The sequence below is a fragment of the Streptomyces sp. NPDC048057 genome, assembly GCF_040653095.1.
In the GTDB taxonomy this organism is placed as follows: domain Bacteria; phylum Actinomycetota; class Actinomycetes; order Streptomycetales; family Streptomycetaceae; genus Streptomyces.
This window is the reverse complement of the sequence record NZ_JBEZNF010000043.1, coordinates 1-51,010: the sequence shown is the minus strand read 5'-3', so window position 1 is coordinate 51,010 and position 51,010 is coordinate 1. Positions and strand designations below refer to the sequence as shown.

Here is a 51,010-nt window from a genome sequence, read left to right as displayed (position 1 = left end):
TTCAGGATCACGGGGAAGGCCGCCCTCATACCCTGCGATCACTCCAAAGAGTGACCACGCGACCAGGCCAGACGTTAAGGATCAAGCTGGGCGTACGGGGCGGAACTGCGCGAACAACCACCGACGGTCTGCGGGGACCAACGCTCCCGCAGGGTTACGGCGGGGGAGTCCAGGGGCGCGGGGAACTGCGCGATAAGCCCACCACCGGGCCGCGGAGGCCGACGCGTCCGCGGGGAAACGGCGCGTACGTCAGGCCCTAGGGCCGTGTGCGCAGGGGAACAGGGGGAGGAAACGCGCGGGCCGCTGACCAACGGGCCGCACCGGCCAAGCCCCCCGCACGGGGAAGGGGCGCCCCGTCGAACGGAGCGCCCCTTCAGGCAAACGAACGCGTCGCGCTAGTGCACGCCGCCCATCATCGCCTTCACCTTGCGGCGGTACATGAAGATCGCCACGCCGGCCAGCGCCGCCACCGCCCCCTGGCTGGCGAACCAGCCCTGGGTGTCCGTCGGTGCGCCGATCAGCTGGAGGAGGGCGATGACGGAGTCGCCCGCGGTGACCGCGAGGAACCACACGCCCATCATCTGCGCCGCGTACTTCTGCGGCGCCAGCTTCGTCGTCAGCGACAGGCCCACGGGGGAGAGGCACAGCTCGCCGACCGTCTGGATGAAGTACACGGAGACCAGCCACATCGGCGAGACCTTCGCGTCGCCCGAGGCCATGCCCTGGGCGATCATCATCACGCCGAAGGAGACGCCCACGAGCACCAGCGCGCCCGAGAACTTCGTCAGCGTGCTGGGCTCCTTGTTCCGCTTGAACAGCGCCACCCACAGGATGGCGAACAGCGGCGCGAGCGCCATCACGAACAGCGGGTTCAGGGACTGGAACCAGCTCTCGGGGAAGTCGAAGCCGAAGAGCGTCGACTCGGTGTTGTCCTTCGCGAAGAGGGAGAGGACCGAGCCGGTCTGGTCGTAGATGCCCCAGAAGACGGCCGCGGCGACGAAGAACCAGATGTAGCCGGACATCCGGGTCTGCTCCAGCGGAGACAGGTCCTTGTCGCGCTTGATGCGGAACAGGTACCACGCCGGCAGCACCAGGCCCAGGATCGTCAGCGGCCACAGCACCCAGTCGATGCTGAACGCGCCGGACAGGCCGACGACCGCGTAACCGGCCGCCGCGACGCCCAGCCAGATGAGGCCCTTCTTGACCAGCGAGGAGCGCTCGTCCGCCGGCAGCGGGTTGGGGATCTTGGAGGACTCGGGGCTCAGGTGGCGGTAGCCGAAGTAGTAGCAGAGCAGGCCGATCGCCATGCCGACGCCGGCCATGGCGAAGCCGAGGTGCCAGTTGACCTTCTGGCCCACCGCGCCGATGGACAGCGGGGCGAGGAAGGCACCCAGGTTGATGCCCATGTAGAAGATCGTGAAGCCGCCGTCGCGCCGCGGGTCGTTCTTGTCCGGGTAGAGCTGGCCGACCATCGTGGAGATGTTGGCCTTCAGCAGTCCGGAGCCGGCCGCGATGAACGCGAGGCCGATGAAGAACGAGAACTCCGCGGGCACCGCCAGCAGGAAGTGACCGGTCATGATCACGGCACCGGCGATCGCGACCGACTTGCGCGCGCCCCAGACCCGGTCGCCGAGCCAGCCGCCCGGCAGGGCGAGCAGGTACACCATGGCGTTGTAGACGGAGTAGATCGCGACCGCGGTCGCGTCCTTCATGCCGAGTCCACCGTCGGCCACGTTCGTGGCCAGGTAGAGCACGAGCAGGGCCCGCATTCCGTAGAAGCTGTACCGCTCCCACATCTCGGTCATGAAGAGATAGGCCAGGCCGCGGGGGTGGCCGAGGAAGGTCTTCTCGCCGCCGGCGGGGCCGGCAGTGGCCTTCGTCAGGCTTGACGCCATGGTCGTTCCTTGCGTTCGGGACGCACCGCTTCGTGTGCGGCTGCTGCGCCCGGTGGGGGGTGACCGGCACCGGTGGGGACGCGACCCGCCCCACGCCTGGGGGGCTCCGCTTTGACGTGGGGGCCGAAGCGGGGGGACGTGGCCTCACCGGGATCCACACCCCGACCGCTTCGTTGCGCTCGGGGCCCGGTCCACAGGTCATTCACTGTCGTCGGACCGGTGTCACCGGTCCTCACACGCAAGGAGACCCGTGGGCTGCTGATGCTGCTCCGCAGGCCAGAGGTCTCCGAATGGTGCTACAGGCGTACACGCCACCATACGACACGACACCTTGTCATTAGGAAGGATTTGAGACATGGATCACAGGAGGAAGTGGAACATGATCCCTGAATCGAAGGCGGAGCTCAGGATTGCACCTATGACCCACAGGTGCTGTGCAGGCCGCCCCTCTCCGTACCTCTTGCGGACTACCATCAGCGCATGACGCGTGTACTGCTCGCAGAGGACGACGCATCCATCTCTGAGCCCCTGGCCCGCGCCCTGCGCCGGGAGGGGTACGAGGTCGAGGTGCGCGAGGACGGTCCGGCCGCGCTGGACGCGGGGCTCGCGGGCGGCGTGGACCTGGTCGTGCTCGACCTCGGCCTGCCCGGCATGGACGGCCTGGAGGTCGCCCGTCGGCTCCGGGCCGAGGGGCACACCGTGCCCGTCCTGGTGCTGACCGCACGCGCCGACGAGGTCGACACCGTCGTCGGCCTCGACGCCGGCGCCGACGACTACGTCACCAAGCCCTTCCGCCTCGCCGAGCTGCTGGCCCGGGTCCGGGCGCTGCTGCGGCGCGGCGCCACCGAGCCGGCGACCGCGCCCGCGACGCACGGGGTGCGGATCGACGTGGAGTCCCACCGCGCGTGGATGGGGGAGGAGGAGCTCCAGCTCACGGCGAAGGAGTTCGACCTGCTCCGGGTGCTGGTGCGGGACGCCGGCCGGGTGGTCACCCGCGACCAGCTCATGCGCGAGGTGTGGGACACCACCTGGTGGTCCTCCACCAAGACCCTCGACATGCACATCTCCTGGCTGCGCAAGAAGCTCGGCGACGACGCGGCGAACCCCCGCTACATCGCCACGGTCCGCGGGGTCGGCTTCCGCTTCGAGAAGAACTGAAGCACTGGAGCTGCGCTCCCGACGCATAGGCTCAGGTGTGCATCCGTGCGAACGCGCGAACGCCAGCGCGTATCCGCGTGAGCCCGGACGCGCATCCATGCGAAGCCGGAACGGCCCGGAGGCCCCATGCGTCGGCGACTGATCAACTCGACCCTGGCGGTCGTCCTTGTCGTCATCGCCGTCTTCGGGGTCTCCCTCGTCCTCGTCGAGACCCGGACCATCGCCGAGACCGCCCAGCAGTCCGTGGACGCCGAGGCCGTCCAACTCGTCAGCTTCCTCGACGGCAAGCTGATCGGGAACCAGCCGGTGAGCGTCGAGGTGGTCGAGGAACAGATCGGGACGCAGCGGTACGCGTCGGTCGAGATCCCGGGCCAGCCCCCGTTCGAGGTGGGGGAGAAGCCCTCGGGGCGGGTGATCACCAAGACGGAGGTCGGCGAGCACGGCGAGGTCGTCACCGTCGAGGAGTCGTACTTCGAGGTGTACCGGGAGGTCGGCCGCACCCTCGCGATCACCGGCGGCGTGGCCCTGCTCGCCGTCATCGCCGCGGTCGTGCTCGCCGTCCGGCAGGCGAACCGGCTCGCCTCCCCGCTCACCGACCTCGCCGAGACCGCGGAGCGCCTGGGCTCCGGCGACCCCCGGCCGCGGCACAAGCGGTACGGGGTGCCGGAGCTGGACCGGGTCGCGGACGTGCTGGACGCCAGCGCCGAGCGGATCGCCCGGATGCTCACCGCCGAGCGACGGCTCGCCGCGGACGCCTCGCACCAGCTGCGGACCCCGCTGACCGCGCTGTCGATGCGGCTGGAGGAGATCTCCGCGACCGACGACCCGGAGACGGTGAAGGAAGAGGCGAACATCGCGCTCACGCAGGTGGAGCGGCTGACGGACGTGGTGCAGCGGCTGCTGACCAACGCCCGGGACCCCCGTACCGGCTCCGCCATCGTCTTCGACCTCGACGAGGTGGTGAAGCAGCAGATCGAGGAGTGGCGCCCGGCCTACCGCAGCGCGGGCCGCGCCGTGGTCCGCTCCGGCAAGCAGGGGATGTGCGCGGTCGGCACGCCCGGCGCGGTCGCCCAGGTGCTGGCCGCGCTGATCGAGAACTCGCTGATGCACGGCGGCGGCACGGTCGCCATCCGGACCCGGGTGGTCGGGAACCAGGCGGTGATAGAGGTGACGGACGAGGGCCCGGGAGTGCCCGCGGACCTGGGCGCCCGGATCTTCGAGCGGGCGATCAGCGGGCGCAACTCCACCGGGATCGGCCTCGCGGTCGCCCGTGACCTCGCGGAGGCGGACGGCGGGCGCCTGGAGCTGCTCCAGCTGCACCCGCCGGTCTTCGCGCTCTTCCTGAGCCGGGTGGCCCACAAGCGCAAGGACGAGCCGCCCACCGTCCGCTGAGCGGCGAGGGCCCTAGTGGCGCGGGGCCAGTTCGTGGTCCGCGGGCGGGCGGACCGGGTCCAACAGCGGCTCGGCGACCGGCCGCACGGGCTCCCGCGCCACGGACGCCGCCGCGGGGGAGGCGGGCGCGGACGACGGCGCTGACGACGAAGGAGCCGCCGGCGCCGGCGGCTCGGGCTCGGGAGCGGGGGAGCCCCCGGGATCGCTCACGTGCCGGAAGACCCAGGTGCGGAACGACCAGAACCGGAACAGCGTCGCGACGCCGATGCCGGCGAACTTGAAGAAGTTGCTCTGGAGCGGACTGTCCCAGTCGAAGCCGTACGTCGCGGTGTACAGGACGCCGTTCTCGATGACCAGGCCGATGACGCTGAAGAACAGGAAGAGCGAGAGCTCCTTCGTGCGCCCGCCCTTGTCGCGGTCACGGTACGTGAAGTACCGGAACCCCAGGTAGTTGAACCCGGTGGCCACGATCGTCGCGATGATGGACGCCCGGACCACCGGGATCTCGGTCGTTGCCCGGACGAGGTTGAAGACCCCCAGGTTGACCAGGACCCCCGCGCCCCCGACCGCCCCGTACTTCGCGACTTCGTGCATGAGCTGTTTGAGCTGTCCGCGCAACGCTGCGCCTCGTTCACTCATAGTGAGAGTTCAGTCCCGTCTCGTTGACAGCGTCATTTCAATCATGCTAACCAGCGGTCGCCCCGCACGCCCGGGGGCGCCGCCGACAACGTAGCCGGGCCGTGGACCCCGTACGTACAGAAAGAGATGACAAGGCGGCTAAGAATATCGATGCCGACTCGATCACGGTCCGTGCGCACCCCCCTGGACGCACCTCCGGCGCCCGGGGTTGCGACGGATACCCTGTGAGGGTGACGTTCCCGGTAGTCGGCATGGTCGGCGGCGGTCAGCTCGCCCGTATGACCCACGAGGCGGGCATCCCCCTCGGCATCCGTTTCAAGCTCCTCAGTGACACCCCGCAGGAATCCGCGGCCCAGGTCGTCGGTGACGTCGTCGTCGGCGACCACCGCGATCTGGCCACCCTGCGCGAGTTCGCCCGCGGCTGCGACGTGATCACCTTCGATCACGAGCACGTCCCGATCGAGCACCTGCGCGCCCTGGAGGCGGACGGCATCCCTGTCCGCCCCGGGCCCGACGCGCTCGTGCACGCCCAGGACAAGGGGGTCATGCGGGCCCGGCTGAACGAGCTGGGCGTGCCCTGCCCCCGCAACCGCATCGTCGCCGACCCGGCCGACGTCGCCGCGTTCGCCGCCGAAGGGGACGGCTTCCCCGTCGTCCTCAAGACCGTGCGCGGCGGTTACGACGGCAAGGGCGTGTGGGTGGTGCGCTCGACGCAGGAGGCCGCGGAGCCGTTCCGCGCCGGCGTCCCCGTACTCGCCGAGGAGAAGGTGGACTTCACCCGCGAGCTGGCGGCGAACGTGGTGCGCTCCCCGCACGGCCAGGCCGTCGCCTACCCCGTCGTGGAGTCCCGCCAGGTCGACGGCGTCTGCGACACGGTGATCGCGCCCGCGCCCGACCTGGACGACGCCCTCGCCGGCGAGGCGCAGCGCCTCGCCCTGCGGATCGCCGCCGAGCTGGGCGTGGTGGGCCACCTCGCGGTCGAGCTGTTCGAGACCGCCGACGGCCGCATCCTCGTCAACGAACTCGCCATGCGCCCCCACAACTCCGGCCACTGGACCCAGGACGGCGCGGTCACCTCCCAGTTCGCCAACCACGTGCGGGCCGTGCTCGACCTCCCCCTCGGCGACCCCCGCCCGCGCGCACCGTGGACCGTGATGTGCAATGTGCTGGGCGGCGACTACCCGGACATGTACGCGGCGTACCTGCACTGCATGGCCCGCGATCCGCAGCTCAAGATCCACATGTACGGCAAGGACGTGAAGCCCGGCCGGAAGGTGGGGCACGTCAACACCTACGGGGACGACCTCCCGGACGCCCTCGAACGGGCCCGCCACGCCGCCGACTACCTCAGAGGGACGATCACCGAATGAGCAGCACCACCCCGCTTGTTGGCATTGTGATGGGCTCCGACTCCGACTGGCCGGTGATGGAGGCCGCGGCCCAGGCCCTCACCGAGTTCGAGGTGCCGTACGAGGTCGACGTGGTCTCCGCGCACCGGATGCCGCACGAGATGATCGCGTACGGCGAGAACGCCGACTCCCGGGGGCTGAAGGTGATCGTCGCGGGCGCCGGCGGCGCCGCCCACCTGCCGGGCATGCTGGCCTCCGTCACCCCGCTGCCGGTCATCGGGGTGCCCGTGCCGCTGAAGTACCTCGACGGGATGGACTCGCTGCTGTCCATCGTCCAGATGCCCGCCGGCGTGCCGGTGGCCACCGTCTCCGTCGCCGGCGCCCGCAACGCCGGACTGCTCGCCGCCCGCATCCTCGGCGCCCACGACCCCGAACTGCTCGCCCGGATGCGCGACTTCCAGTCGGAGCTGAACGACCAGGCCACCGAGAAGGGCAAGCGCCTGCGGGCCAAGGTCGAGGGCTCGCCCGCGTTCGGCTTCGGCAAGTAACCCCCGGGGAAGCGAGCAGTCATGGAACACGACTCCACCACGGACGACGGACAGGGCCGGGACGACCGGCTGGCCAGGGCGCGGGAGATCCTCGCCGCCCACCCCGTCGTCGACGGCCACAACGACCTCCCCTGGGCGCTGCGCGCGAACGTGCGCTACGACCTCGACCGGCTCGACGTCGCCACCGATCTGACCGGCCGGCTGCACACCGACATCCCCCGGCTGCGGGCGGGCGGCGTCGGGGCGCAGTTCTGGTCGGTGTACGTGCCCTCCGACCTGGCCGGCGAGGGCGCGGTGACCGCCACGCTGGAGCAGATCGACGTCGTTCGCCAACTCCTGGCGCGCTACCCGGCCGACCTGGCGCCCGCGCTGACCGCGGACGACATGGAGGCGGCCCGGGCGCAGGGCCGCATCGCGTCCCTGATGGGCGCCGAGGGCGGGCACTCGATCGACAACTCGCTGGGCACCCTGCGGTCGCTGGCCGCGCTCGGCGTGCGCTACATGACCCTCACCCACAACGACAACAACGACTGGGCGGACTCGGCGACCGACGCGCCGCGGGCCGGCGGGCTGACCGCCTTCGGCCGTGAGGTCGTGCGCGAGATGAACCGCTGCGGGATGCTCGTCGACCTCTCGCACGTGGCCGCGACGACGATGCGGGACGCGCTGGACGCCTCCGCGGCGCCGGTCGTCTTCTCCCACTCGTCAGCGCGGGCGGTCTGCGACCACCCGCGCAACGTCCCGGACGACGTGCTGGGACGGCTGGCCGACAACGGCGGCGTGGCGATGGCGACGTTCGTGCCGAAGTTCGTCCTCCAGGCCGCGGTGGACTGGACGGTCGCGGCGGACGAGAACCTGCGCGCGCACGGCTTCCACCACCTGGACACCACCCCCGCGGCGATGGAGCTGCACGCGGCCTTCGAGCAGGCGCATCCGCGTCCGATCGCGACCGCGGCCACCGTGGCGGACCACCTCGACCACATGCGCGAGGTCGCCGGCGTGGACCACGTCGGCATCGGCGGCGACTACGACGGCACGGCCTTCACGCCGGCCGGCCTCGACGACGTCGCCGGCTATCCGAACCTGATCGCCGAGCTGCTGGACCGTCATTGGTCCGAGGCCGACATCGCCAAGCTGACCTGGCAGAACGCGGTCCGGGTGATGCGGGACGCGGAGGCGGTGGCGCGGGAGGAGCAGTCGCGGCGGGCGCCGTCGAACGCGACGATCGAGGAGCTGGACGGGTAGTCCGCGCGAGCTGCTTGAGGGAGGGGGTGCCGCGCGCCCCCTCCCTCTTTTTGCGCCCTCTTGCTCCTTTTTGCGTTTTCTTGGTGCGTCCTCAGTCCTTGCAGAGACAGAAGGGGTGCCCCACCGGGTCCGCGTACACCCGCCAGCTGCGGGACGGGTCCCCAGCGTCGAGCACGCGCGCCCCCAGCGCCAGCACCTGCTGCTCCGCGGCGTCCAGGTCCGCCACCGTCAGGTCGAGGTGGAACTGCTGGGAGTCGTCCGGCGCGGGCCAGTTCGGCGGTGCGAAGCCGGGCGCGCTCTGGAAGGCGAGGTCGGTGCCCGACGACAGCGTCAGATGCGTCCAGTCGTGGTCCTCCTGCTTCAGCTCGCCGCCGACGAGCTGTTGGTAGAAGCGGCCGAGGGCGTCGGGGTCGGGACAGTCCAGGACGACGGTGCTCAGCTGGGCGATGGCCATGGTTCTCCTCGTGGACGTGCTCGATACCGGCCGTGTTACCGGTAGAGCCCTGTCTTCCGGTAACCGTTACTGCATGCTGCCGCATCAGGGGTAACGTCGCAACCATGAACGAGAGGCACCCCGCGCCAGGCGGCCTCGCACTGATCGAGTCGCTGGTGAACACGGTCGACCTGGCGTCCGGCGTGGACCTCCTCGACACGGCGGACGGGCGCGCCGCCTTCGGCGTCACCGCGGCCGAGCTGCCCGCGGCGCGCGAACTGCGCGAGGCCCTGCGCGCGGCGTGCCTCGCGCACGCCGGCCACGCCCTCCCCGACGGGCCCGCCCCGTCCGCCCTCGGCCCCCTGCTCGCCCGGGCGCCGCTGCTGGTCGAGGTCGCCGACGACGGCACGGCCGCGCTGGCGCCCGCGGACGGCGCCGACCTCCACGCGCGCGTCGCCGTGGCCATCGCGGCGGCGGTGGCGGACGGCACCTGGCGCCGACTGAAGGGCTGCGAGTCCGAGGACTGCCGCTGGGCGTACTACGACCGCAGCCCCGCGGGCCGTCGGCGCTGGTGCTCGATGGCGGTCTGCGGCGCCCGCGCGAAGATGCGGGCCTACCGCGCCCGCGGCGGGGGCAGGAGCCCCGCGTGACGCCCCGTACGGAAACGCCCTTCGGCCCCTGGGAACCCGCCGGGCCCGTGGAGGTGGCCGCGCTCTTCGCCCCCGTCGCGGCTGCGCGGCGCACGCCCTGGTGGATCGCCGGCGGTCACGCGGTGGAGCACGCCGTCGGTCGCGCCTTCCGCGACCACGCCGACGTCGACGTCCTGCTGCTCCGCCGAGACCAGCACCTCGCGCAGGAGGCGCTGCCCGACTGGGAGTGGTGGGCGGCGGACCCCCCGGGCACCCTGCGGCCCTGGGCCCGCGGCGAGTTCCTGGACCCCGGCGTCCACGACGTCTGGTGCCGGCCGGGGGCGGGGAAGCCGTGGCGGATCCAGCTGATGCTGGACGAGTCGGAGGGCGACGAGTGGGTGTCGCGCCGCTGCGAGCAGGTGCGCCGCCCGATCGCCTCCCTCACCGCGCCCCTGGGCCGGGACGGCGTCCCCTACCTCACGCCCGAAGTCCAGCTCTTCTACAAGGCGAAGTCCCCCCGCCCCAAGGACGAACAGGACTTCGCGGCGGCAGCCCCCGTACTCACCGCCCCCCAACGCACCTGGCTCCGCACGGCCCTGACCGCCGCCTACGGCCCCACCCCCTGGCACCCCGCGCTCGCCTAGCGCCTTGCGCCCGCAGACCCACCACCGGGCCGCAGGCGTCGACGCACCCCGCAGGGGAACGGCGGGAACGTCCAAGGGAGCGACCCGCAGTCACGGGCGCCCAGCACAGCGCAGCCGCAGCGTTACGCGGACGGGCGGCCCATTGCGCGGTACTGCCAGCCCGCCTCGCGCCACCGCTCGCCGTCCAGCGCATTGCGGCCGTCGAGGACGACGCGCTCCGACGCCGCCTCCCCCAGCACCCGCGGGTCCAGCTCGCGGAACTCGCGCCACTCCGTCAGGTGGAGCACCACGTGCGCCCCCCGCACCGCCGCGAGCGCGGAGTCCGCGTAGCCCAGGGTGGGGAAGACCGTCCGCGCGTTCGCCATGCCCTTGGGGTCGTACACCGTGACCTGGCCGCCCTGGAGGTGGATCTGGCCCGCCACGTTCAGCGCGGGCGAGTCCCGTACGTCGTCCGAGTCCGGCTTGAACGTCGCGCCCAGCACCGCGACCCGCTTCCCGAGGAAGGACCCGCCGACGGCTTCCCGGGCCAGCTCCACCATGTGTCCGCGGCGCCGCATGTTGATGGAGTCGACCTCGCGCAGGAAGGTGAGCGCCTGGTCCGCGCCCAGCTCGCCGGCGCGGGCCATGAACGCCCGGATGTCCTTCGGCAGGCAGCCGCCGCCGAAGCCGATCCCCGCGCGCAGGAACTTCTTCCCGATGCGGTCGTCGTGCCCGATCGCCTCCGCGAGCTTCACCACGTCGCCGCCGGCCGCCTCGCACACCTCGGCCATCGCGTTGATGAAGGAGATCTTCGTGGCCAGGAAGGAGTTCGCGGAGGTCTTCACCAGCTCCGCGGTGGGGAAGTCCGTCACCACGAACGGCGACCCCTCGCCCACCGGCGTCGCGTACACCTCGCGCAACAGCTTCTCGGCCCGCTCGCTCGCCACGCCGACCACGATCCGGTCCGGGTGGAGCGTGTCCTGGACGGCGAAGCCCTCGCGCAGGAACTCGGGGTTCCAGGCCAGCTCGACGTCGCCGGGCGCCAGCTCGCGCAGCACCCGCGCCAGCCGCTCCGCGCTGCCGACCGGCACGGTCGACTTGCCGACGACCAGCGCCGACTCCGTCAGGTGCGGCGCCAGCGAGGCGAACGCGGCGTCCACGTAGCTCATGTCGCAGGCGTACTCGCCGTGCTTCTGCGGGGTGTTCACGCAGACGAAGTGGACGTCGCCGAAGGCTCCGACCTCCTCCCAGGAGGTGGTGAAGCGCAGCCGGCCGCTGGAGCCCTCGACCCCGGCGACGTGCCGGGCGAGCAGCTCCTCAAGCCCGGGCTCGTACATCGGCACCCGTCCGGCCGACAGCATCTCGATCTTCTCGGGCACGACGTCGAGCCCCAGCACCTCGAAGCCCAGCTCGGCCATGGCCGCGGCGTGCGTGGCGCCGAGGTAGCCGGTGCCGATCACGGTGATCTTGAGGGCCATCGGTACTCCTAAGACGTACTGCTGAGAACTGCTGCTGTGACGTACTGCCGGGATGCGCTGCGAGGGCAGCGGGGGCGCTGCGGGCCCGACGGTCGGAACGCGCCCGAGCATAGTCCGCGCCCCGGCCGTCGACCGAGCGCTCCCCGGGCGCGGTCTTGCGGCTGTCGCGCAGGTCACGTATGCCGGAGCGGGACAGCACGTCTAAAATTAGTTACTTAACGGTAATTAGCAGCTTGGGGAGTGAGTGACCGTGGCCGGATCGGCTGACTTCGACCTGTACCGCCCGTCCGAGGAGCACGACATGCTCCGTGAGACCGTCCGCTCCCTGGCCGAGGCGAAGATCGCTCCCTTCGCCGCCGAGGTCGACGAACAGGCCCGCTTCCCCCAGGAGGCGCTGGACGCCCTGGTCGCCAACGACCTGCACGCCGTCCACGTGCCCGAGACCTACGGCGGCGCGGGCGCCGACGCCCTCGCCACCGTGATCGTGATCGAGGAGGTCTCCCGGGTCTGCGTCTCCTCCTCCCTCATCCCGGCCGTGAACAAGCTCGGCTCGCTGCCGGTCATGCTCTCCGGCTCGGAGGAGCTGAAGGCCCGCTACCTGGCGCCGCTCGCCAAGGGCGACGCGATGTTCTCGTACTGTCTGTCCGAGCCGGACGCCGGCTCCGACGCGGCGGGCATGAAGACCCGCGCGGTGCGCGACGGCGACCACTGGGTGCTCAACGGCGTCAAGCGCTGGATCACCAACGCCGGCGTCTCCGAGTACTACACCGTGATGGCCGTCACCGACCCCGAGAAGCGCTCCAAGGGCATCTCCGCCTTCGTCGTCGAGAAGTCCGACGAGGGCGTCTCCTTCGGCGCCCCCGAGAAGAAGCTCGGCATCAAGGGCTCGCCGACCCGCGAGGTCTACCTGGACAACGTCCGCATCCCCGCGGACCGCATGATCGGCGCGGAGGGCACCGGCTTCGCCACCGCGATGAAGACCCTCGACCACACCCGCATCACCATCGCCGCCCAGGCCCTCGGCGTCGCGCAGGGCGCCCTCGACTACGCCAAGGGGTACGTTCAGGAGCGCAAGCAGTTCGGCAAGCCGATCGGCGACTTCCAGGGCGTCCAGTTCATGCTCGCCGACATGGCGATGAAGCTGGAGGCCGCACGTCAGCTGACGTACTCCGCCGCCGCCAAGTCCGAGCGGCTCGACTCCGACCTCACCTTCTTCGGTGCGGCGGCCAAGTGCTTCGCCTCCGACGTGGCCATGGAGGTCACCACGGACGCCGTGCAGCTCCTCGGCGGCTACGGCTACACCCGTGACTACCCGCTGGAGCGCATGATGCGCGACGCGAAGATCACCCAGATCTACGAGGGCACCAACCAGGTCCAGCGCATCGTCATGGCGCGCAACCTCCCGTAGTCACCCCCGAAGCGCACTGTGGAGCGGGCCCCGGCCGACCGGCCGGGGCCCGCTCGCGTGGTGACGGTTCCTCAGCGGCACCAGCTTCGAGAAACCCAAGTACTGGGACAACTGGGCGGGCGTCAACGTCCTCAAGCAGGTCGGCGACCTCGACGACGACGGTTACCTCGACGTGCTCCACCGCATGGACAACGGCTACATCTTCACGGACGCCCACCACCCCGACAACGACAATTGGATCAGCGGCGGTTGGGGTGGCTTCAAGAACCTTGAACGTCCCCGGTGACGTCACCGGCGACGGCAAGGACGACCTGGCCGCCAACGACACCGCCGGCAACTTCTACATGTGGCGCGGCGGCCGCAACGGCACCTTCGGCGCCCGCAACCTCATCGGCTCCGGCTGGGGCAAGTACACCACCATCGGCCGCGGTGACTGCAGCGGCGACAAGAAGCCCGACCTGCTCGCCCGCGGCGGCGTCGGCAACCTGTGGATGACCCCGGGGGCCGTCCCGCGTCCGGACCCCGGGCACGGATACTGGACGGGCCCCCGACGACGAAACGACCTGGACGCTGGCGTGACACTCACCAACCCGGCCACCCCGGACACGGCGGACCGCCCCCGCCAGGCCCACCCGGCCGACCGGCTGCGCGCCGCCGCCCCCGCCCTCCTCGCGTACGCCGCGATCCGCGCCCTCGGCCTGCTCGTCCTCGCCGGCTGGGCGCACCTGGCGGACCGCAGCGCCCGCCAGCTGCTGTCCCAGCGCTGGGACTCCCTCTGGTACGTGCGCGTCGTCGAGCACGGCTACGACTTCACCCTCACCGCCCCCGACGGCCGCGTCCTGTCGAACATGGCCTTCTTCCCGCTGCTGCCGTGGCTGGAGGAGGGCGTCTCGACGCTCACCCCGCTCGGCCCCGCTGACGCCGGCCTCGCCGTCAGCGCCGTCGCCTCCCTCGCCGCCGCCTGGGGCATCTTCCAGGTCGTCGAGCTGGTGTACGGGCGGCGCGCCGGGCTGTTCGCGGTCGCGCTGTACGCGGCGCTGCCCGTCGGCGTCGTCCAGTCCATGGCGTACAGCGAGTCCCTGTTCGTCGCCCTCGCCGCCTGGGCGCTGTACGCGACCCTGCGCGGCCACTGGATCGCCGCCGGGCTGCTCGCCTCCCTCGCCGGGCTGACCCGGCCCGTCGGGCTCGCGGTCGCCGCCGCGGTGTGGGTCGGTGCGCTGCTCGCCCTGCGCGCAGACAAGACACGTCCCCGGTGGCGGCCGGTGCTCGGGGCGCTGCTCGCTCCGCTCGGGGCGGCCGGCTACGTCCTGTGGGTGGGCGTCCGCACCGGCAGCCCCTTCTTCGGCTACCTCGACGTGCAGGGCGCCTGGGGCAACGGCTTCGACGGCGGTCTCGCCTTCGTCCGCTTCATCGGCGACCTGATCGCCAGCACACCGGCCGCGGGCCTCGCGCTCGCCGCGGGCGTCCTGGTGGTGCCCTGGCTGTACTGGCGGGGCGTGCGCCAGGGCCAGCCGGCGCCCCTCCTCACGTACTGCGGCATCGTCGTCGCGCTCGCCCTGTGCTCGTCGGGCTACTTCGGCTCCAAGCCGCGGCTGCTGATGCCGGCGTTCCCGCTGCTCCTGCCGGTCGCGCTGGCGCTGGCCCGCGCGAAGGCGCGGCTGGCGTGGACGGTGATCGCCGTGGCCGCGGCGGGTGCGGCGGTGTACGGGGCGTTCTGGCTGCACGGCTCGGGCCCGCCGTGACCCCGCAGGAGCGGCTCAGCGGCCCAGGGCGACGTCCATCAGGACGCGCGCGGCCTCCTTCGCCTGCCCCGCCGCCGCGGGCGAACCGCTGACGCCGGCGCCGGCCATCGCGCCGTCCGCGAGCAGCGCGAGCTGACCGGCGAGGGCCGGGGGAGCGCCCAGCTCGTCGACCAGGTCGGCGAAGTACCCGCGCACCGCCTGCTTGTGCTCCCGTACGACGGCGGTGACGCCCGCCGACACCCCGCCCAGCTCACCGTGGGCGTTCAGGAAGACGCACCCGCGGAAGCCGGGCTCGGCGAACCATTCGGCGAAGTGGTCGAAGACATCGAGCACGCGGTCGTACGGGGCCCGGGCACCGGCCCGCTCGGCGTGCGCGGCGACCTCCGCGAGGAACGCCTCGTCCCGGCGCCGCAACACCGCCTCGACCAGCGCCTCCTTCGAGGGGAAGAGCTGGTACAGCCGCTTGAGGGAGACGCCGGAAGCGGTCCGGATCGCGTCCATGCCCACGGCCTGGACACCGCGCTCGTTGAAGAGCGCCCGAGCCGCTTCCAGGGCCCGCAGCCGTGCCGTCTGAGCGTCCACGCCCGCACACCACCCCACAAAGGAGAACCGTCGTTCCCCCACCCTAACGGGGCGCGGGAACGACGGCTGGAGTCAGCGCCCGTCGACGTCCCTACTCGGTGACGGTGACCTTCTGGTCCTTCTGGATCTGCTCCACGAGGTCCTTCACCTTCGCCCGGTCCCAGACCAGGTTGCCCCCGCGGGTGCCGGAGATCGGCATGTTCATCGAGGTGCCGTCACCGCCCGTGACGCCCTTCATCGCGAAGAACATCTGCCCCAGGTCCCACAGCGACATGTCCTTGTCCACGATCACCGTGTCCAGGCCGGCGCCCATCGTCGGGTACAGCTTGAAGGGGTTCAGGATCGTGCCCGGCGTCGCGGTCTGGCTGGCCAGCGCCGCGAGGAACTTCTGCTGGTTCTTGGTGCGATCCAGGTCCGAGTTCTTCAAGGCGTACCGGGTCCGTACGAACGCCAGCGCCTGCTCGCCGTCGAGCGTCTGCTTGCCCGCCTCGAAGTCCGCGCCGGACTTCTTGTCCTTGAACGCCTCAGGGATGTCCATCTCGACGCCGCCGATCGCGTCCACGATGCTCGCGAAGCCGGCGAAGCCGATCTCGGCGTAGTGGTCGATCCGCAGGCCGGTGTTGTGCTCGACGGTGCGCACCAGCAGCTCGGGGCCGTCCTCCGAGTACGCGGCGTTCAGCTTGGTCCGACGGCCCTGGGCGGGGAAGAGCTTGCCGGAATCGGAGCCCTTGTACGACGGTATCTCCACGTCCGAGTCGCGCGGCAGGGACACCATCACCGGGCCGCTGGAGCAGTCGGCGAGGATCATCATCGAGTCCGTGCGCTTGCCGTCCGCGGAGCCCGTGCGCAGCCGCTTCTTCTCCTCGGCCGACATGCCCTCGCGGCTGTCGGAGCCGACGATCAGGTACGTGGTGCAGTCGCCCTCCTTCGGCCGCTCGATGACCTTCGAGAGGTCGACCTCGCGTCGGACCTTGGAGTCCGCCCAGAAGTACGTGCCGATGGTGACGGCGACGAAGGTGACGACCAGCACCAGCGCACCGATCTTTATCCGACGGCGCCAGTTCGGCGGCTGCCGGTACGGCGGGGGGCCCGGGGGCGGCCCGGGCGGCGCCGGCGGGTTGCCGTAGCCGTCGTGCCCCTGGCCCTGGCCGTAGCCCTGCTGGTTGGACGGCGTCCCGTAGACCTGGCCCGTGTTGTACCCGCTGTCGTACGGGGTGGGCGAGCCGTGGTCGTCGTACCCCTGCGACTGCTGGTGCGGGACCGGAGGCCGCTGCACATGGCGCATCACGCGTGCGCCTTCGGGTTCGGAACCCTGGCTGCCGCGTCCGTATCCATCGGGCCATTCGTTCATGCGACAAGTGTGCCGGCTCACAATCGCCCCGGGACAGGGCGGATGGGGATTCGGGGCGACCCCGTAGCGAACCTGATGCATTTGCGCTCCGCTCCGGGCTGGGAACGGGCGCGGGCGCCCGTGCGGGGTGCCGTTTACATGGCGTCTGCGCCCTGTTTATGCGTATGCGCGGGTCCGTCTGCGGGATGCCGTTCCGCGGCGTCTGCGGCCCGAATGTGCTTGTTCGCGCAGTTCCCCGCGCCCCTAAAACCCTCGTCCCGCAGGTAGGCGACGGGGGCAGTGAAACAGGGGCGCTGGGGGTCCCCCCATGCCCTCTGGGCATAGGGGGCGGAACTGCGCGAACAGCGATAGACGGGCCGCAGACGCGCGACGGCAGGTCAGGGGGTTTCTGAGGCGCAGGCCCGCATGGGCAAACGCGGGGAAGGTCACCAAGAGTGGGGGGCCCACGCCCGCTTAGGGTGGAGGACATGACAGACCAGGTCCAGCCATCGGAAACGTCGGCGATCCCGACGAAGCCGACCTCCGCCTCCCGCACCACCCTCAGCCACATCATGACCGGCAGCGACACCAACCTGCTCGGCACGGTGCACGGCGGTGTGATCATGAAGTTGGTGGACGACGCCGCGGGCGCGGTCGCCGGGCGTCACTCCGGCGGGCCCGCCGTCACCGCCTCCATGGACGAGATGGTCTTCCTGGAGCCGGTCCGCGTGGGCGATCTGGTCCATGTGAAGGCCCAGGTCAACTGGACCGGCCGGTCCTCGATGGAGGTCGGCGTGCGCGTCCTGGCCGAGCGGTGGAACGAGTCCACCCCGGCCCAGCAGGTCGGCTCCGCCTACCTCGTCTTCGCCGCGGTGGACGCGGACGGCCGCCCCCGGCCCGTACCGCAGGTCGCCCCGGAGAGCGAGCGCGACAAGCGGCGCTACCAGGAGGCGCAGATCCGCCGTACGCACCGGCTCGCCCGCCGCCAGGCGATCCGGGAGCTACGGGAGCGCCGCGCGGCCGAGGGCATCGACGACTGAAGCCCCCGGCCCCGGGCGGCCGTGCCCGTGCCTCACGGGCACACCACCTCGTCCCCGGTCACCGTGCCGAACTCGCCCTGGAAGGCGTTCTCCGCCCGTACCGGCACCACGCCCGCGTAGTCCTCGCCCGCGGTCACCCTCAGCGTCGGCCCCTGGCCCTTCACCGGCCGCATCTCGCAGCCCTTCAGCGCCGTCGACAGGCTCCGCGCCGAGCGGTCCCACCGCGGGTCGTACGAGATGAAGGTCTTCGGCACCGTGGTGTCGGTGTCGTTGCGGGGTGCCCGCGTGGTGGCGAAGCCCGTGCTGCGCAGGTCCGCGTCGACCCGCCGCCCCAGCCCCTCCGTGGCCGTGCCGTTGAGGACCTGGACGCGGATCTGCTGCGGGGAGACCTCGACGAGCTTCTTCTTCTGCGCCGACTTGGTGTGCGCGCCCGCCAGCGGACGGTCCTCGCGGATCATCCGGAACAGCCGCTCCGACTTCTCCGGGTCCCACTTCAGCGCCGAGCCCAGCCCCTGCACCTGGCCCATGGAGGTGACGGGCACGGAGGTGAACTCCGACGACGCCGCCGAGAAGCCGCGCATCGCCCGCCCGAGGGCCAGCATCTCGTCCGTGCCGAACTTCTCGTCCGCGCGCACCGAGCTGACCATGGTCGTCGCGACCTCCCGGAACCGCACCGGGTTCAGCAGCACCCCGCTGCTGGTCACCTGCTTGATCAGGGCCGCGACGAAGCGCTGCTGGCGCTGCATGCGCCCCAGGTCGGAGCCGCCGTCGACATGGCGGGAGCGCACGTACTGGAGCGCCTGGCCGCCGTTGAAGCGGTGCGAGCCGGCCGCCAGGTCCAGGCCGGTGTACTTGTCCTTCATGGGGCTGGTGGTGCACACCTCCACCCCGCCGACCGCGTCCACCGTCTTCATGAAGCTGGTGAAGTCGACCTCCAGGTAGTGGTCGATCTTCACCTTGGTCATCTGCTCGACGGTCCGCACGGTCAGCGCGGGGCCGCCCTCCGCGTACGCCGCGTTCAGCTTCACCGGGTGCGCCTCGTGCGGCCGGCCGCTGTTCTGGTCGGTGTGGGCGGGCAGCTCCGCGTAGCTGTCCCGGGGCAGGCTCACCACGCTCGCCCGGTCCCGGTCGCGGGAGAGGTGCACCAGCATCATCGTGTCGGTGCAGTTGCAGGGCGCACCGCCGAGGCGGTACTTCTCCTTCTCCTCCTTGGTGATCTTCTCGCGGCCGTCGGTGCCGACGACCAGGATGTTCATGCCGTGACCGCTGGCCGGGCGGTTTTTTATATCCCGGAACGGGTCGACCCGGGTGATGCCGCTGTCCAGCCCCGTCATCAGGGCGTGGCCGATCGCGCCCGCGCCCAGCACCGCCATGGAGAGCGCGGTCGCCGCCCGTAGAGCCCAGCGCGGTCGCCTCCTCCCCGGCGGCGCTGGGCGTCTGCTCCCGGTCCTGACCGGGGGGCCTGGGGGGCGCGGCCGGGGGCGGGGGGAGCGGGCCGGCGTGGGCACGAGGGGGACACCTCCGCGGGGTGCGGGCGAGGAACGGTTCCGAGCGCTGGTGCACACGGGTGACGAGGTCGGTCACGGGGGGAACGAGCGAGGAGCAATAGGGTGACGAAATGGTTACCGTGGGTGACGCGTTGCGACGGCGGGATTCCACCGGGTCCGAGGACCCGGGAGGTTCCCGGACGAGTGAGGGGAGATGCGGCTACAAGGGCGAATCCAGCACACCGTAGGCCCATACGATCGACGGTCGGTCGCACCGACCTGCCGCCGCGCGTCCGTGTCCCCCGTTCGCGGTAACGTGGCGAGCGATGAACGCCACGCCCCCCGTCTCCGTGATCATGCCGGTCCTCAACGAGGAGCGGCATCTGCGCGACGCGGTCCGCCACATCCTCGGCCAGGACTACGGCGGCGAGATGGAGGTGGTGATCGCGCTCGGCCCCTCCACCGACCGCACCGACGAGATCGCCGCCGAGCTGGTCCGCGAAGACCTCCGCGTCCGCACGGTGCCCAATCCGACCGGCCGCACCCCCGCCGCGCTGAACGCGGCGATCCGGGCGTCGAGCCACCCGATCGTGGTACGGGTCGACGGACACGGGATGCTCTCCGCGAACTACATCGCCACCGCGGTGCGCCTGCTGGCGGAGACCGGTGCGCAGAACGTCGGCGGCATCATGCACGCCGAGGGCGAGAACGACTGGGAGCGCGCCGTCGCCGCCGCCATGACGTCGAAGATCGGCGTGGGCAACGCGGCCTTCCACACCGGTGGCGTCGCCGGCCCCGCCGAAACGGTCTACCTGGGCGTGTTCCGCCGCGAGGCGCTGGAGCAGCAGGGCGGCTACAACGTGGAGTTCGTCCGCGCCCAGGACTGGGAGCTGAACTACCGCATCCGCGAGGCGGGCGGCGGGATCTGGTTCTCCCCGGAGCTGCGGGTGAGCTACCGCCCCCGGCCGTCGGTGCGGGCGCTGGCCAAGCAGTACAAGGACTACGGCCGCTGGCGGCACGTCGTCGCCCGCTACCACCGCGGCTCGATCAACCCGCGCTACCTGGCGCCCCCGGTCGCGCTGTGCGCGATCGCGGCGGGGCTGGTGGTGGGCGCGGTGCTGACCCCGTGGGGGCTGCTCGTCCCCGGCGGCTACCTGGCGGCGATCACGGCCGGCTCGGTGCCCGCGGGCAAGGGGCTGTCGCCGAAGGCCCGGGCGTGGATCCCGGTGGCGCTGGCGACCATGCACATGTCGTGGGGCTTCGGCTTCCTGACCAGCCCGCGCTCCCTGGCGGAGAAGGTCATCGCCAGCCGTCGCCCCGCGGTGACCGCGCCGACGGTGTCGTCGGGCAGCGCGTCCAGCTGACGCCGTTCACCCACGGAGAAGGGCCCCGGGCACGCGCCCGGGGCCCTTCTCCGTACGTCATGTTCCTACCAGGTGAAGCCGGGCTGGATCGGCATGCACGCGCCCTCGTCGTCACCGGCGAGCGGCTTCGCCGACTCGGGCGCCTTGCCGTCGCCCGTGGCCTTCGGCTTCGGCTGCGGGAAGGCGTCGCCCGTGCGCCAGTCCGCGCCGACGACCAGCGTGATGCCGCTGGTCCCGCTGCCCGGCGCGGCCTTCTTCACCGCGGTCAGCGGGATGCCCAGCGCCTTGGCGACCGCCTGGGCGTCGCCTTCGAGGTCGTTCGTCTCGTACCGGACGATCGTCTTCTGCCGCGGGTTCTTCACGGACGTCGCCACCGCCTGGGTGAAGCCCTTGGCGCCGAGGGCCGCGGTGATCTCGCCGGCCCGGCCGCGGGCGGCCGGCGCGCCGTCGCCGTCGGTGCCGTTCTGCACCCGGACCTGGATCTGGTCGGCGGGCGCGGCGGGGTCGCCCGACGTGGGCTCGGCCGGCGGGGTCGACGGCTTGGGCTTCGCCTTGCCGGTGGTGCCGCGGCCGTCGAGCGGCACGTCGTCGCGGACCATCTGGAACAGCTGCTCCGCGTCACCGGGCTTGGGCACGACCTTGCCCTGGAACCCGGGCCGGGTGGAGTACTCGTTGGGCATCGTCGTCATCGTGATGCGCTCCGTCGGCACGCTCTTGAGGGAGTTTCCGATGTCGAGCAGACCCTTGACGTCCTCGATGGTCTTGCTCACGGTGAGCGAATCAACGGCCGCGTTGGCCAGCTTCCGCAGCTTGTTCGGGTCGGTGAGCTTGGCGTTCTTCCGCAGCTCGCGCACCATCGAGTTCATGTACATGTGCTGGGCCCGGGCGCGGTACAGGTCGGTGCCGTCACCGAAGCCGTAGCGCGTCCGCAGCCACTGGAGCGCCTCCTCGCCCTTGATGGAGGTGGTGCCCTTCTTCAACTTCAGATGGGAGCCTTCGCCCTTGCTGTTGAGGGAGTGGACGTTCTCCTCGACGCAGACCGGGACGCCGCCTATCGCGTCGGCCATGGAGACCACGCCCGCGAAGTCGAGCATGATGAAGTGGTCGATGCGTATGCCGGTGAGCTTGTACCAGGTGGCCACCGTGCAGCCGGGGCCCCCGCGCCCCAGCGACTGGTTGGTCTGGGTGAAGGTGCTCGCCGGGTTGGTCTTGTCCTTCTTGGGGTCCCGGCACTCCGGGATGTCCAGCATCGTGTCGCGCGGCATGCTGATGACGGAGATGTTGCTGCGGTCGGCGGAGAGGTGCACCAGCATCTGCACGTCGGCGAGCGGGGCGTTGCCGTAGGTCTTCTTCGCGCCGCCGAGCCGCTGGTTCTCCTTGGAGTTCCGCGCGTCGGAGCCGATGAGCAGGATGTTCAGCGGCGTCTGACCGGCGGCGTTCGGCTTGTGGTCGGCCATGTCCTGGCCGAGGTTCAGCTCGTCCTTCTTGAGTTTTCCGTTGAGGTACTCGTAGTAGAGGTATCCGGCCCCGGCCGTGCCGAGTATGAGGAGCGAAAGCACGGAAGCGGTCCACCGGAGCGCGCGTATCTTGCCGCTCTTCACTTTTTTCCTGCTCTTTCTGGTCTTGCCGTCGGTCCTGCCTGAGCGCGCGCCTTCGGGCGCCCGTGAATGTGCCTGCGCGTGCCCGGACGCGGGGCCCTCGACCCCGCCCCGCGCGCCCTCCCGCGTACTGCTCCGTCCCACCCCATGCCCCCTGGTGTCACGCGCGCCGCGGGACCCGGAGCAACCGGGTCACTTGGCGCACAGTTGCTTGTCCGCTTCGACCTTCTGGATGCCCTCCGGGGCCTTGGTCTTGCCGCCGGGGAGGGGTACGCCGGGCTCGTCGAAGTCCTTGCCGAGGACGAGCTTCATCGGCTCGGTCCCCACGGAGTCCGCCGCCTTCGGCTTGAGCGCGGTGGCGGGCAGGCCCATCAGATCGGCGAGCGCACGCGCCTGGTCGGCCTGGTTGGGGCCGTACTCCAGGGTCGTGGTCGCCTGCTCGGGCGCGTTGGACTCGTTGCTCGACTTGTTCACCTGCTTGCCCTGGAGCCAGGTCAGGGTCTTCTGCGCGGAGCCCGTCGGGCCGCCGCCGTTGTAGACCGCGACCCTGACGTCGGACGCTTCGGCCCGCGGGCCGTCGAGCGGTCCCGGCGTCTTCTTCCTGCCCGCCTTCTCCTTCTGCTCCACCTCGGTCAGCGACACGTCGTTCCTGATCATCGCGAACAGCTGCCGGGCCTTCTCCTCCTTGAGCACGACGGCGGAGCGGTCGGCGTTGTCGTCCACCGGCACGGTCGCGAAGGTGATGTTCTTCGGGTTGACCTTCGACATCTCCATGCCGAGTTCCTGGAGCTTCTTGATGCTCCCTATGCCCTTGTCGACGGTGAGCGCCTTGGTGGCCGCGTTCGCCAGGTCCCACATCTTCGTGGGGCTGGTCAGGGTCTCGCTGGACTTCATCTCGCGGATCATCGAGCTGAGGAACTGCTGCTGGAGCTCGATCCGGCTGAGGTCGCTGCCGAAGCCCACGGACTTGCGGGTCCGCACGAAGGCCAGCGCCTCCTCGCCCTTGACCTTGTGCTTGCCGGCCGGGAGGTTGAGCTTGGAGTCCTTGTCGTTGATCGGCTTCGCGAGGCAGACCTCCACCCCGCCCACCGCCGTCGACAGCGTCTTGACGGCGTTGAAGTCCGCCATCATGAAGTGGTCGATCTCGATCCCGGTCAGCTCGGTGACCGTCTCCATGGTGCAGCCCGGATTGCGGCCGTCCACGCCCAGGCTCTCGTTGAACTTGGTGTTCCGCGTGCCGGGGATCGCCTGCCCCTCGGCCGTCTTGCAGTCGGGGATGTCCGTGAGCAGGTCACGGGGGATCGACAGCGCCGTCGCGTTCGACCGGTCCTTGGAGACGTGGAAGAGGATGGAGGTGTCCGCGTGCCCCTTGCTGTTGCGGTCGCCGTACGAGGTGTTCCCCGTGCCGGTCCGCTTGTCGGTGCCGAGCACCAGGATGTTGATGGCCTCGTCCTTCTTGAAGCCGCCGGTGCCCGCGTCGCCCACGTCGATGGTGTTGAGGTTGCCTTCGAGCCGCTGGTAGACGACGTACGCGCCGACGCCGCCGGCCGTCATCAGCAGCGCGAGGCTGCCGCCCGTCCACATCAGGACCTTCTTCTTGCGGGACGCGCCGGGCTTGCGCTTGCGGCGCCCCGCGGAGGGCGAATGCGCGCCGTCGTCCCCGCCGCGCGCCCGGCGCGAGCGCTGGCCGGGCACGGGTGCCTGGGCCTGGCCGCGTCCCGGGGCGTCGGTGCGGTGTCCTTCGGGCGCTCTGGAACCGGGAACGGTCGGCGCCCCTGCGGGATTCGCCGACGGCGACGACTGCGCTGGGGATTGGTCCAGTCGCAGTTCGTACGTGCCGGTCTGCGGGTTGAGCACCCACTGGTCGGCGGGGTCGATGTCGTCCGCCCGCCCGCGGCTATGCGCATCCACGGTATTCAGATTCCTCCGTCGGTGCCACGCGTTGCGCCTCCGCGAAGGGCGCACGGTCTCTCGTTCCAGCAGCGCACGACGCAAGCCGGGGTACCGGATCGCGTCACACTATCCGCCCGGTTCATTGCGGAGCGACGGGCGTGACACATTCCACGCCCCTTACAACCGGGCATTCCACCCAATCCGTGTGGTGCGACTCCATGCTTGGACATCGCTTTACTCACACGTCACGGTTTACTCACATACGTTCACCGCCGCATTCGTGCCGGAGTAGCTGGGACTGGTGCTTGCGCTCGGCCCCTCACTGGGGGACGAACCGGGCGCGCCCGAGGGGTTCGTGAGGGCCTGGGAGCGGTGGGATCCGGCCACGTCCGGACTCCGGGAGCCCGCCGCGTCGCGCTCCGTGCCGCCGGCCTTCGGGTCGCCGCTCTTCGTGCCGCCGGCCTTCGGGTCGTCGGTCTTCGTGCCGTCGGTCTCGGAGCCGGGCGGGCGCACGGTGATGGGCTGGTCCTCGCGCAGCTGCTGGAACAGCCGCGACGCCTCCGGCTCCACCAGTTCGTCCCGGTTCGCATTCGCCGACCACGGCTGCCGCGGCACGGTCAGGAACTGCACCCGCTCGGTCGGGATGCTGCGCAGCGAACGCGTCAGGTCGTACAGGTCCTTGAGCGAGGCCAGCCCCGGATCGGTCGTCAGCGACTTCGTCGCCGCGTCCAGCACCGGATACAGCTTCGCCGGGTTCAGCAGCACACCGTCGCTCTGCACCTTCTTCACCAGTGAGCCGAGGAACTGCTGCTGGCGGCTCATCCGCTCGGTGTCGCTGCCGTCCCCGATGGACTTGCGGGCGCGTACGTACCCGAGCGCCTGCTCGCCGTCGAGCGTCTGGCGCCCGGCCGGCAGCTCCAGGTGCGCGGCCGGGTCGTCCACCGGCTCCTTCAAGCAGACCTCGACGCCGTCGACCGCGTCGACCATCTCCTTGAAGCCGCTGAAGTCCACCACCATGTGGTGGTCGATCCGCACCCCGGTCATCTTCTCGACCGTGCGGATGGTGCAGGCGGCCCCGCCCCGCTCGAAGGCGGAGTTGAACTGCCCGAACCGCTCCTCGGACCGGCTCCCGTCCGGCGTGCGGCAGCTCGGGATCCTCACCATCAGGTCGCGCGGGATCGACACGGCCGTGGCGCTCTGCCGGTCGGCGGCCAGGTGCAGCAGGATCGCGGTGTCCGCGCGCTGGCTGCCGCCGTCGTCCCGCCCGTACTTGCTGTTCCCCTTGCCGCGGCGGGAGTCCGAACCGAGCAGCAGGAGGTTCTTGGCGTCCTGGGCGACCGGGACCGGCCGCTCCTTCTCGTACGTCTCCAACTCGGCCGCGGCCGCGGTGTCCGGGGTGATGTTCGCGTCGAGCTTCCGGTAGAACCACCACGTCGTCGCCGCGCCCGCGAGCAGCACGACCGAGACGCCGAGCGCGGTCCAACGGAGCCAGTGCCGTTTGCCCTTGGGGCCGTCGCCCGCGCCCGGCGGCGCCTCGCCCTCGGGGGTGAACTTGGGTTCGACGGGGAGGGCGGCGTGGTGCTCCTGGCCGTCCCGGTCGTCCGGGCCGGGCGGTGTGCCGGCACTGTCCGTCACTTCTGCGTCCATCCTTCACGGTGTCGGCGGTGCGCTGGACCGCCGATCGCAGGACTAGACGGCTGAACCTCGCGCTTGGTTGTGCCTGAAAACACGGGTATCGCCGATCATCCAACGGAGTTGGGGGTCGAGCCCGGGGGGCTCGACCCCATGTGCGCCATCTGGGGGTATTCCCGGCGCTTTGCCGTTGGATGTACGTGTACGGAGGCTACTGCGGAGCGCCGTCCACCACGGTGTGCGTCACCCGCTCGCTCTCGACCCGCTGACGCAGCCCGTCGGCGGACAGCCGGTCCAGGTGCCGGCAGAGCACCACGGACGCGCCGGCCGCCAGCGGCGCGTACAGCCCGGCGGCCAGCCCCGCCCAGGAGTCGTAACCCCGGTCCGTCAGCAGTCGAGCCCCCGCTTCGAGCCCCAGCTCGGCGGCGTCCGCCCGGGCCCGCTCGACCAGCTGTACGGCGCTGAGCCCGGCGCCGTCGACGAGCAGCGCGGGCGCCTGCGGATCGACGGGGACGAACGGGGCGAAGCGGTCGCCCTGGCCCGGGACCTCGACCGCGTAGTCCATGAAGCCGACCGGCGGCTGGGGGAAGCGCCCGCCCAGCGGACGCAGCGCCAGGGCCACCCGCTCGCCGGAGCAGGCCCGCGCCTCCTCCAGGGCGTCCGGGCCGCTCACCACCAGGTCCGCGTCCGCGGGGTCGCCGCCGACCTCCACCGTCACTCCGACCGAGGCGGCGGCGAGCAGCCAGACGGCGCTCTGCCAGTGCGCCGGCAGCAGCAGCGCGAGCCGGTCGCCGGGCTCGGCCGCGAGGTCGCCCTGGAGCAGATTCGCCGTCTTGGCCACCCAATTGGCGAAGGTTGCGACGGACAATTCCACGCGTTCACCGGTGGCGTCGTCGTAGAAAGTGATCAAGGGGCGCCCTGGGTCCGCTGAGAGGGCGGATCGCAGCAGGTCGGCGGGGGTGCGGTCGCTGGCGTTCACCTGCGCAAGGGTACGCGCGGCCCGGTCGCGCCGTCCCTCGTACCGGTGACGCGGTCCACCGGTCGGCCCGTTGCGAACCCGCGACGCGCGCGCCCTCCCGACGAGCGGGGACGGTGACGGGGCATCAGGATCTTCTCCATGCGTGGATTCCTGTCTTCCTCGACCGGTGTCGCGGCCTGCGCCGCGCTCGTACTCCCGCTCTCGCTGTCGGCGAGTGCGCTTGCTGCGCCGGCGCACTCCGACCGTCCGGCGCCGCCGGCGCACCCAGCGGAAGCCGGGCGCGCCGGCCTCCCGGAGGTCCCCGTCCCCGACGTGCCTGATGTTCCTGATGTTCCTGACGTCCCGGGCGTCACCCAGTCGCTCCCGATCCCGGCCGGCGCCGATTCGCCCACCAACCGCACCATCGCCCCAAAGGCCCGCGAACGGACCCTGCACCAGCGCGAGGTCCAGCCGTTCTCGCTGGTCGGCGTGGTGTGGGAGGACGCCGGCAGCGACCTCCACGGCACCGTCCAGGTCCGCACCCGCGCGACCGGCACCGGCGCGTGGTCCGGCTGGCAGGACCTGGAGACCCACACCGCCGACCACGGCGCCGACCCCGGCAGCGCGGAGGGCGCGTCCGGCCGGCTCCGGGGCGCCACCGCCCCGCTGTGGGTGGGCGCGTCCGACGGCGTGGAGGTGCGCGTACGTCCCGAGGACGCGGCGCACGCCGGGGAGCACGCCGGGGACGCCGACGCGGCGCCGTTGCCGCGCGGGCTCCGCCTGGAACTCGTCGACCCCGGCGAGACCCCACCCGCCGCCGACCCGGGCCCGGCCCCCGGACCCCGGGCGCTCGCCCCGGCCGCTGCCGACGAGGGCGGCGCCGGGCTGCGGGACGCCACGGCGAAGTACGTGGGCCCCCGCCCGTCGATCGTCACCCGCAAGAAGTGGGGCGCCGACGAGTCCCTGCGCGAAGGCGGCTACGCCTACACCTCGACCGTGAAGGCGGCCTTCGTCCACCACTCCTCCACCGGCAACAACTACACCTGCAAGCAGGCCCCTTCCGTGCTGCGCGGCATCTACCGCTACCACGTGGTGAGCAGCGGCTGGCGGGACTTCGGCTACAACTTCGCGATCGACAAGTGCGGCACCATCTACGAGGGCCGGGCGGGCGGCGTGACCAAGGCGGTCCTCGGGGCGCACACCCTCGGCTTCAACTCCAACACCATGGGCATCGCGGTCCTCGGCACCTTCACCGGCACGAACCCGCCGGCCGCGGTCCAGACCGCGATCTCCCGCCTGACCGCCTGGAAGCTCGGCCTCTTCGGCCGCAACCCCACGGGCAAGGTGACGCTGACGTCCGGGGGCAGCGGCAAGTACAAGAAGGGCAGAAAGGTCACCTTCGGCGTGATCGCCGGCCACCGCGACGGCGTCTCCACGGACTGCCCCGGCACGCGCCTGTACAACAAGCTGGGCACCATCCGCACGGCATCGGCGAAGTACCAGGGCCGCCCGTGAGATAGCGCGGGCCGGTGCGGGGCGCCTGCGGTGCGCAGGTTGCCTGTGGGTTGCGGGTCTGGGCCCTTCACCCGCGGGCTCTTGCGGGGTGCGGGTGCGGGGGCCCTCCGGGCTCACCTCCTCGCGGTCGGCGGCATGCAGGCCACTCGTAGCGGCGAGGTCGCCAGGCCGCCGATCCGCTGCGGGGGCGACCCTGCACGCCCCCACCAGGAGCACAGGCCAAAAGGACCGGAGCCAGCCCCGCGACGCACGGGTCGGGTGTCCTGGCTGGGGGCTACAGGAGGCCGATGTCCACCTTGGGCATCTTCGGCTTCCGGCGGGGCGGTATCCGGCCGCCGAGCAGGACGTAGCGTGCGGCGCGGTGGCGCTGGCCGGCGTAGGGCGCGAGCAGTTCGAGCATCGCGGCGTCGTCGGCGTCGCGGTCGCCCGCCAGCGCGTAGCCGACGATCCGCGGCAGGTGCAGATCGCCGAGGGTGAGCGCGTCCGGCGCGGCGTGGCTGCGCTGCACGGTCTCGGCGGAGGTCCACGGGCCGACGCCGGGCACCAACTCCAGCCGGGCCATCGCGGCCTCCGGCTCCATCGCCACGGCCTCCTCCAGACGCCGGGCGACGCGGGCCGCGCGCACGATCGTCGCCGCGCGCTTGTCGTCGACCCCGGCGCGGTGCCACTCCCAGGAGGGGATGAGCGCCCAGGCACGGGGCTCGGGCATCACGTACATCCCGGCTCCCGCCGCGGGACCGGGCGCGGGCTCCCCGTACTTGCGCACCAGCAGCCGCCAGGCGCGGTACGCCTCGTCCGTCGTCACCTTCTGCTCCAGGACCGACGGGATCAGGGACTCCATCACGAGTCCGGTGCGGGTCAGCCGCAGCCCGGGACGGCGGTGACGGGAGTGCGCGACCAGGCGGTGGCGCGGGGTGAAGGCGTCGGGCTCGTCGTCGGCGCCGAGCAGCCCGGGCAGCGCGTCGAGCAGCCACTCGGCGCCGTCCCCCCACGCCTCGGCGACCACGTCACCCGCGCCGCCGGGCCGTACGCAGAGGGTGCCCGGCCCGGTGGGGGTGCGGGCGGTGCGCCAGATGGAGCCGTCGGACGCGGTGCGGTACGCGGGGTCGGCGGGCCCGCGCCGCAGTACGCCCAGCACCAGGCCCAGGTCGACGGGCCACGGTGGAGTCCAACGACGCACGGCCCCGCCGGCGTGAGCGCTCTGCGCGGTCAGCCGTCGGGCGGTGGGAACTCGGGGTGCGAAGCGGCCAGACACGGGGTCCTCGGGAATGGATGGTCTCGTGCCTACGAGAGTAGGCGCCCTCACTGACAACCGACCCGCGTGCGCCATGGACCACGGGCGACCTGCGCACCGAGTACCTGGCTCGTGCGTCGCGGGGCTGGCTCCGGTCCTTTTGGCCTGTGCTCCTGGTGGGGGCGTGCAGGGTCGCCCCCGCAGCGGATCGGCGGCCTGGCGACCTCGCCGCTACGAGTGGCCTGCATGCCGCCGACCGCGAGGAGGTGAGCCCGGAGGGCCCCCGCACCCGCACCCCGCAAGAGCCCGCGGGTGAAGGGCCCAGACCCGCAACCCACAGGCAACCTGCGCACCGCAGGCGCCCCGCACCGATCTACCGCACGGTCACGAACTCCGCCGCGTCCCTCGGGCCCCGCGGCTTCGGGGGGCCCGCTGCGCGGCCCACCGCGACCGCGCCCATCGGGTCCCAGTCGGACGGCAGGGCCAGCACCTCGCGCACCACGTCGCGGCAGAACATCGTCGAGGAGACCCACGCCGAGCCGAGCCCCTCGCCGGCGAGGGCCACGAGGAAGTTCTGCACGCCGGCGCCCGTGGCGACCACGAACATCTCGCGCTCCGCGCCGTCGCGCCGCTCGTCGCCGTAGTGGTGCGAGCCGTCCATGACGAGGCACGGCACGACGAGGTACGGCGCCCGGCGCAGCACGTCGCCGCGGCGGATCCGCTTGGTGATGGACTCCTCGGACTTGCCGTCGCGCCGCAGGTCGGCGATCCAGGCGTCCCGCATGGCGTCCAGCAGCCGTACGCGCGACTGCGCGGACTCCAGCAGCACGAACCGCCAGGGCGTGGTGTGGTGCGGGGCGGGCGCGGTGACCGCGGCGGCGACCGCGCGCCGCACCGTGCCGGGGTCGACGGGCTCGTCGGTGAACTCGCGGACCGTGCGCCGCTGGGTCACCGCTTCCCGTACGGCCTCGGACGCACCGAGCCGGAACATGTCCTCCGCCGCGTCCCGCACCAGCGCGCGCGCCCCGTCGGCGTCGTCGTGGGCCACCACGTGCGCCAGCCCGCGGACCACGGCCACGGGCCGCCCCGTGGCCTTCCCCTTCACCAGGTCGCCGGCCGCGGCGAGTTCGTCCGCGGTCGCGGTGATGGTCGCGGCCAGTGCGTTGCCGTGCGGGTCGGTGCCGCCGCGCAGGTCGTCCAGGACGCGGACGCCCGCGGCGCCGATCGCGACGTCGGTCAGCCCGTTGCGCCAGGGGCGGCCGAAGGTGTCGGTGACGATCACGCCCACGTCGACGCCGAGCGCCTTCCGCAGGCCCGCGCGCACGGTGCGCGCGGACGCGTCGGAGTCCTCGGGCAGCAACAGCACGGTCCCGGCGGGGGTGTTGGAGGCGTCGACGCCGGCCGCGGCCATCACCAGGCCCTGGCGGTTCTCCACGATGCGCAGCTCGCCGCGGCGGGCCACGACCCGTACGGTCTCCGCGTCTATCGCGGCCTCCCGGTCCCGGGCGGCGATGACGCGTCCCTCCGCCTTGCTGACGACCTTGGAGGTGAGGAGCACGACGTCCCCGTCGGCCAGCCCGGGCTCCGCCGCGGCGATCAGTTCGGCGAGGTCGTCCCCGGGGTGCACCTCGGGCACCCCGTCGGGGGCCCACACCCGGTACGAGGCGGCGGGCCCGCTCATGCGCGCACCTCCGCCGCCAGCGCCAGCGCCTGCCGCGCCATCTCGGCCGTCGCGTCCTCGTCGGTCATCATCAGCGGCACCGCGCGGCAGCGGATCCCCGCGGCCTCGACGGTGGCGACGGCGTCCGCGTCGACGGTGTCGACGAGCCAGCCGTCCAGCAGCCCGGAGCCGTAGTGCGCGGCGACGGCCGCGGCGGTCGCCTCCACGCCGACGGCGGCGAGCACCTTGTCCGCCATGCCGCGCACCGGGGCGTTCCCCACGATGGGGGAGAGGCCGACGACGGGCACGCCCGCCTCGGCGATCGCCTCGCGCATCCCGGGCACGGCGAGGATCGTGCCCACGCTGACCACCGGATTCGACGGCGGGAAGAGGATCACGTCGGCCGCGGCGATCGCCTCCAGCACGCCCGGCGCGGGCTTCGCCTGCTCCGCGCCTACCGGCACGACGGCCTCCGCGGCCACGGACGCCCGCAGCTTGACCCAGTACTCCTGGAAGTGGACGACCTTGCGCTCGCCGTCGATCTCGACGGCGACGTGGGTCTCCACCCGGTCGTCCGACATCGGCAGCAGCCGCACGCCCGGGTTCCACCGGGTGCACAGCGCCTCCGTGACGGCGCTGAGCGGATAGCCCGCGGCGAGCATCTGCGTACGGACGATGTGGGTGGCGAAGTCCCGGTCGCCCAACCCGAACCACTCGGGGCCGACCCCGTACGCCGCCAGTTCCTCCTTCACACGGAAGCTCTCGTCGGTACGCCCCCAGCCCTGCTCTTCGTTGATGCCGCCGCCGAGGGTGTACATCACGGTGTCGAGGTCGGGGCAGACCTTGAGCCCGAACAGATGGATGTCGTCACCGGTGTTCCCGATCACGGTGACGTCCGCTTCGGGCGCGGCCCGCTGAAGACCGCGCAGGAAACGGGCGCCGCCGATGCCGCCGGCCAGAACCACAATTCGCATGCCCGCAGTTTCTCAGGCGGGCACCGCGTCCCGGGCGGCCGGTGCGCACCGGGCGGCGTGCATCGGCATCTCGGTCAGACCCGGGTGGTAGACGTGCAGGGAAACGGCGGGTTCGAACGCTTCGTTGACCACTTCGTGCACGTACCCCGGCGCGAACACCCGGTGCGCGCCCGGCGCCAGCCCCTGCGAGGCGTGCTCCGACCGCTCGGTGAGCCGCCCTTCGAGCACGGTCAGCACCCCGGACGACGGCCCGTGGTCGTGCAGCCCGGTGCCCTGGCCCGGCAGCCACGACAGCAGCCACACCTCGTACCCGGGCCCGGTGCGCAGCCGGTGGTACCAGCGGCTGGTGGCGTCGTACTCGACGAGGTGCGCCCACTGCCCCCGATCGGCGGCGAGCGCGCGCGAGAGCCCCACGAAGTCGGCCACGGTGGCCGGGTGCTCGCGCGGGGGCTGGAGGAGGTGCTGTACGGAGAGGATGTCGCCGGCGATCTGGAGGTCGCTGTCGCTGTTCATGGTGCGGTGGTTCCTCGGCTGGAAGCGTGCGTTTCGCATTCGGGGTGCGCCAGTGCGTGGCCGCGCCGGGAAAGGGCGGAGCAGCAAGAAGGGCGCAGGGGCGTGCGCGGAAGAACTGAAGAGGGCGTGCGTGCCGCGTCAGCGCTGACGACAACAGCGACAGCGAGCCTGCACAGCGCTGCGGAACCCACGGACAGGGGTCGCGAAAGGCGCGGAGGCTGCTGATGACATGCCACCAAAGGTGGCGGCTGCCCCTCATTCGTGTCAACTCCGCGCCCCCTTTGGCGGCAATCTTTCACCTCATCCGGTTACGGAGCGCGAAGAAAGGTTTATGCAGTGCCACCGTCAGGGACATCGCGCTGCGATCGCGTGACCGCCTCGGGCCGCTCCGTGACCCGACTGTGATCCGGATCGCTTCGCGCACCCGTCTGCAACAAGATCGAACTGACGGGCGTCTTCCTCGGTGAGAAGGGAGGATGCGGACAGGTCAGGGGCGGTTGGCGGTAAGTGTCAGATTTTTGCTGATTTGAACACTTTCCGTATACCCTTGGTTCCGCAGAGTGAATACGGGGCCCAATAGCAGATCTCCGCTTGACTGCCCCGGAGCCACACACTTGTAATTTCACTCGTGTCGTTCGGCCGAATCGATCACGGCAACATCACGGGGACGCCAAGACAGACGAGGGGCGCACATGACCGAGCTGTTCGAACAACTGCTGGTCGAGGACGCGGATGACGAAATCGGCTGGCAGGAGCGCGCATTGTGCGCCCAGACCGATCCCGAGTCCTTCTTCCCCGAGAAAGGCGGCTCCACGCGGGAGGCCAAAAAGGTGTGCCTCGCCTGTGAAGTCCGCTCGGAATGCCTTGAGTACGCCCTGGCGAATGACGAGCGATTCGGCATCTGGGGCGGGCTCTCGGAGCGTGAGCGCCGCCGGCTGAAGAAGGCGGCGGTCTGATACCCGCCACCGGCCGCCGACACGACCACGACCCGCCACACCCCCGGCCCGCGCCGGGGGTGTTCCGTTGCCCCGTCAGACGGACGACCTCCCCGCCGTGTTGACGGCCCGTACGCCACGCGCACCCGGCCGCCCGGCCCCCGTGCCCGTACGCCGCTGACCCGCGCCTTCGGCCCGTACGTCGCGGCAGCCCGCGCACCGCGCAACCGGCCTGTACGTCGGGATGGCCCGGGCCTTCGGTCTGTCTGCTGGGAGGGGGCGTGCAGGGTCGCCCCCGCAGCGGATCGGCGGCCGAGCGACCTTGCCGGCGCGTGTGACCCGGATGCCGCCGACCGCGAGGAGGTGAGCCCGGAGGGCCCCCGGTGCCCGCACGCCACGAGAGCCCGCGCACCGAGCGACCGTACCCGCGCACCAAGCACCCGAACCCGCACCCGCGGGCACCCCGCGACCCCGGGACCCGTACGCAACGGGCAACCCGAGCGTCAAGCGCCCGCGCCCCGCGCAGCGCGCGCCGCAAGCAACCCGCACCCCCCACCCCGCCCCACACCTCCCGCACCGTCACACAACCCGCACCACACCCCTCCCGCCTACCGATATCGTGTGGCCCCGTCCCAGACGCTGAAGCGCCCCTCCCGGGCGATCCCTGGCCGGAGGGCCCCAACCCGATGTCCGCCACCACCGCCGCGTTCACGACCTCCCACCCGCAGGAATTCCCCCGGCACGTCGTCACCGCCGTCGTCGTCTCCCACGACGGCGCACGCTGGCTCCCGCACACCCTCACCGGCCTCCTCGCGCAGGCCCGCCCGGTGCAGAACGTCATCGCCGCCGACACCGGCAGCGCCGACGAGTCCGCCACGCTGCTCGCCGAAGCGCTCGGCGCGGAACGCGTCCTGCACCTCGCGCGCCGCACCGGCTTCGGCGCCGCCGTCGAGGAGGCCGCCCGCACCGCCGCCGTCCTCACCCCCGACGACCTGCCGTATCTGAAGCGGCCCAGCGGGTGGGACCCGGTCACCCGGACCTGGCAGGACGAGGCGTACGACATGCCGGAGTTGCCGTACGGCGAACCGGTGCAGTGGCTGTGGCTGCTCCACGACGACAGCGCCCCCGAACCCGCGGCCCTCGCCGAACTGCTGCGCGTCGTCGACGCCGACGACCACACGGTGATCGTCGGCCCCAAGCTCCGCGGCTGGTACGACCGCAAGCAACTCCTCGAAACGGGCGTCTCGATCGCCAACAGCGGCCGCCGCTGGACCGGCCTGGACCGCCGCGAGCAGGACCAGGGCCAGCACGACCAGGTCAGGCCGGTGCTCTCGGTCTCCTCGGCCGGCATGCTCGTGCGCCGGGACGTCTTCCGGGAACTCGGCGGCTTCGACCGCCGACTGCCCCTGATGCGCGACGACGTCGACCTGTGCTGGCGCGCGCACGCCGCCGGCCACCGCGTCCTCGTGGCGCCCGAAGCGGTCCTGCACCACGCCGAGGCCGCGGCCCGCGAGCGCCGCACCGTGGACTGCGCGGGCCGCACCTCCGCCAGCCCGCACCGCGTCGACAAGGCGGGCGCCGTGTACGCCCTGCTCACCAACGCCCGTGCCGCGCTGCTCCCGTTCGTCCTGCTGCGCATCCTGCTCGGCACCCTGCTGCGCGCCCTCGCCTACCTCGTCGGCAAGGCCCCGCGGCACGCCGTCGACGAGATCACCGGCCTGAGCGGCGCCCTGCTGCGCCCCGGGCGCATCATCGCCGGCCGCGCCCGCCGCAAGAAGGCCCGCCGCGTCGACACCCGCGAACTGCGCCCGCTCTTCCCGCCCGCCTGGGCCACCGTCCGCGTCACCTTCGAGCGCGCCGCCGGCTACTTCGGCGGTGGCCGGGGCAGCGGTGGCACCGGCTCCCGCTCCCGCCAGAGCGCCGGCGGCGGCGCCGTCGAGTCCGGCCCCGGCGGCGAAGACGCGGACTATCTGGAGGTCGAACAGTTCGCCCGGCTGAGGAAGCTCGCCCGCCGCCCCGCGCCCGCGCTCTTCGCCGTCCTGCTCCTGGTCTCCCTCGTCGCCTGCCGTGCACTGTTCTCCTCCGGCGCCCTCGCCGGCGGCGCCCTGCTGCCCGCGCCCGGCGACGTGTCCGAGCTGTGGGGCAGGTACGCCGACCAGTGGCACCCGCTCGGCACCGGAGGCACTCAGACCGCCCCGCCGTACCTCGGCGTCCTCGCCGGGATCGCCGCGGTCTTCCTCGGCTCCACCGGCCTCGCGCTCACCGTGCTGCTGGTGTGCTCCGTGCCGCTCGCCGGACTCAGCGCGTACGTCGCCTCCCGCCCCCTCGTGACGTCCCGGCTGCTGCGCGCCTGGGGCAGCGTCACCTACGCCTTCCTGCCGGCCGTGACGGGCGCCCTCGCCGCCGGCCGCCTCGGCACCGCCGTCCTCGCCGTGCTGCTGCCGCTGATCGCGCGCGCCGCGGTCGCCGCGCACGGCTTCACGACCGGCGGCCCGACCAGGGGCAGTTGGCGCGCCGTGTGGACGTACGCCCTGCTGCTCACCCTCGCCACCGCGTTCACGCCCGTCGTCTGGCTGTTCGCCCTCGTCCTCGGCGTCGGCGGGCTCGTGGTGCGCCGTGCCGACCCCGTCGCGGCCGGGCTGCGCTTCCTCGCCGTCCTCGCCACCCCGCTGGTCGTCCTCGCGCCCTGGTCGCTGACGCTGCTGACATCACCGTCCCGCTTCTTCGACGAGGCCGGGCTCGACATCGGCGGAGGCCGCGCCTCCGGCTTCGACCTGCTGACCTTCAGCCCCGGCGGCCCGAAGGCCGCCGGCACGGTCCTGCTGCTCGGCGTCATCGCCGCCGCGCTCGCCGCCCTGCTGCGCGACGAGCGCCGACTCGCCATCCGCACGGCCTGGGCGACCGCCCTGACCGGCTTCGTCTTCGCCGCCGTCACGAACGCCGGGTCCGACGGCGGCTCGTGGGCCGGCCCCGCGACCCTCGTGTACGCCCTCGCGCTGATCGCCGCCGCCCTCCTCGGCGCCGAACTGGGCCGCACCCGCGTCTCCACCCGCGACTTCGGCTGGCGCCAGCCCGTCGCCGTCCTCGTCGCCGGCGTCGCCGCCCTCGCCCCCGCGCACCTCGCCATCGGCTGGATGCTCAGCGGCGCCGCCGGCCCGCTGGAGCGGCGCGACCCGGTCCAGGTGCCCGCGTTCGTCGCCGAGGAGAGCATCACCCGGGACCAGCCGCGCACCCTCGTCATCGGCGGCACCAGCGCCGCCCGCGTCCCGTACGCCCTCGTCCGCGGCTCCGGCGCCCGCCTCGGGGACGCCGAACTCGCCGCCGCCGCGGACCGCGACCCCGGGCTCGACCGGGTCGTCTCCCGACTCGTCGCCGGCTCCGGCGCCGACCAGACCGCCGAGCTGAGCGGCTTCGCGATTCGTTACGTCCTCGTCCGCGACGGCGCGCCCCGGCAGACCGCCCGCGTCCTCGACGCGACCCCCGGACTCAGCCGGCTGAGCCAACTCGACGGCAGCGCCCTGTGGCAGGTGGACCGCCAGGTGGCCCGGGTGACGATCGTCAGCGGCAAGGACGACCCGCTGCCCGTCGGATCCGGCCCGGTCACGGCCAGCACCACCGTCCCGGACGGGGCGAACGGCCGCGTCCTGCGCGTCGCCGACCGCGCCGACGACGGCTGGCGCGCCACCCTGAACGGCCGCACCCTGCCGAAGAAGACCGTCGACGGCTGGGCCCAGGGCTTCGAACTCCCCGCCGAGGGCGGCCGGCTGGAACTCTCCTACGACCAGGGCGCCCCGCACACCGTCTGGCTCTGGACCCAGGGCTTCCTTGTGCTGGTCCTCGTGGTGCTGACGCTGCCCGGCAGGCGCGGCGAGAAGGACGACGACCTGCCGGAGACGACGGACGCCGCCCCCTTCGCCGGCGCCCGCACCGGCGGCGTACCGACCCAACCCGGCCCCGCCGACGCGCCCGAGGCCACCGGAACGACCGGGGGTCGCAGGTCGCACCGGCGCGAACGCCCGCGACCCCAGCCCACCCCGGCACCCCCCGGCCACCTCCCGCACCAGCCGTCGTACGAGGACCCGGCCCCCGCCTACGGCGAGCGCCCCGCGCCGTACGACCCGCCCCCGTCGTACGAGCAGCCGTACGACCCGACCCCGCGCAGCTCCTACGACCACCGCACCACCGACGTCACCCGAGGCGAGTCCGAGTGAAGCCCACGACCACCTCCCTGCTCGCCGCCGTGGCCGCGCTCGGCGCCGTCACCGCGCTCGCCGCCGTCACCGCCCCGGGCACCCCCGTGACCACAGTGGAGACCAAGCTCACCCCCCGTCTCCCGGTCGAGCGGTCGAACCTGCTGTGCCCCGCGCCCAGCAACGCCGAGGTCGCCGAGACCACGTACACCTCCTTCACGCCGAAGCCCAGCGGCCCGCCGCACTCGACGCAAGCCGCCAAGGGCACCGCGGAGCTGCGCCCGGGCACCGTCCAACTGGTCGCCACCGCAACCGAAACCACCAAGAAGCCCGACGGCGGCACCGGCAAGCCGGTGCTCTCGCTCACCGCCCCCGGCAAGCCCGCCGCGGCGACCGTCAACGGCAGCGACGCCCCCGCCCTCGTCGGCCAGGCCGACGGCCACCTCGCCCCCGGCTGGACGGCGCAAGCGACCACCGCGGTCACCGCCGGCGACGCCCGCGGCCTGCTCGGCACGGCCTGCACCGGCCCCGACACCGAAGCGTGGTTCCCCGGCGCCTCCACCGCCGAGGGCCGCCGCGACTACGTCCACCTCACCAACCCCGACGACACCCACTCCGTCGTCGACATCGAGCTGTACGGCAAGGACGGCCAGCTCAAGACCACCCTCACCGACGGCCTCTCCGTCCCCGCCCGCGGCAGCGCGCCCGTCCTGCTCTCCACCCTGACGACCGAGGCGCTGCCGGACCTGACCGTCCGCGTCACGACCCGCTCCGGCCGGGTCGGCGCCGTCGTGCGCACCGCCGAGGACGCCGTCGGCAGCGACTGGCTCGCCGCCTCCGCCGACCCCTCCGCCACCGCCGTCCTGCCCGGCATCCCCGCCGACGCCACCTCGGTGCGCCTGGTCCTCTTCGCCCCCGGCGAGGCCGACGCCGAACTCAAGGTCCAACTCGCCGCCCCCGGCGGCAGTCTCGTCCCCGCCGGCCACGAGACCGTACGGGTCAAGTCGGGCATGACGACCACCGTGGACCTGGCGGACGTCACCAAGGGCGAACCGGGCTCCCTGCTCCTCACCCCCGCCCACAAGGACCTCGCCACCCCCGTCGTCGCCGCCCTGCGGGTGGTCCGCGGCACCAAGGCCGCGCAGGAAGTCGCCTTCATCCCCGCCGCGGAGCCCGTCGGCGACCGCGCCAGCGTCGCCGACAACCGCGCCCAGGGCACCACCCTCGCGCTGACCGCACCCACCGCGACCGGCAAGGTCAGGGTCACCGCTTCGACGGGCACCGGGGGCGGCGAACCGACCGTCGCCACCTACACCGTGAAGGCCGGCACCACGCTCTCGTTCGCCCCGCCCGCGCCGGCAGGGCTGACCGGCTCGTACGGCCTGACCGTCGAGACGGTCTCCGGCGGCCCGGTCCACGCGGCACGCACGCTCGCGCTGCCGCGCGGCGGCGTGCAGATGTTCACGGTCCAGACGCTGAGGGACGACCGGAGCACGGTCGCGGTGCCCGAAGTGGAACGGGACCTGTCAGTACTGGACGACTGAGAGCCCGTCGGGGCAGTCAGCGGTCCTGGGAGTCGGGCGAACGCAGCACCCTCAGGTGCCCGCGGCGCGCGACCTCCATCGGATCCGCCGTGCGCCGCCCGCCCTGCCCTTCGGCGACGACGCGCCCCTGCGCGGGGCGGGCCGCTTCCCGTACGGCGTTGGCGAGCGCTTCGAGGTCGTCACCGCTGGGCCTGGTCGGCGCCGACCCGTCCGTCAGCCGTACGACCTCCCAGCCGCGCGGCGCGGTCAGCCGCTCGCTGTGCTCGGCGCACAGGTCGTAGCAGTGGGGCTCCGCATAGGTGGCGAGCGGGCCGAGGACCGCGGTCGAATCGGCATAGACGTACGTCAATGTCGCCACGGCAGGACGGCCGCACGCGGTGCGCGAACATCGACGTACAGGGCTCACGACGTTGGACGGTACCGCACTCTTGAACGGGCTGCGACGACTCTCCACCAGGTCACCCCACCGTGTCGTCGTGCGGACGGGGTTTCGTACGGGTCCGGGAGGGCCGTACTGACCTGCGATGAAGGGCTCGACGCAAGGGACGTGACGGTTGGTGAACCGGTCATGACGTGACGTGAATCAGGTCAGTCGCGCAGCGCCCGACGATCGCCGGACGACACACAAGCGTCGTGAAGCGCCGCCGGAACGGTCAATTGACGACACGGCGTCGTGCGGAACGCAGTCGGAGGCAGGTCGGGGGGCGAGTTCGGCCGCCAGGCCGGCCCGGTGCGGCTCGCATGGTGGCGGATGCGGCTGCCGCACCCCGCGGAGAGCTACCCTGCGTGAGTGATGGACAGCTCCGTACCGCCGGGCCCCGGCGAGCGTCCGGCAGGGGAGCCGGCGCGGACCGAGCCCGGCACGTCGCCGGGCGGCGGTACGCCCCCGACCCAGGGCCCCGGCCCGGGAACCACCGAGCCGCGTCCACGGCGCAGGGACCGCCACGGCCGCGGGATGCGCGGCCCGATCGCCCCGCCCCAGGTCCCGCTCGCGCTCAGCCGGGCCGAGACCTTCCGCGACCTGGTGCGCGACTCCGTGGAACGCCTGGAACGCCGCCTTCCGCAACTGGCCGACGTGGACTTCCTCGTACTGGACGTGCCGGGCGTGCCCGAGGAGACCGTGCCGCTCGGCGACGCGGTCCCCGCCGAGCGCGGCCGGCCCGCGCGGATCGTCATCTACCGGCGCCCCGTGGAGATCCGCACCAAGAACCGCGACGAGCGGGCGCTGCTGGTCCACGAGGTCGTCGTGGAGCAAGTGGCGGAACTTCTCGGCCTCGCGCCCGAATCGGTGGACCCGCGCTACGGCCAGGACTGACGTACCCGGATAATTTGGCGCGACCACACTGACTTGGACCACACAGACTTGAGGGAAGGCTGCCCCGTGGCTGCTGCTGATCTGTCTCAGCTCGTGAAGGCGTACGACGTCCGCGGCGTCGTGCCGGACCAGTGGGACGAGGAGCTCGCCGAGCTCTTCGGCGCGGCGTTCGTCCGGGTGACGGGCGCCGACGCGATCGTCGTCGGGCACGACATGCGGCCGTCGTCGCCGGGGCTCTCGGGCGCGTTCGCGCGCGGCGCGGCGGCCCGCGGCGCGGACGTCACCCTGATCGGGCTGTGCTCCACCGACCAGTTGTACTTCGCCTCCGGCCACCTCGGCCTGCCCGGCGCGATGTTCACCGCGTCCCACAACCCCGCGCAGTACAACGGCATCAAGATGTGCCGCGCGGGTGCCGCGCCCGTGGGCCAGGACACCGGCCTCACCGACATCCGGGAACTCGTCGAGACCTGGTCCGTCGATGGCGCGCCCGAACCGGCCGCCACCCGGGGCGCGATCACCGAGCGCGACACCCTCTCCGAGTACGCGGCGCACCTGTTGTCGCTGGTCGACCTCGCCGACATGCGCCCGCTGAAGGTCGTCGTCGACGCGGGCAACGGCATGGGCGGCCACACCGTCCCGACGGTCTTCGAGTCGCTGCCGATCACCCTCGTACCGATGTACTTCGAACTCGACGGCACCTTCCCCAACCACGAGGCCAACCCCCTGGACCCGGCGAACGTCGTGGACCTCCAGGAGCGCGTACGGGCCGAGGGCGCGGACATCGGCCTCGCCTTCGACGGCGACGCGGACCGCTGCTTCGTGGTGGACGAGCGGGGCGAGGGCGTGTCCCCGTCCGCGATCACCGCGCTGGTCGCGGCGCGCGAACTCGGCAAGCACCCCGGCGGCACCGTGATCCACAACCTGATCACGTCGTGGTCCGTCCCCGAGGTCGTCCGCGAGCACGGCGGGACCCCCGTGCGCACCCGCGTCGGCCACTCCTTCATCAAGCAGGAGATGGCCAGCACCGGCGCGATCTTCGGCGGCGAGCACTCCGCGCACTACTACTTCCGCGACTTCTGGAACGCGGACACCGGCATGCTCGCGGCCCTCCACGTCCTCGCGGCCCTCGGCGGCCAGCCGGGCCCGCTGTCGGAACTCGTCGCCCAGTACGACCGCTACCGGGGCTCCGGCGAGATCAACTCGACGGTCGCCGACCAGACGGCGACGACGGAGAAGGTCCGTGCGTCCTTCGAGTCCCGCCCCGACACGACGATCGACACCCTGGACGGCCTCACCGTGACCACCCCCACCTGGTGGTTCAACCTCCGCCCCTCCAACACCGAACCCCTCCTCCGCCTCAACGTCGAAGCCAAGACCCCCGAAGACCTCGCACGCGTCCGCGACGAGGTCCTGGCTCTCGTACGGGGTTAGGCGCCGAGGGGCAGGGGCGCGGTCGCAGGGGCGGAGCTACGCGACAAGCGCCCCACCGCCCCGCAGCGGCCAGCGCTCCCGCAGGGCAGTGGCGGATGTGCAAAAAGGAAGCGCGGGGAACTGCGCGAGTCACACCCACCCCCGCACAACCCACCCGCCCCGCCCACCCCAGAGCGCGCCGCCCTCCACCCCTCAGCGGTACGCTGACGTCGCCCGGGCCGGGCAGCAGGCCGAACCAGGCAGGCCGCCCGGCCCACCCCGCGGCCACCCGGCCCCGGGCACCCCCACCGCCCACCCCGAAGGGACGCGCACCATGGCGCTCGAAGCCGGACTCCTCGACATCCTCGCCTGCCCGGCCTGCCACAGCGCCCTGCGCGAGGAGGAGACCCCGCAGGCCCAGGACGCCGCCGGTTCCGAGCTGGTCTGCACCGGTGCGGACTGCGGCCTGGCGTACCCCGTCCGCGACGGCATCGCCGTACTCCTCGTCGACGAGGCCCGCCGCCCGGCCTGACGCCAGGCGCACCGGGCGTACGACGCCCACCAGGCGCACGGGCCGCACCCACCCCGGCCCACCCCTCCGGCACACCCCACCCGCCGCCCGCGACCGACAACCGAACCGGCGATCGGAGGCCACGCCCCCATGCTCGACGAGTCACTTCTCGACGACCCGGAAGCCCTCGCCCGTGCCGACCGCAGAGGACTGCTGAGGGGCGCCGCCGAGGCGGGCGCCCGGGTGCGGACCGCCGCCCGGCACGCCGCCGAAGCCGGCATCGCCGAGCTTTCCCCCGAGGGTCGCCCCCGCGCCGTCCTCGTCGCCGGCTCCGGCACCGCCGCCAACGGCGCCGCCGACCTCGTCGGCGCACTCGCCGGCGCCGGCGCCCCGGTGATCCGCCTGCACCCCACCGGCGTCGCCCCCGCCCCCGGCGCCCTGCGCTGGGCCCTCCCCGGCTGGGCGGGCTCCCTCGACCTCCTCCTGGTCGTCACCACGGACGGCACCGAGCCCGGCCTCGAACTCCTCGCCGAGCAGGCGTACCGCCGCGGCTGCACCGTCGTCGCCGTCGCCCCCCGCCGCTCCCCGGTCTCCGAGGGCGTGGACGGCCGGCACGGCCTCGTCGTCCCGATGGCCACGGCGCCGTACGAGCTGTACGAGGAGTCCCAGGCCGCCGGCGGCCCCGGCGCCCTGTGGGCCCTGTTCACCCCGCTCCTCGCGCTCCTCGACCGCGTCGGCCTCCTCGAAGCGTCCCCCGAGGCGCTCGCGGGCGTCGCCGACCGCCTCGACCGCGCCGCCGAACGCTGCGGCCCCGCGATCGCGACGTACAGCAACCCCGCCAAGACGCTCGCCGCCGAACTCTCCGACAGCCTCCCGCTGATCTGGACCGAAGGCCCCGGCGCGGCCCCGACGGGCCGCCGCTTCGCCGCCGTGCTCGCCGAACTCGCCGGCCGCCCCGCGCTCGCCGCCGAACTGCCCGAGGCCCTGCCCGCGCACGGCGTGCTCCTCGTCGGCGACCTCGCCGCCGGGGCCGACCCGGACGACTTCTTCCGCGACCGCGTCGAGGAGCAGCAGGCGCTGCGCGCCCGCGTGGTCCTGCTGCGCGACCGGCCGGCGGGCGGCCTGACCGCCGCCCCCGCCGCCCGCGAACTCGCCCTCGGCCACGACACCCCGATCAGCGAGCTGGAGCCGGAGGAGGGCACCGACCTGGAGTCGCTCGCGGAGCTGCTCGCGGTGACGGACTTCGCGGCCGTGTACCTCGCGCTCGCGACCCCCGCGACGCCCTCCTGACCCGCGCAGCCACACGTATCCACAGCACAGCACTGCACTGCACACCGCGCCGCCGCACACCGCGCAGGCACCGCTCCACCGACCCCGCATCACCGAGCCCCGAGCCACAGCCGAAAGAAGTCGCACGCCGATGGACCGCCTCACCAACCCCATCCGCCCGTACGCCTGGGGCTCCACCACTGCCATCCCCGCGCTGCTCGGCGTCGCTCCCACCGGTGAACCCCAGGCCGAGCTGTGGCTGGGCGCCCACCCCGGCGCCCCCTCCCACCTGGACCGCGGCCCGCTCGACGCGGTCATCGCCGCCGACCCCGTACGGGAACTCGGCGGCCGGGTCGTCGGCGCGTACGGCCCCCACCTCCCCTTCCTCCTCAAGCTGCTCGCCGCCGGCGCACCGCTCTCCCTCCAGGTCCACCCCGACCTCGCCCGGGCCAGGGAGGGGTACGCCGCCGAGGAGCGCGCCGGCATCCCCGTCGACGCCCCCCACCGCAACTACAAGGACGCCAACCACAAGCCGGAACTGATCTGCGCGCTCACCCCCTTCGACGGGCTGTGCGGCTTCCGCACCCCCGCCGCGAGCGCCGACCTCATCGCCGGGCTCGGCGTCGACTCGCTCAAGCCGTACGTCGACGTCCTGCACGCCCACCCCGAGGACGCCGCCCTGCGCGAGGTCCTCACCGCCGTCCTGACGGCCGAGCGCGAAGCCGTGGCGGACACCGTCGCGGAGGCCGCTGCCGCCGCCACCCGCCTCGGCGGCCCGTACGCCCCGTACGCGCAGCTCGCCCACCACTTCCCGGGCGACCCCGGCGTGATCGCCGCGATGCTGCTCAACCACGTGCGGCTCCAGCCCGGCGAGGCCCTCTACCTGGGCGCCGGCGTCCCCCACGCGTACCTCGACGGCCTCGGCGTCGAGATCATGGCCAACTCCGACAACGTCCTGCGCTGCGGGCTCACCCCCAAGCACGTGGACGTGCCCGAGCTGCTGGAGGTCGTCCGCTTCGAGGCCACCGACCCGGCCGTCCTGCGCCCGGAGGCGTCCCCGACCGGCGAGGAGGTGTACGACACGCCGGCGCCCGAGTTCCGGCTGTCGCGCCACCTCGTCGCCGCCGACGCGGCCCCGTGCGACGTCACCGTCGACGCGCCGCAGATCCTGCTCTGCACCGCGGGCCGCGTCACCGTGGGCGAACTGACGCTCGCGCAGGGCGAATCGGTGTTCGTGCCGGCGGGCGACATGGTGGAAATCTCCGGCGCGAGCGGAGACTCGGGGACCCTCTTCCGCGCCACGGTCGCCATCTGACCGGAAAACCCCCGTTTCAACTGCCAGACTGGCGCCCCGACAGCAGCCACGCCGGCAGCGCCGCCCGACGGAACGGCCCGTCCCCGGGCCCGAGACGCTTGCGAACTGCCCCGTACCGCCATGGAGTGGCCCGTACCGACCGGATCGGGTCGAACCGGCTCGCGCGCACCGGCACACCGTCCGAAGGGACACCCACCCATGAGCGCGTCCGGCGGAACCAAAGCGATCGTGGCGGCGCTGGCCGCCAACCTCGCCATCGCGGTCGCCAAGTTCGTCGCGTTCCTCTTCAGCGGCTCGTCCTCGATGCTCGCCGAGAGCGTCCACTCGCTCGCCGACTCCGGCAACCAGGGACTGCTCCTGCTCGGCGGCAAGCGCGCCCGCCGCGCGGCCACCCCCGAGCACCCCTTCGGCTACGGCCGCGAGCGCTACATCTACGCCTTCCTCGTCTCCATCGTCCTCTTCTCCGTCGGCGGCATGTTCGCGTTGTACGAGGGCTACGAGAAGATCAAGCACCCGCACGCCATCGAAGCCTGGTACTGGCCCGTCGGCGTCCTCCTCTTCGCGATCGTCGCCGAGACGTTCTCCTTCCGCACCGCGATCAAGGAGTCCAACGTCCTGCGCGGCAGCCAGTCCTGGAAGGAGTTCGTCCGGCGCGCCAAGGCCCCCGAACTCCCCGTCGTCCTCCTCGAAGACCTCGGCGCGCTGATCGGCCTGGTGCTGGCCCTCGCCGGCGTCAGCCTCGCCCTCGCCACCGGCGACGGCGTCTGGGACGGCATCGGCACCCTCTGCATCGGCACCCTGCTGATCCTCATCGCGCTCGTCCTCGCCGTGGAGACGAAGTCCCTGCTGCTGGGCGAATCCGCCAGCGCCGCCGACCTCCGCACCATCGAGGAGGCCGTCGTCGACGGCACGTCCGTCACCCGCCTCATCCACATGCGGACGCTCCACCTCGGCCCGGAGGAACTGCTCGTCGCCGCCAAGATCGCGGTGCGCCACGACAACACCGCCACCCAGGTCGCCGCCGCCATCAACGCGGCCGAGGACCGCATCCGCGCCGCCTGCCCCATCGCGCGCGTGATCTATCTGGAACCGGACGTCTACAGCGCGTCGGCGGCAGCGGCCGGCACGAACCCGGGTAGGTCACCCGGCGGCCCCGGCTCCACCCCTGCCCACTGACCCGAGGTCCGTCGGACCTCCCGTCGGACCTCCCGTGCGGCGGTCCCCGAGCCCGTCCGCGCGGGCGTTCGCATCCGGACAATCCTGATGAGGGCTGGGGCCCGCCGCGCCCGGCGGTGTAGATTCGGGGCGAGAGTCAGACGTCGCTGCTGATGGCGGTCGGTCGGCCCCTTGCGGTCCGGCCGAGGGAGAGAGGGCCTCCGACGGACTGCACTGCGCGAGGTGTCGGGCATTCGCATGCCCGTGCACCTGCCGTCGCAGAGCCAGCCCCGTACCCACCTCGACCACCATTGAGGAGCAGCACCGATGACGACTGTCGCCTCCGACCAGGACTTCAAGGTCGCCGACATCTCCCTCGCCGACTTCGGCCGCAAGGAGATCACCCTCGCCGAGCACGAGATGCCCGGCCTCATGTCGATCCGCAACGAGTACGCCGAGCAGCAGCCGCTCGCGGGCGCCCGCATCACCGGCTCCCTGCACATGACGGTGCAGACCGCCGTCCTCATCGAGACCCTGGTCGCCCTCGGCGCCGAGGTCCGCTGGGCCTCGTGCAACATCTTCTCCACCCAGGACCACGCCGCCGCGGCCATCGCCGTCGGCCCGAACGGCACCCCCGAGGACCCCAGGGGCGTCCCCGTCTTCGCCTGGAAGGGCGAGACGCTGGAGGAGTACTGGTGGTGCACCGAGCAGGCCCTGACCTGGCCGAACACCCCCACCGGCGGCCCGAACATGATCCTGGACGACGGTGGTGACGCCACCCTCCTCGTCCACAAGGGCGTCGAGTTCGAGAAGGCCGGCGCGGCCCCCGACCCCTCGACCGCGGACAGCGAGGAGTTCGCCCACATCCTCACCCTGCTGAACCGCACCCTCACCGAGGACCCGCAGAAGTGGACCCGCCTGGCGTCCGAGATCCGCGGCGTCACCGAGGAGACCACCACCGGTGTCCACCGCCTGTACGAGATGCAGCGCGACGGCAACCTCCTCTTCCCGGCGATCAACGTCAACGACGCCGTCACCAAGTCGAAGTTCGACAACAAGTACGGCTGCCGCCACTCCCTCGTCGACGGCATCAACCGCGCCACCGACGTCCTGATCGGCGGCAAGGTCGCGGTCATCTGCGGCTACGGCGACGTGGGCAAGGGCTGCGCCGAGTCCCTCCGGGGCCAGGGCGCGCGCGTGATCATCACGGAGATCGACCCCATCTGCGCCCTCCAGGCCGCGATGGACGGCTACCAGGTCGCCACCCTCGACGACGTCGTCGGCTTGGCCGACATCTTCGTCACCACCACGGGCAACAAGGACATCATCATGGCCGCGGACATGGCCAAGATGAAGCACCAGGCCATCGTCGGCAACATCGGCCACTTCGACAACGAGATCGACATGGCCGGCCTCGCGAAGATCCCGGGCATCGTCAAGGACGAGGTCAAGCCGCAGGTCCACACCTGGACCTTCCCCGACGGCAAGGTCATCATCGTGCTGTCCGAGGGCCGCCTGCTGAACCTCGGCAACGCGACCGGCCACCCCTCCTTCGTGATGTCCAACAGCTTCGCGGACCAGACGCTGGCGCAGATCGAGCTCTTCACCAAGCCGCAGGAGTACCCGACCGACGTCTACGTGCTCCCCAAGCACCTCGACGAGAAGGTCGCCCGCCTGCACCTCGACTCGCTCGGCGTCAAGCTGACCACGCTCCGCCAGGAGCAGGCCGACTACATCGGCGTCAAGGTCGAGGGCCCGTACAAGCCGGACCACTACCGCTACTGACCGATCGGCCGCGCCGCCCGTGCGCCGCGGTACGACGCAGTGCTCAGCAGGCCCCCGCACCCCCGTGCCGGGGGCCTGCCCCGTACGCCCCCTCCGACTCCGAAGCCGACTCCGACGCACCACGCTGCACGACGCAGCAAGCTGCACCGCTGCGCGCACCTCACCGCAGAAGGACTGTGACGCCCCCATGCCCCGCGGCCGATATTCGCTGCACGATCCGCACGATCACACCCCCCTCGGTGAGGAACACTTCCACTGCGCGCCCGGCCCCTCCGGCTGGCGCTACGTCTCCCAGACCACCGCTCCCTCCGGCGAGCACCGAGGCTCCGTCGACCTCGCGATCGACGAACTCGGCCGCCCCCAGCGCCTCGAACTCCACGCCGCGAGCTGGCAGGTCCGCGGCGCCGCCCTGGACGGCGTCACCTGGGTCCGCACCGACCCCACGGGCACCCACGCCACCGAAGGCAACGTCCGCGCCTACGCCTTCACCGGCACCTCGCCGGCCTTCCTCGTCGCCACCGCACGTCTGCTGCGTCTCATCCCCCGATCCCCGGCGACCCGGGTCCGCCTCGTCGCCTTCACGGAACCCGTCCTCGCCCCTCGTACCGTCGATCAGTCCTGGGCTCTGCTGAGAAGTGAAGCGCACGCCACTGACAACGGCCCCTTGATGGTGGACGAATACCAGGTCAGCGCGCTCGACACGGGGGAGCAGCACACGGTGCACATCGCCGGGGACGTGGTCCTCGCAGCCCCCGGCATCGAGCTCGAAGACCTGGAGACCCCACCGTCCGTCTTCCCGGATCCCACCCAGGGCTAGGCCGGCGGCGCGAACCCCGTCGACGACGGTCCCGCCGCACGGTCGTCCCGCCCGTCGACCGGCGCGGGGGCAGCGGGAGGAACGGGCGCTGGAGGAGGAGGGACGGCGGTCGGCGTCGGCACCATCGGGGGCACCCCCGCCACGGGGGGCCCGACCACCGGCGGCACCGCCTGCGCCCCGAAGGCCCGGTGCGCGTCCCGCGTCTGCCGCTCGTGCACGACGGCGGCCAGATACGCAGCTGCCGGCACCCCCGCGGGAGCCGGCGCCCCCGTGCGCGCCACGAGCTCCGTGGCCAACCGCTCGGCCATCGGCCAGCTCACCGCCGGGTCCAGCTGTCCCATCCGCGTCAGGTACTGCCGTACGGCCAACCACAGGTCGTCCGGCACCCCCGACAGATCGAGCTGGGTGAACCGCCCCACGAGCCACGGCGGAGGCGGCGGCACCATCGCGCCCTGCGTCGCCGCCACGCGCTCCCGTACGACCAAGGTCCCCGCGAACACGTCCCCGAGCCGCCGCCCCCGCGCCGACACCAACGACGCGATGCACGCGACGACCCCGAAGGTCAGCGTGATCTCCACGAAGCCCATGGCCCCGCGCACCAGCGCGTGCCGGAACCGGATCGGCCCCCCGTCGTCCCGCACCACCCGCAGCCCGCACGCCAGCTTCCCCAGCGACCGCCCCCGGGACAGCGTCTCCACCGCGATCGGCGCACCCACCAGCAACAACAGAAGGGACGCGACGGAAATCGCAGCGAAAGCGGCGTCGTCCAAGGAAGCGGTGAGCAACTGGAGCACCAGGGCGACCGTCAAGTAGAGGGACCACGCGACGACCAGGTCGATGATCACGGCCAGCGCACGGCTCGGCACCTTCGCCGGCTGCAAGCCCAGGACGACCGCGTCCCCCGTCACAAGCGCACTCACCGCTGCCGTCTCCCCTGCTCGCCCGCCATCGCCCTGCCCCGTACAACGCGCTCACAGTCTGCCAAGCTGACCCGAAGCGCGTCGCAGTAGTACGAACGTACGCACCCAGTGCCTGGAGCAGCAGCCGACATGGACCTCGATGTCTTCGTGACAGCCCACCGCGCCGAGTGGGACCGCCTGGACCAGCTCCTGCGCCGAGGCCGCCACCTCACCGGCGCCGAGGCCGACGAACTCGTCGCTCTCTACCAGCGCACTTCCACGCACCTGTCCCTGATTCAGTCCAGCGCCCCGGACCCCACCCTGGTCGGCCGGCTCACCCAGCTCGTCGCGCGCGCCCGTGCCACGGTCACCGGCACCCGCCGCGCGAGCTGGCGCGACGCGGTCCACTTCCTCACCGCCGGATTCCCCGCGGCCGTGTACCGAACGCGCCACTGGTGGATACCCGCGGCGGTCCTCTCCACCCTGGTCGCCGCGCTCATCGGCTGGTGGATCGGCACCCACCCCGAGGTACAGGCGTCGATCGGCGCCCCCGAGGACCTCCGCGAGATGACCCGCCCGGGCGGCGAGTACGAGACGTACTACTCCAGCAATCCGGCCGCGTCCTTCGCTGCCCAGGTCTGGACGAACAACGCGCAGGCAGCCGCCATCTGCCTCACCCTGGGCGCCTTCCTCGGCATCCCGGTGATCTGGATCCTCCTCCTCAACATGGTGAACCTGGGCATCGGCATCGGTCTGATGTCCGCGGCCGGCCGCCTCGACGTCTTCCTCGGCCTGGTCCTCCCGCACGGCCTGCTCGAACTGACCGCGGTCTTCGTCGCAGCCGGGACGGGCCTCCGCCTCGGTTGGACGGTGATCGACCCCGGCCCGCAGACGCGCCGAGTGGCCCTGGCGCAACAAGGACGTGCCGCCCTCGGCATGGCCATCGGCCTCGCGCTCGTCCTCTTCGTCTCCGGAGTGATCGAGGGCTTCGTGACCCCGTCCGGCCTGCCGACCTGGGCCCGCATCACCATCGGCATCGCTGCCGAGCTGGCGTTCCTCGCGTACGTCTACGTCCTGGGTGGCCGCGCGGCCCGCGCGGGCGAGGCCGGAGACGTGGACACCGCAGATCAGAGTGCCCGGCTGCCCACCGCGGCGTGATGTGCATCTACCCCCTCGGAGCTGCTACTGTCCTCTCCGGACCACAAGACCGTTGACACGGATCGTGTGGGGAGGTAGATTCTAACGGTTGCCCCGGACGAGACATCGTCGAGTGCAACGGGTAGTATCTCTCTCGCTCTGGTCGGGACATCGCGTTCCACTGAGCCCACCGACTCCTTATCCGGATCGCAAATGACTGATCAGATCAGTCAAAAGCTTCTGATAAAGTCGGATCAGCCGAAAGGCAAAAGGCCAATCCAATCGGCCACCTGATGGAAATCGAAGTCCGGAAACGGACGAGAAAACATCTGGTAAGGTTGGAAACGCAAGACCGAAGGGAAAAGCCCGGAGGGTCCTGAGAGGGACTTGAAGGAAGCGTCCGTTCCTT

41 protein-coding genes are annotated in these 51,010 nt (G+C 72.2%); 24 read left to right on the top strand and 17 right to left on the bottom strand.

Annotation, left to right across the window (positions count from 1 at the left end; all coding sequences use genetic code 11):
- Window positions 1-395: 395 nt before the first annotated feature.
- Window positions 396-1,895, bottom strand: coding sequence for an oligopeptide:H+ symporter (locus AB0E05_RS33690; RefSeq protein WP_361970886.1), 1,500 nt, complete (start codon window positions 1,893-1,895; stop codon window positions 396-398).
- Between the two features lie 480 nt (window positions 1,896-2,375).
- Here AB0E05_RS33690 and AB0E05_RS33685 point away from each other — a divergent pair, with 480 nt between their 5' ends.
- Both AB0E05_RS33685 and AB0E05_RS33680 read left to right on the top strand, forming a co-directional pair.
- The gene (locus AB0E05_RS33685; protein ID WP_361970884.1) at window positions 2,376-3,053 is read left to right on the top strand and encodes a response regulator transcription factor; all 678 of its coding nucleotides are present in this window, start codon (window positions 2,376-2,378) and stop codon (window positions 3,051-3,053) included.
- Between the two features lie 126 nt (window positions 3,054-3,179).
- Window positions 3,180-4,445, top strand: a complete 1,266-nt coding sequence (locus tag AB0E05_RS33680) for an ATP-binding protein (RefSeq protein WP_361970883.1) — start codon at window positions 3,180-3,182, stop codon at window positions 4,443-4,445.
- Between the two features lie 12 nt (window positions 4,446-4,457).
- Here AB0E05_RS33680 and AB0E05_RS33675 read toward each other — a convergent pair whose 3' ends face one another.
- Window positions 4,458-5,084: a GtrA family protein gene (locus AB0E05_RS33675; protein WP_361970881.1), complete on the bottom strand. Its 627-nt coding sequence runs from the start codon at window positions 5,082-5,084 to the stop codon at window positions 4,458-4,460.
- A gap of 230 nt (window positions 5,085-5,314) precedes the next feature.
- Between AB0E05_RS33675 and AB0E05_RS33670 the strand changes: the two genes are divergently transcribed.
- Genes AB0E05_RS33670 through AB0E05_RS33660 form a run of 3 tightly spaced genes read left to right on the top strand, consistent with a single transcriptional unit; the run spans window position 5,315 to window position 8,226 of the window.
- Window positions 5,315-6,454 (top strand): 5-(carboxyamino)imidazole ribonucleotide synthase, encoded by a 1,140-nt coding sequence (locus AB0E05_RS33670; RefSeq protein WP_361970879.1) that lies wholly within the window; start codon window positions 5,315-5,317, stop codon window positions 6,452-6,454.
- Window positions 6,451-6,981: a 5-(carboxyamino)imidazole ribonucleotide mutase gene (gene purE / locus AB0E05_RS33665; RefSeq protein WP_361531682.1), complete on the top strand. Its 531-nt coding sequence runs from the start codon at window positions 6,451-6,453 to the stop codon at window positions 6,979-6,981. The genes AB0E05_RS33670 and purE overlap by 4 nt, the downstream gene beginning before the upstream one ends.
- Window positions 6,982-7,002: 21 nt before the next feature.
- Window positions 7,003-8,226, top strand: coding sequence for a dipeptidase (locus tag AB0E05_RS33660; protein ID WP_361970876.1), 1,224 nt, complete (start codon window positions 7,003-7,005; stop codon window positions 8,224-8,226).
- A 91-nt stretch (window positions 8,227-8,317) separates the two neighbouring features.
- On the opposite strand, the gene AB0E05_RS33655 is transcribed toward AB0E05_RS33660, so the two are convergent.
- Complete coding sequence (locus AB0E05_RS33655) at window positions 8,318-8,680, bottom strand: VOC family protein (RefSeq protein WP_361970874.1); 363 nt, start codon at window positions 8,678-8,680, stop codon at window positions 8,318-8,320.
- A gap of 104 nt (window positions 8,681-8,784) precedes the next feature.
- Here AB0E05_RS33655 and AB0E05_RS33650 point away from each other — a divergent pair, with 104 nt between their 5' ends.
- Window positions 8,785-9,309 (top strand): CGNR zinc finger domain-containing protein, encoded by a 525-nt coding sequence (locus tag AB0E05_RS33650; RefSeq protein WP_361970872.1) that lies wholly within the window; start codon window positions 8,785-8,787, stop codon window positions 9,307-9,309.
- Window positions 9,306-9,932 carry an amino acid transporter gene (locus AB0E05_RS33645; protein WP_361970870.1) on the top strand — a complete coding sequence of 209 codons (627 nt, stop codon included), beginning with the start codon at window positions 9,306-9,308 and terminating at the stop codon, window positions 9,930-9,932. Before AB0E05_RS33650 ends, AB0E05_RS33645 begins: the two co-directional genes overlap by 4 nt.
- A 122-nt stretch (window positions 9,933-10,054) precedes the next feature.
- Here AB0E05_RS33645 and AB0E05_RS33640 read toward each other — a convergent pair whose 3' ends face one another.
- Window positions 10,055-11,389 (bottom strand): UDP-glucose/GDP-mannose dehydrogenase family protein, encoded by a 1,335-nt coding sequence (locus AB0E05_RS33640; protein WP_361970868.1) that lies wholly within the window; start codon window positions 11,387-11,389, stop codon window positions 10,055-10,057.
- 250 nt (window positions 11,390-11,639) lie between these two features.
- Between AB0E05_RS33640 and AB0E05_RS33635 the strand changes: the two genes are divergently transcribed.
- Both AB0E05_RS33635 and AB0E05_RS33630 read left to right on the top strand, forming a co-directional pair.
- Window positions 11,640-12,797, top strand: coding sequence for an acyl-CoA dehydrogenase (locus AB0E05_RS33635; protein ID WP_361970867.1), 1,158 nt, complete (start codon window positions 11,640-11,642; stop codon window positions 12,795-12,797).
- 644 nt (window positions 12,798-13,441) lie between these two features.
- Window positions 13,442-14,539: a glycosyltransferase family 39 protein gene (locus AB0E05_RS33630; protein WP_361970890.1), complete on the top strand. Its 1,098-nt coding sequence runs from the start codon at window positions 13,442-13,444 to the stop codon at window positions 14,537-14,539.
- Window positions 14,540-14,554: 15 nt separating this feature from the next.
- On the opposite strand, the gene AB0E05_RS33625 is transcribed toward AB0E05_RS33630, so the two are convergent.
- Window positions 14,555-15,121 carry a helix-turn-helix domain-containing protein gene (locus AB0E05_RS33625; RefSeq protein WP_361970865.1) on the bottom strand — a complete coding sequence of 189 codons (567 nt, stop codon included), beginning with the start codon at window positions 15,119-15,121 and terminating at the stop codon, window positions 14,555-14,557.
- 91 nt (window positions 15,122-15,212) lie between these two features.
- The gene (locus AB0E05_RS33620; protein ID WP_361970864.1) at window positions 15,213-16,472 is read right to left on the bottom strand and encodes an LCP family protein; all 1,260 of its coding nucleotides are present in this window, start codon (window positions 16,470-16,472) and stop codon (window positions 15,213-15,215) included.
- Window positions 16,473-16,939: 467 nt separating this feature from the next.
- Here AB0E05_RS33620 and AB0E05_RS33615 point away from each other — a divergent pair, with 467 nt between their 5' ends.
- On the top strand, window positions 16,940-17,491 hold the full coding sequence (locus AB0E05_RS33615; protein WP_361970862.1) for an acyl-CoA thioesterase: 552 nt from the start codon (window positions 16,940-16,942) through the stop codon (window positions 17,489-17,491).
- Window positions 17,492-17,523: 32 nt separating this feature from the next.
- On the opposite strand, the gene AB0E05_RS33610 is transcribed toward AB0E05_RS33615, so the two are convergent.
- Window positions 17,524-18,864 carry an LCP family protein gene (locus AB0E05_RS33610; protein ID WP_361970860.1) on the bottom strand — a complete coding sequence of 447 codons (1,341 nt, stop codon included), beginning with the start codon at window positions 18,862-18,864 and terminating at the stop codon, window positions 17,524-17,526.
- Window positions 18,865-19,304: 440 nt separating this feature from the next.
- On the opposite strand from AB0E05_RS33610, the gene AB0E05_RS33605 reads away from it, so the two are divergent.
- Window positions 19,305-20,342, top strand: coding sequence for a glycosyltransferase family 2 protein (locus AB0E05_RS33605; RefSeq protein ID WP_361970858.1), 1,038 nt, complete (start codon window positions 19,305-19,307; stop codon window positions 20,340-20,342).
- Window positions 20,343-20,407: 65 nt separating this feature from the next.
- On the opposite strand, the gene AB0E05_RS33600 is transcribed toward AB0E05_RS33605, so the two are convergent.
- The 4 genes from AB0E05_RS33600 to AB0E05_RS33585 all read right to left on the bottom strand — a co-directional run bounded on the left by AB0E05_RS33600 (window position 20,408) and on the right by AB0E05_RS33585 (window position 26,444).
- Entirely contained in the window at window positions 20,408-22,084 is a 1,677-nt protein-coding gene (locus AB0E05_RS33600; RefSeq protein ID WP_361970856.1) for an LCP family protein, read from the bottom strand.
- 48 nt (window positions 22,085-22,132) lie between these two features.
- Window positions 22,133-23,851: an LCP family protein gene (locus tag AB0E05_RS33595; protein ID WP_361970854.1), complete on the bottom strand. Its 1,719-nt coding sequence runs from the start codon at window positions 23,849-23,851 to the stop codon at window positions 22,133-22,135.
- 234 nt (window positions 23,852-24,085) lie between these two features.
- Window positions 24,086-25,480 (bottom strand): LCP family protein, encoded by a 1,395-nt coding sequence (locus tag AB0E05_RS33590; RefSeq protein ID WP_361970853.1) that lies wholly within the window; start codon window positions 25,478-25,480, stop codon window positions 24,086-24,088.
- A 196-nt stretch (window positions 25,481-25,676) separates the two neighbouring features.
- The gene (locus AB0E05_RS33585; RefSeq protein WP_361970851.1) at window positions 25,677-26,444 is read right to left on the bottom strand and encodes a TIGR03089 family protein; all 768 of its coding nucleotides are present in this window, start codon (window positions 26,442-26,444) and stop codon (window positions 25,677-25,679) included.
- Between the two features lie 138 nt (window positions 26,445-26,582).
- Here AB0E05_RS33585 and AB0E05_RS33580 point away from each other — a divergent pair, with 138 nt between their 5' ends.
- Window positions 26,583-27,938 carry an N-acetylmuramoyl-L-alanine amidase gene (locus AB0E05_RS33580; protein ID WP_361970849.1) on the top strand — a complete coding sequence of 452 codons (1,356 nt, stop codon included), beginning with the start codon at window positions 26,583-26,585 and terminating at the stop codon, window positions 27,936-27,938.
- 274 nt (window positions 27,939-28,212) lie between these two features.
- On the opposite strand, the gene AB0E05_RS33575 is transcribed toward AB0E05_RS33580, so the two are convergent.
- From AB0E05_RS33575 to AB0E05_RS33560, 4 genes are all read right to left on the bottom strand, one after another.
- Window positions 28,213-29,151 (bottom strand): DNA-3-methyladenine glycosylase 2 family protein, encoded by a 939-nt coding sequence (locus AB0E05_RS33575; protein WP_361970888.1) that lies wholly within the window; start codon window positions 29,149-29,151, stop codon window positions 28,213-28,215.
- A 394-nt stretch (window positions 29,152-29,545) separates the two neighbouring features.
- On the bottom strand, window positions 29,546-30,853 hold the full coding sequence (locus tag AB0E05_RS33570; RefSeq protein ID WP_361970847.1) for a coenzyme F420-0:L-glutamate ligase: 1,308 nt from the start codon (window positions 30,851-30,853) through the stop codon (window positions 29,546-29,548).
- On the bottom strand, window positions 30,850-31,806 hold the full coding sequence (gene cofD / locus AB0E05_RS33565) for a 2-phospho-L-lactate transferase (protein ID WP_361970845.1): 957 nt from the start codon (window positions 31,804-31,806) through the stop codon (window positions 30,850-30,852). The genes AB0E05_RS33570 and cofD overlap by 4 nt, the downstream gene beginning before the upstream one ends.
- Window positions 31,807-31,818: 12 nt before the next feature.
- Complete coding sequence (locus AB0E05_RS33560) at window positions 31,819-32,319, bottom strand: cysteine dioxygenase family protein (RefSeq protein ID WP_361970844.1); 501 nt, start codon at window positions 32,317-32,319, stop codon at window positions 31,819-31,821.
- Between the two features lie 692 nt (window positions 32,320-33,011).
- Between AB0E05_RS33560 and AB0E05_RS33555 the strand changes: the two genes are divergently transcribed.
- The 3 genes from AB0E05_RS33555 (at window position 33,012) to AB0E05_RS33545 (ending at window position 38,988) form a co-directional block, all read left to right on the top strand.
- Complete coding sequence (locus AB0E05_RS33555; protein WP_006348971.1) at window positions 33,012-33,275, top strand: WhiB family transcriptional regulator; 264 nt, start codon at window positions 33,012-33,014, stop codon at window positions 33,273-33,275.
- 665 nt (window positions 33,276-33,940) lie between these two features.
- Window positions 33,941-37,465 (top strand): glycosyltransferase family 2 protein, encoded by a 3,525-nt coding sequence (locus AB0E05_RS33550; protein ID WP_361970843.1) that lies wholly within the window; start codon window positions 33,941-33,943, stop codon window positions 37,463-37,465.
- Window positions 37,462-38,988 (top strand): DUF5719 family protein, encoded by a 1,527-nt coding sequence (locus tag AB0E05_RS33545; RefSeq protein ID WP_361970842.1) that lies wholly within the window; start codon window positions 37,462-37,464, stop codon window positions 38,986-38,988. Before AB0E05_RS33550 ends, AB0E05_RS33545 begins: the two co-directional genes overlap by 4 nt.
- Before the next feature lie 16 nt (window positions 38,989-39,004).
- Here the strand turns inward: AB0E05_RS33545 and AB0E05_RS33540 are convergent, their stop codons facing one another.
- On the bottom strand, window positions 39,005-39,442 hold the full coding sequence (locus AB0E05_RS33540; RefSeq protein ID WP_361970841.1) for a DUF3499 domain-containing protein: 438 nt from the start codon (window positions 39,440-39,442) through the stop codon (window positions 39,005-39,007).
- 339 nt (window positions 39,443-39,781) lie between these two features.
- Between AB0E05_RS33540 and AB0E05_RS33535 the strand changes: the two genes are divergently transcribed.
- The 8 genes from AB0E05_RS33535 (at window position 39,782) to AB0E05_RS33500 (ending at window position 48,565) form a co-directional block, all read left to right on the top strand.
- Window positions 39,782-40,303 carry a metallopeptidase family protein gene (locus AB0E05_RS33535; protein ID WP_361970840.1) on the top strand — a complete coding sequence of 174 codons (522 nt, stop codon included), beginning with the start codon at window positions 39,782-39,784 and terminating at the stop codon, window positions 40,301-40,303.
- A 66-nt stretch (window positions 40,304-40,369) separates the two neighbouring features.
- Window positions 40,370-41,734 (top strand): phosphomannomutase/phosphoglucomutase, encoded by a 1,365-nt coding sequence (locus AB0E05_RS33530; protein WP_361970838.1) that lies wholly within the window; start codon window positions 40,370-40,372, stop codon window positions 41,732-41,734.
- A 313-nt stretch (window positions 41,735-42,047) separates the two neighbouring features.
- Entirely contained in the window at window positions 42,048-42,245 is a 198-nt protein-coding gene (locus AB0E05_RS33525; RefSeq protein ID WP_361970836.1) for a Trm112 family protein, read from the top strand.
- 129 nt (window positions 42,246-42,374) lie between these two features.
- Entirely contained in the window at window positions 42,375-43,514 is a 1,140-nt protein-coding gene (locus tag AB0E05_RS33520; RefSeq protein WP_361970835.1) for an SIS domain-containing protein, read from the top strand.
- A 130-nt stretch (window positions 43,515-43,644) separates the two neighbouring features.
- A complete protein-coding gene (gene manA, locus AB0E05_RS33515; protein WP_361970833.1) occupies window positions 43,645-44,808 on the top strand; it encodes a mannose-6-phosphate isomerase, class I in 1,164 nt (387 codons plus the stop codon).
- Between the two features lie 198 nt (window positions 44,809-45,006).
- Window positions 45,007-45,984, top strand: a complete 978-nt coding sequence (locus AB0E05_RS33510; RefSeq protein ID WP_361970831.1) for a cation diffusion facilitator family transporter — start codon at window positions 45,007-45,009, stop codon at window positions 45,982-45,984.
- Between the two features lie 306 nt (window positions 45,985-46,290).
- On the top strand, window positions 46,291-47,748 hold the full coding sequence (gene ahcY / locus AB0E05_RS33505; RefSeq protein ID WP_361970829.1) for an adenosylhomocysteinase: 1,458 nt from the start codon (window positions 46,291-46,293) through the stop codon (window positions 47,746-47,748).
- Between the two features lie 187 nt (window positions 47,749-47,935).
- Window positions 47,936-48,565 (top strand): hypothetical protein, encoded by a 630-nt coding sequence (locus AB0E05_RS33500; protein WP_361970827.1) that lies wholly within the window; start codon window positions 47,936-47,938, stop codon window positions 48,563-48,565.
- Here AB0E05_RS33500 and AB0E05_RS33495 read toward each other — a convergent pair.
- On the bottom strand, window positions 48,562-49,485 hold the full coding sequence (locus tag AB0E05_RS33495; protein WP_361970825.1) for an RDD family protein: 924 nt from the start codon (window positions 49,483-49,485) through the stop codon (window positions 48,562-48,564). The two genes, AB0E05_RS33500 and AB0E05_RS33495, sit on opposite strands and share 4 nt — an antisense overlap.
- 129 nt (window positions 49,486-49,614) lie before the next feature.
- Here AB0E05_RS33495 and AB0E05_RS33490 point away from each other — a divergent pair, with 129 nt between their 5' ends.
- Window positions 49,615-50,622 (top strand): stage II sporulation protein M, encoded by a 1,008-nt coding sequence (locus tag AB0E05_RS33490; RefSeq protein ID WP_361970823.1) that lies wholly within the window; start codon window positions 49,615-49,617, stop codon window positions 50,620-50,622.
- Window positions 50,623-51,010: the final 388 nt, after the last annotated feature.

Excerpts from the sequence above, each read along its gene's own strand:
- AB0E05_RS33525 (WP_361970836.1), top strand. The coding sequence starts at position 42,048 with ATGGCGCTCGAAGCCGGACTCCTCGACATCCTCGCCTGCCCGGCCTGC.
- AB0E05_RS33500 (WP_361970827.1), top strand. The coding sequence starts at position 47,936 with ATGCCCCGCGGCCGATATTCGCTGCACGATCCGCACGATCACACCCCC.
- AB0E05_RS33535 (WP_361970840.1), top strand. The coding sequence starts at position 39,782 with ATGGACAGCTCCGTACCGCCGGGCCCCGGCGAGCGTCCGGCAGGGGAG.
- AB0E05_RS33690 (WP_361970886.1), bottom strand. The coding sequence starts at position 1,895 with ATGGCGTCAAGCCTGACGAAGGCCACTGCCGGCCCCGCCGGCGGCGAG.
- AB0E05_RS33520 (WP_361970835.1), top strand. The coding sequence starts at position 42,375 with ATGCTCGACGAGTCACTTCTCGACGACCCGGAAGCCCTCGCCCGTGCC.
- cofD (WP_361970845.1), bottom strand. The coding sequence starts at position 31,806 with ATGCGAATTGTGGTTCTGGCCGGCGGCATCGGCGGCGCCCGTTTCCTG.
- AB0E05_RS33685 (WP_361970884.1), top strand. The coding sequence starts at position 2,376 with ATGACGCGTGTACTGCTCGCAGAGGACGACGCATCCATCTCTGAGCCC.
- AB0E05_RS33555 (WP_006348971.1), top strand. The coding sequence starts at position 33,012 with ATGACCGAGCTGTTCGAACAACTGCTGGTCGAGGACGCGGATGACGAA.
- AB0E05_RS33560 (WP_361970844.1), bottom strand. The coding sequence starts at position 32,319 with ATGAACAGCGACAGCGACCTCCAGATCGCCGGCGACATCCTCTCCGTA.
- ahcY (WP_361970829.1), top strand. The coding sequence starts at position 46,291 with ATGACGACTGTCGCCTCCGACCAGGACTTCAAGGTCGCCGACATCTCC.
- AB0E05_RS33650 (WP_361970872.1), top strand. The coding sequence starts at position 8,785 with ATGAACGAGAGGCACCCCGCGCCAGGCGGCCTCGCACTGATCGAGTCG.
- AB0E05_RS33615 (WP_361970862.1), top strand. The coding sequence starts at position 16,940 with ATGACAGACCAGGTCCAGCCATCGGAAACGTCGGCGATCCCGACGAAG.
- AB0E05_RS33605 (WP_361970858.1), top strand. The coding sequence starts at position 19,305 with ATGAACGCCACGCCCCCCGTCTCCGTGATCATGCCGGTCCTCAACGAG.
- AB0E05_RS33490 (WP_361970823.1), top strand. The coding sequence starts at position 49,615 with ATGGACCTCGATGTCTTCGTGACAGCCCACCGCGCCGAGTGGGACCGC.
- AB0E05_RS33570 (WP_361970847.1), bottom strand. The coding sequence starts at position 30,853 with ATGAGCGGGCCCGCCGCCTCGTACCGGGTGTGGGCCCCCGACGGGGTG.
- AB0E05_RS33675 (WP_361970881.1), bottom strand. The coding sequence starts at position 5,084 with ATGAGTGAACGAGGCGCAGCGTTGCGCGGACAGCTCAAACAGCTCATG.
- manA (WP_361970833.1), top strand. The coding sequence starts at position 43,645 with ATGGACCGCCTCACCAACCCCATCCGCCCGTACGCCTGGGGCTCCACC.
- AB0E05_RS33550 (WP_361970843.1), top strand. The coding sequence starts at position 33,941 with ATGTCCGCCACCACCGCCGCGTTCACGACCTCCCACCCGCAGGAATTC.
- AB0E05_RS33610 (WP_361970860.1), bottom strand. The coding sequence starts at position 18,864 with ATGGCGGTGCTGGGCGCGGGCGCGATCGGCCACGCCCTGATGACGGGG.
- AB0E05_RS33620 (WP_361970864.1), bottom strand. The coding sequence starts at position 16,472 with ATGAACGAATGGCCCGATGGATACGGACGCGGCAGCCAGGGTTCCGAA.
- AB0E05_RS33580 (WP_361970849.1), top strand. The coding sequence starts at position 26,583 with ATGCGTGGATTCCTGTCTTCCTCGACCGGTGTCGCGGCCTGCGCCGCG.
- AB0E05_RS33590 (WP_361970853.1), bottom strand. The coding sequence starts at position 25,480 with ATGGACGCAGAAGTGACGGACAGTGCCGGCACACCGCCCGGCCCGGAC.
- purE (WP_361531682.1), top strand. The coding sequence starts at position 6,451 with ATGAGCAGCACCACCCCGCTTGTTGGCATTGTGATGGGCTCCGACTCC.
- AB0E05_RS33510 (WP_361970831.1), top strand. The coding sequence starts at position 45,007 with ATGAGCGCGTCCGGCGGAACCAAAGCGATCGTGGCGGCGCTGGCCGCC.
- AB0E05_RS33640 (WP_361970868.1), bottom strand. The coding sequence starts at position 11,389 with ATGGCCCTCAAGATCACCGTGATCGGCACCGGCTACCTCGGCGCCACG.
- AB0E05_RS33660 (WP_361970876.1), top strand. The coding sequence starts at position 7,003 with ATGGAACACGACTCCACCACGGACGACGGACAGGGCCGGGACGACCGG.
- AB0E05_RS33680 (WP_361970883.1), top strand. The coding sequence starts at position 3,180 with ATGCGTCGGCGACTGATCAACTCGACCCTGGCGGTCGTCCTTGTCGTC.
- AB0E05_RS33655 (WP_361970874.1), bottom strand. The coding sequence starts at position 8,680 with ATGGCCATCGCCCAGCTGAGCACCGTCGTCCTGGACTGTCCCGACCCC.